Here is a 46,276-nt window from a genome sequence, read left to right on the forward strand (position 1 = left end):
GTAGCCGCCGCGGCCGCCCGCCGAACGGCCGCCACCGCCACCGCCGTAGCCGCCGCCGGCCGGGCCGCCACCGAAGTCGTCGCCGCCGCCGAAGTCGTCACCGCCGGCCGACCCGCCGCCGCCGCCACCGCCGCGGCCGCCGGGACCGTCGAGCATGGTCAGCGTCGAGTTGAAGCCCTGGAGCACCACTTCGGTCGAATAGCGCTTCTGGCCCGACTGGTCTTCCCACTCGCGGGTCTGGAGCTGACCCTCGAGATAGACCTTGGCGCCCTTCTTCAGATACTGTTCGGCGACCTTGGCGAGGCCTTCGGAAAAGATCACCACCCGGTGCCATTCGGTGCGCTCGCGCTTCTCGCCGGTGGCGCGGTCGCGCCAGTTCTCGGAGGTGGCGATGCGCAGGTTGACGATCGGCCGGCCGTCCTGGGTCCGGCGGATCTCCGGATCGGCCCCGAGATTGCCGACGAGAATGACCTTGTTCACACTTCCGGACATGACACCCTCCTCGGGTTCGGTTCCTGCGGCACCGCGACCGGTACGTCGCGCGCGTTCCTCGCGCCCTCGGATCGCCGACGGGCGCCGCACCGCAGACCGCCGCCCCCCCGTCTAGTCCCTCGCGCCCGCGGATGCGACCGCAGGGCTTGCCAGCGCCCGCGCGCGACCGACTTATCCACAAGCCTGTCCACAGACCGCCGGTCCCGGACGCGGCGATGCCGGAGCGGGCGGGCTTCGGTTAGACTGGCGGGGCGGCCGAGAGCCGCGACGAGCCCTTGCATTTGTTCCTGTTGTGTTCTATCGAAGTCGCAACGGTCGCGCAAGCGGGATTTCATCACGGGCCTTCGACGGTCGCCGGGGCCCCGGTGGCGGCGGACCCGAGCGGCACGCGGCGACGCGGGTCCGGCGCAGCGTTGGAGACGACATGGTCGAGAAGCGATCCCCCCTCGAGGTGCGCGGCGACGGCGAAGCGGCGGCGATCGCCACGCGGCAACTGTTCCAGCATGCGCAGAAGTGCATCTCGATCCGCGGTGCGCGCGAACACAATCTGAAGAACGTCGATCTCGACCTGCCGCGCGACAGCCTGGTGGTGATGACCGGCCTGTCGGGCTCTGGCAAGTCGTCGCTGGCCTTCGATACGATCTATGCCGAAGGCCAACGCCGCTACGTCGAGAGTCTCTCGGCCTATGCCCGGCAATTCCTCGAGATGATGCAGAAACCGGACGTCGACCAGATCGACGGACTGTCGCCGGCGATCTCGATCGAGCAGAAGACGACCTCGAAGAACCCCCGTTCGACGGTCGGCACGGTCACCGAGATCTACGACTACATGCGCCTGTTGTTCGCCCGCATCGGCGTGCCCTATTCGCCGGCGACCGGCCTGCCGATCGAGAGCCAGACGGTCAGCCAGATGGTCGACAAGGTGCTGGCGCTGCCGGAGGGCACCCGCCTGTTCCTGCTGGCGCCGGTGGTGCGCGGCCGCAAGGGCGAATATCGCAAGGAACTCGCCGACTTCCAGAAGAAGGGCTTCCAACGCGTCAAGATCGACGGCACCTTCCACGAGATCGGCGAGGCGCCGGTGCTCGACAAGAAACTGAAGCACGACATCGACGTGGTGGTCGACCGCCTCGTGGTGCGTGGCGATCTCGCCACCCGCCTCGCCGACAGTTTCCAGACTGCCCTGGGCCTCGCCGACGGCATCGCCTTCGCCGATTTCGCCGACGCGACCGAGGCCGACGGCACGCCGCGGCGGATGGTGTTCTCCGAGCGCTTCGCCTGTCCGGTGTCGGGCTTCACCATCGCCGAGATCGAGCCGCGGCTGTTCTCGTTCAACAATCCCTTCGGCGCCTGCCCGACCTGCGGCGGTCTCGGCTCGGAGCAGAAGGTCGACCCCGATCTGGTGGTGCCCGACCCGTCGCTGTCGCTGGCCAAGGGGGCGGTGGCGCCCTGGGCCAAGTCGAGTTCGCCGTTCTACGCCCAGACGCTGGAGGCGCTGGCCCGCCACTACGGATTCTCGATGACCCAGCCGTGGCGCGATCTGCCCGAGGAGGGCCGGCAGGCGATCCTCCACGGCACCGGCCGCACCACCGTGGAATTCGCCTACGACGACGGGCTCAGGAACCACAAGACCCGCAAGACCTTCGAGGGGCTGATCCCGAACTTCGAACGGCGCTGGCGGGAGACCGAATCGGAATGGTCGCGCGAGGAGATCGAGCGCTATTTCGCGACCCGGCCGTGTCGCGACTGCGGCGGCCATCGCCTGAAGCCCGAGGCGCTGGCGGTCAAGATCGGTGGGTTGCACATCGGCGAAGTCGCCGAGATGTCGATCCGCAAGGCCTTGCCGTGGTTTCGCGAATTGCCGGCGCGGCTGTCCGACAAGCACAACGAGATCGCCGTGCGGATCCTCAAGGAGATCCGCGAGCGGCTGCAGTTCCTCGACGACGTCGGCCTCGAATATCTGACGCTCGCCCGCAATTCCGGCACCCTGTCGGGCGGCGAGAGCCAGCGCATCCGGCTCGCCTCGCAGATCGGCTCGGGACTGACCGGCGTGCTCTACGTGCTCGACGAACCGTCGATCGGCCTGCACCAGCGCGACAACGCCCGCCTGCTCGACACGCTGAAGCACCTGCGCGACCTCGGCAACACGGTGATCGTCGTCGAACACGACGAGGACGCGATCCGCTCGGCCGACTATGTCGTCGACGTGGGTCCAGGGGCCGGCATCCACGGCGGCCACATCGTGGCGCGCGGCACGCCGGCCGAGATCATCGCCGATCCGAACTCGCTGACCGGGCGCTATCTCAGCGGCGACCTCACCGTGAAGGTGCCGGGCAAACGCCGGCGGATCGATCCCGGCCGCTCGATCAAGGTGGTCGGGGCCCGCGGCAACAATCTCAAGAACGTCACCGCCGAGATTCCGCTCGGGGTGTTCACCGCGGTCACCGGCGTGTCGGGGGGCGGCAAGTCGACCTTCCTGATCGACACGCTGTTCCGCGCGGTGGCGCGCAAGCTCAACGGATCGAAGGACAATCCGGCCCCGTACGACCGGATCGAAGGGCTCGAGGCGATCGACAAGGTGATCGACATCGATCAGTCGCCGATCGGCCGGACGCCGCGCTCCAATCCCGCCACCTATACCGGCGCCTTCACGCCGATCCGTGAATGGTTCACCGGCCTGCCGGAGGCCAAGGTGCGCGGCTACGGGCCGGGGCGCTTCTCGTTCAACGTCAAGGGCGGGCGCTGCGAGGCCTGCCAGGGCGACGGCGTGATCAAGATCGAGATGCACTTCCTGCCGGACGTCTACGTCACCTGCGACACCTGCAAGGGCAAGCGCTACAACCGCGAGACCCTGGAGGTGACCTTCAAGGGCCGATCGATCGCCGACGTCCTCGATCTGACCGTCGACGAAGGGGTCGAGTTCTTCGCGGCGGTCCCGGCGATCCGCGACAAGCTCGAGACCCTGTCGCGGGTCGGGCTCGGCTACATCCACATCGGCCAGCAGGCGACGACCCTGTCGGGGGGCGAGGCGCAGCGGGTCAAATTGTCCAAGGAACTGGCCCGCAAATCGACCGGCCGCACCCTCTACATCCTCGACGAACCGACCACCGGCCTGCATTTCCACGACGTCGCCAAGCTGCTCGAGGTGCTGCACGAGCTGGTCGATCAGGGCAACACCGTGGTGGTGATCGAGCACAATCTGGAAGTGATCAAGACCGCCGACTGGCTGGTCGATCTCGGTCCGGAGGGCGGCGACGGCGGCGGCGAGATCGTCGCGGTCGGGCGGCCCGAAGACGTCGCCGAGAATCCGCGCTCGCACACCGGCCGCTTCCTCGCCGAGCTGCTCGATCGACGGCCGTTGCGCGCCGGCGGCAAGCGCTGACCGTCGGCACCCTGCCCCGCGACCGGGGTGGGGGAGCGACGGCAAGCGGACGCGCTAGGTCGCCGGGCGGATCGCGCGCAGCTGCGGCCTCGAGGGGTGGGGCGCCGGCTCGGGGGCGGGCGGCGCGTTCGCGGCAAGGCCGGTCCGCCGCGCGCGCAGCGCGCTGCACGCACGCTCGGGTCATTCGCGACCGCGGTGATCCGGCTGACGGCCGCTTTCGCGCACCTCACGCACAGGACGGCGGTCGGTGCGCGCGGAACGCCGTGCGCTCCGCGCGCGCGGGGGTCATGCGGCGCCATGGCGATCCGCCTGGGCGGCCTCCGCACGCGCGGGTGAGGCGGACGACCCCTACCCCGGGTCTGCACACAGCGGCGCGCCCGCCCCATACGCGGGTCATGCAGCGCCACCGGAGCCCGGCCCACCGCAGAGCGCAGAGCGGGCCAGACGGCCATGAACTCAGCGCATGAGCGGCATGCGAAGGTGTGACTTTAATATGTCAGCCCGGTTGTCCTACCAATAGACCCATGGACGGTCGGTCCAACGCCTCGCGCGCCGGACCCGCCACGATCGCCGAGCCCCGGCCCTGCATCGCGGACGTCCCCGACACATCTCTTCGGGTCGCTGCCGCACTCCTCCTCCCACAGCGCGCGATCCGTTCGGCCGACCGTGCCTCCTCCCGGTACGGGTCGGACCCTCGAGCGCCCGCCGGCATCCTCCTCCCACCGGCGGGCGTCTCGATTCTCGGGACACCCCTCGGCAGATTTCACGACACCGGATCGACGTAGGCGCGGGAGAACCACTCTTCGAGCGGCATCACGTCGATCGGATCGCCGGAGTCGCGCATCCAGCTGTCGGCGATCCAGTCGGTACCGGTGGTCCGGTCGCGCATCACCGCGGTGGCGTGGGCGTAGAGGAAGGCGCCGCGGGATTCCGGGCGCTGGACGTGGTGGAAACGCAACAATCCACGCTGTTCGAGGTGGAGCAGCAGCGTCGTGGTGTTGGTCGCCTCGTCGATGCAGTCGGTCTGGCCCGCGTGATGGGCATCGGCGAGGTCCGAGCCGCGCTTGTCGGGGGGCGCGCCGATTTCGCGGTCGGCGCGCTTCTCCCACCATTGGTCGGCGAGATCGACGGCGACGCGCTCGGCGGCCGGCGAGCCGCCATGAGCCTGGAAGATCCGGGCGAGCGCCGCTTCGTCGTCGTCGTCCAGCGGGATCACGGCGCGGAATTCGCAGCCGAAGCCGTGGCAATAGGCGGGCCGCGACCCGAGCGGCACCACCGATCCGCGCTCGCGGTACCAGGCCTCGACCCCGGGCTCGACCGAGAAGGCCATCGGCACACTGCCGGTGGTGATCGGATCGGGGGTGTCGACGAGCGCCAGCTTCGGCTTGTCGGTGCCGTCGCTCTTGCAACCGCCGAGCGCGGCGGCGAGGACGACCAGGGCAGCCAGGACCAGCGCTCGCATCATGCCTCCTCGACGAATCACTGTTCGAATCGCAGCGTTTCGACTTCCAATTACATGGCTTCCTCTCGGCTCCACCACAGGCAATATTTGCCGATCGCCACGACCGGAAGGCCCGCGACGATCGGTCCACCTCCGCCGCCGGGCGGTCCGCCGTGGCTCGGGGCGGCGCGGGCTCTAGGCCCGACCGCCGCGAAGTGCTAGGTCGTCGGCCATGACAGAGACCCGTACCGACATCGACCCCGTCCATGTGATCGGCGGCGGCCTCGCCGGCGCCGAAGCCGCCTGGGTGCTGGCGCGCGCCGGCGTACCGGTGGTGCTGCACGAGATGCGCCCCATCCGCGGCACCGAAGCCCACCAGACCGATCGGCTCGCCGAACTGGTGTGTTCCAATTCGCTGCGCTCCGACGATCCCGACACCAACGCGGTCGGCGTGCTGCACGCCGAGTTGCGCGCCTGCGGCTCGCTGGTGATGCGCGCCGCCGACGCCAATCAGGTGCCGGCCGGCGGCGCCCTGGCGGTCGATCGCGACGCCTTCGCGGCGATGGTGACCGCGGCGCTCGAGGCCCATCCCGGCATCGAGATCCGCCGCGGCGAAGTCGTCGGGCTCGACGATCCGAGTTGGACCAGCACCATCGTCGCCACCGGCCCCCTCACCTCTTCGGCGCTGGCCGAGGAGATCGGCCGCCTGACCGGCGCCGCCGGCCTCGCCTTCTTCGACGCGATCGCACCGATCGTGCATTTCGATTCGATCGACATGAGCCGCGCCTGGATGCAGTCGCGCTACGACAAGGCCGGCCCCGGCGGTACCGGCGCCGACTACCTCAACTGCCCGATGAACCGCGAGGAATACGAGGCCTTCGTCGATGCGCTGATCGCCGGCGACAAGGTGTCGTTCAAGGAATGGGAAGCGACCACGCCCTATTTCGACGGCTGCCTGCCGATCGAGGTGATGGCCGAGCGCGGCCGCGAGACGCTGCGCCACGGGCCGATGAAGCCGGTCGGGCTGACCGATCCGCATCACCCGGACGTCAAGTCCCATGCCATCGTCCAGCTGCGCCAGGACAATGCCTTCGGCACGCTGTGGAATCTGGTCGGCTTCCAGACCAAGCTCAAGCACGGCGAACAGGTCCGGGTGTTCCGGATGATCCCGGGGCTGGAGAAGGCCGAGTTCGCTCGGCTCGGCGGGCTGCATCGCAACACCTATCTCGATTCGCCCAAGCTCCTCGACGCGACGCTCGCCCTGCGCAGCCGGCCGAGCCTGCGCTTCGCCGGCCAGATCACCGGCTGCGAGGGCTATGTCGAGAGCGCGGCGATCGGCCATCTCGCCGGCCGTTTCGCCGCCGCCGAACGACTCGGGCGCACGCCGCTGCCGCCGCCGCCGACCACCGCCATGGGGGCGCTGCTCGGCCACATCACCGGTGGCCATGTGGCGGAAGGCGAGGCCGAGATCGAACCGGGCAAGCCGCGGGCGTTTCAGCCGATGAACGTCAATTTCGGGCTGTTTCCGCCGATCGTCGCGCCGAAGGTCGACGCCGACGGACGCCGCTACAAGGGCACCGAGAAGACCCAGGTGAAGAAGCGGGCGATGGCGGCGCGGGCGCGAGTCGATCTCGCCGCCTGGGCGGCGGCCGATCCGCTGCCGGAGGCCTGATCGCGGGCGGCGCGCGGCTCAGCCGGGCGCGGCGCACGTCTCGGCGCGACGGGCGGCGCGCCACATCCGCCATTGCCGGCGCCACTGCGGCAGCTCGACCACGGAGCGGAACGGGTCGTAGCCGGGCCGGTCCATGCGGTCGAGCCAGGGTTCGACCAGGGCCACCGGCAGGAACAGCGGCACGGCGCTGCGCGGAATGGTCGCCGCCAGCCGCCGCGTCTCGGCCAGCGCCTCGCGGGCGCGGGCGCGCACGTCCGCGAGCGCGGCGAGCAGCCCGGGCGTGGTGCGACCGGCGAGGATCGTCGCGGGGTCGACGCGGTGGCGCTCGAGGATCTCGGCCGGCACGAAGATCTGGCCGCGCGAGGCGTGGAAGGGAAAGGCCCGGAGCAGGCCGGTCAGCGCCAGGGCGACGCCGGCGTGACCGGCGACCTCGGCGCCGCCGGGATCGCGGCCGTCGGCGAGCACCAGGCTGCCGAGGCGGATCAGCGCCGACGAGGTGTCGCCGCAATAGGCCTCGAGCTCGGCGGTCGAACCCATCGGGTCGTCGTAGAGATCGAAGATCCGCGCTTCGATCAGCCGGTCGAAGGCGTCGAGGGGCAGCGCAAAGCGGCGGATGGTGTCGAGCAGGCAGCAGGCGACCGGATGGGCCTCGCCCTCGCCGCCGCGCCGGCCGGCCAGCATGTCGGCCCACCAGCGGGCGCGGACCTCGCCGGGCAAGGGATCGGACACCGTGTCGCGGATGCGGGCGATCTCGGCGGAGAAGGCCCACAGCGCGTGGAGATGGCGGCGATGGCTCGCCGGCGCGTAGAGGGCGGCGAGCCAGCGGTCCTTGTCGAGGCGCGCGACGGTGTCCCCGGCCGCCGCATAGGCGTCCGCGAGGCGGGTGTCGTCGCTCGGGTCGGAGAGGATCGTCATGGCCTCGGACATAGGGCGCGCGTCGCCTCAGTCCACGGCGAGGAGGGCGGCGGCGACGCGCCGGCCTTCGCCCAGGAGCAGGTTCCAGGTGGGAATCGCCACGCCGGTGGCCATGCATTCGACGCCGATCGCCACGTCGCGCAGGCGCCAGCGCAAGGCTTCCGGCAGCGGCACCAGGGTGCGACCGGTGCCGACCAGCAACATGTCGATGCGGGCGCTTTCGGCGAACACGCGGTCGAGCGAAGCGACGTCGATGTCGGCGACGGTCGCCGCCGACCAGCGCCAGATGCCGGAGGGCAGGCACAGGATCGAGCCGGTATGGCTCATCTCGCCGAAGCGGAAGCCGCCGCGGCCGTAGCCCTCGATCGGCACCGGGTTCGGCAGATGGGCATCGCTCGACGGCTCGTCCACGGCGTGACCTCGCGAATGGCGCGCGCCGCGAAACCGGCGCGCGGGGTCTGCGTTCAGGCCGAGGCGCCGGCGGGCTTGCGCGGCGCGCCGGGCTTGGCCGGACCGGTCTTCTCGGCGTCGCCCTTGTCCTCGCCGGGGGCACCGCCACCGGTGCGCAGACGCAGGAAGATCAGCAGCGGCGCGGAGATGATGATCGACGAATAGGTGCCGATGACGATGCCGCAGAGCATGGTGAAGTTGAAACCGCGCAGCGCCTCGCCGCCGAAGATCAGCAGCGCCGACACCGCCAGGAAGGTGGTGGTCGAGGTGCGGATGGTCCGCGTCAGGGTCTGGTTGATGGCGCCGTCGATCAGCTCCGGCAGCGGCATCTTCTTGTATTTGCGTAAGTTCTCACGAATTCGGTCGTAGATCACGACGGTGTCGTTGAGGCTGTAGCCGACGATCGTCAGGATCGCCGCGATGGCCGTCAGGTCGAAACTGATCTGGGTCGCCGACAACAACCCCAGCGTCAGTACGATGTCGTGGATGGTGGTGAGCACCGCACCGACCGCGAATTGCCACTCGAAGCGGAACCACAGATAGACCAGCACCAGGGCCAGCGCCACGACCACCGCGATGGCACCGTCGCGGCGCAGGTCGGCGGAGACGCGGGGGCCGACCACTTCGACGCGGCGATAGTCGAAGGCCTCGCCGAGGGTCGCCTTGACCTTGGCGACGGCGGCCTGCTGGGCGAGTTCGCCGCCCGGCTGTTCGCCGAAGCGGATCAGCACGTCGTCGGGCGTGCCGAAGCCCTGGACCTGCATCTCGCCGAGGCCGATCGCCGACAGGCGGCTGCGGATGTCGTGGAGGTCGGCCGGCGAGACGTGGGAGCGCACCTCGACGACGGTGCCGCCGGCGAAGTCGATGCCGTAGTTGAGACCGAAGACCGCCATCAGGATGAGCGAAGTCGCCACCAGGACCATCGAGATCGGAAAGGTGACGAGGCGCGCCCCCATGAAGGGGATCTTGGTGTCTTCCGGAATGAGCTTGATGAGCCGCATCTCTCAGCCTTGTCGATGAGCCGTCGGGTGCGCCGTGGAGGCGCGGGCGAGGACGGGGATCAGATCGGAATCCGGGTCGGACGGAAGCGCTTCAACCACATCGCCACCATCAGACGGGTCACGGTGATCGCGGTGAACAGCGTCGTCAGGATGCCGATGCCGAGCGTCACGGCGAAGCCCTTGATCGGGCCGGACCCGAGCAGGAACATCACGACCGCGGCGATCAGCGTGGTCAGGTTGGAGTCGATGATGGTGCCCAGCGCCCGCGAGAAGCCGGCGTCGATCGACGAAATCGGCGAACGTCCGAGCTTCTGCTCCTCACGAATGCGCTCGTAGATCAGCACGTTGGCGTCGACCGCCATGCCGATGGTGAGCACGATGCCGGCGATGCCGGGCAGCGTCAGGGTCGCCTGCAGCACGCTGAGGATGGCCATCAGCATCATGATGTTGATGACCACCGCGATGTCGGCGAAGATGCCGAGCAGGCCGTAGTTGCCGATCATGTAGAGCACCACCAGCACCGTGCCGACGCCGGCGGCGAGCTTGCCGGCGGCGATCGAATCGGCGCCGAGGCCGGGGCCGACGGTGCGTTCTTCGACGATGGTCAGGTCGGCAGGCAGCGCGCCGGCGCGCAGCAGCAGGGCGAGATCGTTGGCCGACTGCACCGAGAAGCTGCCGGAGATCTGGCCGGAGCCACCGAGAATCGGCTCGCGGATCACCGGATAGCTGATCACATCCTTGTCGAGGACGATGGCGAAGGGCCGGCCGACCGCCTGCTGGGTGACCTGGGCGAACTTCTGAGCGCCGGAGGTGTTGAAGCGGAAGGAGACGACGGGCTCGCTCGACTGCGACGAGAAGCTCGCCTGGGCGTCGACCAGTTCTTCACCGGTCAACATGGCACGCTTCTGGATCAGGACCGGCACCGGCGGATTGTCGCGGGTGTAGAGCACGTCGGTGTCGGAGGAGCGGTTCTCGCCCAGCGCCTGCGGGCCGACGCCTTCGACCATGTGGAAGGTCAGGCGGGCGGTCTGGCGCAGGAGGTCCTTCAGGCGCTCGATGTCCTGGAGACCGGGGACCTGGACCAGCAGGCGGGTGCCGCCCTGACGGGCGATGATCGGTTCGGTGGTGCCGAGCTGGTCGACGCGGCGGCGGACCACCTCCATCGACTGTTCGACGACGCGGCGGGTGCGGTAGTCGAGGCCGGGCTTGGTCAGCGACAGGCGGAACAGGCCGCCCTCGTCGCGGGCGATCTCGACGTCGACGATGCGGGCGCCGGAGAACACCGTGTCGCTCAGCGACTGCGGAATGGTGGCGAGCTTGGTCGCCGCCTTCTCGATCTGGGCCTGATCGGGGATGCGGACCTGGACGGTGGTGCCCTGAATGCCGATGCCGGTGTAGCCGACGCGATCTTCGCGCAGCACCCGGCGGACGTCGTCACGGAGCACCTCGAGGCGCTCCTTGATCATCGCCTGGGTGTCGACCTCGAGCATCAGATGGGCGCCGCCCTGCAGGTCGAGACCGAGGGTCAACTGGCGGTGCGGCAGCCACCCGGGCATGCTCGCCAGGGTGTCGCGGCCGACGAAGTTCGGGACCAGGAACAGCAGCGACGCGACGCAGGACGCGACGATCAGCCAGATCTTCCAGCGTGGGAAATGAAGCATCGAACCTCGTCCTCGGGGATTGCGGGCACCGACCGGCCGCCGCTCGGCGGGGGCCTTCGCGGGGGATCGCTCCCCCGCCGGCGCATCACTCGTTGGCGGCTTCCGGCTTGGCCTTGGCCGGTTCGCCCTTGGCGCGGACCTCGGTCACGGTGGAGCGCACGACCCGGATCTTGACGCCTTCGGCGATCTCGACCTCGACTTCGGCGTCGCCGACGACCTTGGAGACCTTGGCGATGATCCCGCCGGCGGCCACGACGATGTCGCCGCGGCGCAGGTTCTTGACGAGTTCCTCGTGGGCCTTCTGACGCTGGCGCTGCGGGCGGATGACCATCACCCACATGATGACGAGAATGAAGGCGAAGGGCACCAGCGACATCAGAATGTCTCCGGCGCCGCCGGCGGCACCGACGCTCTGAGCGTAGGCGGGGGTCACGAACATCGAGATCTCCTCGGATCGACGGGCGCGCCGGGGAGGATCGCTTCCCCTGGACACGAGAACGGGTCGCGCGACGGAAAGTGCCGTCCGCGATGCGGCGGGACTATAGCGAGCGCGCCGGTCTTTGCAAATCACGCGGGTCGCGAGCGGGCGCCGCGGCGCCGCCGGGGCCCGGAACGGGGACCGAGACCGGCGCCGATATCGCCCGGCACGGCCGTCAGGGCGCGAGCTCGCGACTCATCAGTACCGCCGAGGCCGGGCAGAGGGTGGCGAACTGGCCGGTGGCGGCGATCGACGCCGGCGCCTCGGCGCGCGGGCGGCGAACCCAACCGAGTCGGTCGAAGACTGCGGCCGCGGTGGTGGTCAGGAGCCACAGGCGCCGCGCCCCGTCGGCGGCGGCGAGGCGTTCGGCGGCGGCGACCGCGGCGCGGGCGGCCCCGCTGCGACGGCCCTGCGGCGGCACCACCAGGGAGCGCAGCAGGCGATCCTCGCCGGAGCCTTCGATGCCGATCCAGGCGCGCGGGGCGGCGCCGTCGGACAGGGCGAAGAATCGGCGATCGGCCTCGCCGAGGTCGGCGGTCGGCAGGCCTTCGGCGGCGAGCGCGGCGGTGAAGGCGGGATCGTCGGGGAGAATCGCAACGAGGGCGGCGGACATGGTGGGCTCCGGCTGGGCGGGCTCCGGACGAGGGCCTCGGGGAACGGGGAAGCATCGCCCTGCCACGGCGCGGCCGCAAGTGCGGCGGCGGCGCGCGGGCCTCGACGCGCGCTTGGGTCGCGGTCCGCAACCCGCGCCCGAGGCGTAGGATCGCGACCGATCGAAGGTGGCCCCGCGACGGCGACGCAATTGCTGACGGGTCGCGGCCCTCGCGATCGTCTGCGGAAGGGAGATCCCCTCATGGGCAATCTGATCTGGAAGATCCGGCAGAACGAAACCTTCAACAAGGCCGAGGCGCTCTATGCCATCCAGGACGGGGTGGTCGGGGTGATCATCCCGCTGCACGACCCCCGCGACGGCAACTGGGACGGCACCGTCTCGACCGCGGAATGGGCCATCGGCGGCCTGATGGGCCTCAATTCGGTGCTCTCCAACGCCCAGATGGCGCGCCTGATGAAGTCGATCTCCCTCGACGAGAGCGACGTCGAACTCTACCAGGCGTCGGAACAGCAGTTCGCCCGGGCGCTGGTGGTCGCCGTCGAGTGGGGCTTCAAGAAAGCCTATGTCGAGGTCTGGGCCGGTGCGGTCGGCAAGATCGCCACCGCCGGGCTGGTCAACCTGCCGATCACCCAGTTCTTCGTGCGCAAGTCGCTGGAGGCGGCGATCAAACGGTCCTACGACGCGGCGGTGGCGACGCTCCACTGAGGGTGGCGCCGGCCTCGACCGGGGATACCGACGGGAGACGGGCGTGACGGGTGCGGCGGGGCTTTGCCTTCCGCCGCCGCCTCCCCTACCCTCGCGCCTCCTCGTCTCAGGAGTTGCCCGCCCGTGGCCGAACCCACCGCATATGCCCTCGCCGAGATCGCCGCCAAGCTCGACGGCATCGCCGCACTCATCGCCCGGGCCGTGCCGCCGGCGCCGCCGCCGGCCGATTTCGCCGCGGCCGACGCCTTCGTGTGGGTCGCCCGGGAGGTCCGAGCCGCACCGGTGACGCGGGTCAACCGGGTCGAAATGACGCTGCTGCAGGGCATCGACCGGGCGCGCGACCAGTTGCTCGCCAACACCGAGCGCTTCGCCCGCGGTCTGCCGGCCAACAATGCGCTGCTGTGGGGGGCGCGCGGCATGGGCAAGTCGTCCCTGGTCAAGGCGGCGCATGCCACCGTGGTGGCGGGGCTCGTCGCGGCCGGCCTGCCGGCGCTGAAGCTGGTGGAGATCCACCGCGAGGACATCGAGAGCCTGCCGACCCTGCTCGGGCTGGTGGCGAAGGCGCCGTTCCGCTTCCTGGTGTTCTGCGACGATCTGTCCTTCGACGCCGGCGACACCTCGTACAAGTCGCTGAAGGCGGTGCTGGAGGGCGGCATCGAAGGGCGGCCCGACAACGTGCTGTTCTACGCCACTTCCAACCGCCGCCACCTGCTGCCGCGCGACATGATCGACAACGAGCGCTCGACGGCGATCAACCCGTCCGAGGGGACGGAAGAAAAAGTGTCGTTGTCCGACCGCTTCGGCCTGTGGCTGGGCTTCCACAAGTGCAGCCAGGACGATTATCTGGCGATGGTGCGCGGCTATGTCGCTCATTTCGGCCTGAGCGTCGACGACGCCGAGATGGTACGCGACAGTCTGGAATGGGCGACGACGCGGGGCTCGCGCTCGGGCCGCACCGCTTGGCAATATGTGCAGGATCTCGCCGGACGGCTCGGCGCACGACTCGAGGGGTGACGCGATGCAGACCGATCTGTTCCCGATGCTCGCCGACTACAACAGGTGGATGAACGGCAAGCTCTACGACGCGGCGGCGCAGCTTCCCCCCGGCGAGGTCGACCGCGATCGCGGCGCCTTCTTCGGCTCGATCCACGGGACGCTCGAACACCTGGTGGTCGCCGACACGCTGTGGCTGAAGCGTTTCCGCAGCCATCCGGCCGGGGCGGGGCTCGCGGCGATCGACGCGATCGTCACGCCGACCGCCCTCGATCAGCGGCAGTTCGGGACGCTGGCCGAGATGCGGGCGCGGCGCGACCTGCTCGACGGGCTGATCGTCGCGTGGATCGGCGGTCTCGCCGCGGCCGATCTCGACACCCCGCTGACCTATCGGCGGTTCAACGGCGAAGCCCACACCAAGCCGGTCCGGCCGACGCTTCTCCACTTCTTCAATCACCAGACCCACCATCGCGGCCAGACGACGACGCTCTTGACTCAGGCCGGGGTCGACGTCGGGGTGACCGACCTGTTGGTCCGGGTCCCCGAGGTCGAGCCGAAGGGTTGAGCGAGGGGGCCGCCCGGCCCCGAACGAGAGGCTGAGATGACCATTCCCGCGACGATCGAGATCCGCCCGGAGCGCCCGAGCGATCATGCGACGATCTACGATCTGGTGAAGACCGCGTTCCTCACCGCCAAGGTCAGCAACGGCAAGGAGCAGGACTTCGTCGACGAATTGCGTGCCGCGCCCCACCGTTACCTCCCCGATCTCGCGCTGGTCGCCGTCGAGGACGCGACGATCGTCGGTCACGTGATGCTGACGCGGATGCCGATCGCCACGGCGACGGGCGATCGCGAGACCCTGCTGGTGGCGCCGCTGGCGGTGGTGCTCGACCGGCGCTCCCGTCGCATCGGGTCGCAGTTGCTGCGCGCGGCGCTCGACCGCGGCAGGGCGGCGGGCTTCGAGTCGGTGGTGCTGGTCGGCGACCCCGCCTATTATGGCCGCTTCGGCTTCCGCCCGAGTACCGACTTCGGCGTCGTCAACACCAACGGCATTCCCGCCGAATATGTGATGGCGCTCGAGCTGCAGCCCGGGGCGCTCGCCGGCATCGACGGCCGGATCGGCTTCTGACGCCCGGCCGCCCGCTCCGCCCGATCTCGACCGACGGCCCCGTCGTGGCGGCCGCAGCCCGATGGATTCCATGGCCGCACCCGATCCGACCCTCTCGCTTTCCGACCTCGCCCAACGCCTGCCGCCGGCGGCGCGGCTGATCGGCCTCGATCTCGGGACCAAGACCATCGGCCTGGCGCTGTCCGACCTCGGCCGGCGCATCGCCACGCCGATGGAGACGATCCGTCGGCGCAAGTTCGCGCTCGACGTCGCCGATCTCCTGGCGATCTGCGAGCGGCACGCGGTGGCGGCGATGGTGATCGGCCTGCCGCTCAACATGGACGGTTCGGAAGGGCCGCGGGTCCAGGCGACGCGGGCCTTCGTGCGGATGCTGGTGCCGCTCACGCCCCTGCCGATCGCGCTGTGGGACGAGCGCCTGTCGACCACCGCGGTGACCCGCACCCTGCTCGAGGCCGATGCCTCGCGGGCGCGGCGCGCCGAGGTGGTCGACAAGATGGCCGCCGGGTTCATCCTCCAGGGCGCCCTCGACCGGATGCAGGCGATGGCCCGCGCCGCGGCGCCGCGCGACGACCGCCTGTACTGAGCGACGCGGGCGGACGACGCCCGGCCGCGCGGTCCACTTCGGTTGTGTTTCTTCTTTTTTCTCTTTTTGATTGTGATCGACGGGGATTTCCCGCACTCTCGTCCACGCCGGGCGCGACGCCGCGATACTCGGTGGCGCCGCGCCGACGGGCCTTCCGCCCGACGTCGTCGAGGAGAGAGACATGACCGTTCCGATCACCGCGGATCAGCTCCGCAAGCTCGCCCCCAACGCCCGCACCAACTACCTCGCCGCCTTCGCCACCGCCGACGCCGATCTCGCGCCTTTCGGCATCAACGCCAACAAGCTGCGGGTGGCGCATTTCATGGCGCAGGTGCTGCACGAGAGCGGCGAGTTGACGATCTTCACCGAGAACATGAACTATTCCGCGCCGCGGCTACTGGAGATCTTCCCCAGCCACTTCACCCCGGCGCAGGCCACGGCCTATGCCCACAAGCCGCGGGAGATCGCCGAACGCGCCTATGGCGGGCGGATGGGCAACGGCCCGGAAGGCTCCGGCGACGGCTGGGCCTTCATCGGCCATGGCCTGCTGCAGATCACCGGGCGCGAATCTTACGAGAAATACGGCAAGGTGCTGGGCATTCCGCTCGCCACCCAGCCCGACCTCGCCACCTCGGCGCAGTGGTCGCTGAAGATCGCCGCGGCCGAATGGGCGGCGAGCGGCTATCGGGGCAAGTCGTGCAACGAACTCGCCGATCTCGACGACATCCGCGGCATCACCCGGGCGATCAACGGCGGGCTCAACGGCTTCGCCTCACGCCAGGAGTACTACGTCCTGACCAGCCACGTCTGGCCGTGAGATCGGCCCCGGCGTCGGCGGGCGGTCACGGCAGCAGGCTGACGCGGCCGCCGGCATGGCGTTCGAGGCGGCCGGCGATCGCCAGTTCCATCAGGATCAGCTGCAGCTCGCCGGTCCGCACCCCGGTCGCCCGGAGGATCTCGTCGACCCCGACCGGGGTCGGGCCGAGCGCCTCGAGCACCACCCGGCGGGCGAGATCGGAGGCGTCGGTCGGGCGGTCGAGGTCGTCGCCCGCGCCCTCGGAGACCTGGGACGGGGGCGGCGCCTGCCCGAGGATCGGCGCCAGCGCTTCAATGACGTGCTCGGGCGCGGCGACCAGGGTGGCGCCGTTGCGGATCAGGTCGTTGGTGCCTTCGGTGCGCGGGTCGAGGGGACTGCCGGGCACGGCGAAGACCTCGCGGCCCTGTTCGGCGGCGAAGCGGGCGGTGTGGAGCGAGCCGGAGCGGGCCGCCGCCTCGATCACCACGACGCCGAGCGCCAGACCCGAGATCAGCCGGTTGCGGCGGGGAAAGTCGCGGGCGCGCGGCTCCCAGCCGAAGGGCATTTCCGAGACCAGCGCCCCGCCGGTGGCGACGATGCGGGCGGCGAGATTTTCGTTCTCGGGCGGATAGAGCCGGTCGAGGCCGCCGGCGAAGACGGCGATGGTGCCGGTGTCGAGGCTCGCTTCGTGGGCGGCGGCGTCGATGCCGCGGGCGAGCCCCGAGGCCACCACGAAGCCGGCGAGGCCGAGGCCGCGGGCCATCTGGCCGGCGAACTTCCGTCCCGCGAGCGAGGCGTTGCGGGCACCGACGATCGCCACCGCCGGGCGGCGGCAGACGCCCGACCCACCCTTGACCGCGAGGATCGGCGGCGGTCCTTCGATCACGGCGAGGCGGACGGGATAATCGGGCTCGCCCATCGCCACGAAGTGGGCGCCGAGGGCGCGCGCCGTCGCCAGTTCCTCGGCGACCTCGGCTTCGGAGGCGACGCGGATGCGGGCGCGGGCGCCGCCGCGGCGGGCGAGATCGGGCAGCGCCTCGAGGGCGGCGACGGCCGAGCCGAAATGATCGACCAGTTGGCGGAAGGTGACCGGGCCGACGTTCTCGGAGCGGATCAGGCGCAGCCAGGCGGCGCGGGTGGCGTTCGACAGCGGCGGCCGTCCGGGCTCGGTGTCGTCGTCGGCGCGGTCGTCGAAGGCGGAGCGTCTCACCGTCGCCAGTCCTCGGGCAGCGATCGCGAGCCCCGTGCGGCAGGCCCGCGAGCCACTATCGGGCCGAGCGCGCGAATCCACAACCCTGAATATGGGTCGCACCGCCCGAGCGACGTATCGCCGCCGAGCGATTCAGGCCGCGTCCTTCTTCTTGCCGCCGCCGATCTTCGGCTCGGTTCCGGCGACGAGGCGGCGCAAATTGGGCTCGTGGCGGATCCACACCAGCAGAGCGAGCGCGACCAGCACCAGGGCCAGCGTGCCCGAGGCCCAACCGCCGAGCCACAGGCCGACCGGCACCACCGCGCTGGCAGTCAGGGCGGCGAGCGAAGAGATGCGGAACACGAAGGCCATCGCCAGCCACACCGCGCCGAAGGCGAAGGCCGCCGGCCACCACAGGCCGAGCAGGCAGCCGATGTAGGTCGCCACCCCCTTGCCGCCCTTGAAGCGCAGCCAGACGGGGAAGACGTGGCCAAGGAAGGCGCCGACCGCGGCGGCCATCGCCGCGCCTTCGCCGGCGAAATGGCGGGCGATCAGGATCGCCACGGTGCCCTTCAACGCGTCGCCGAGGAAAGTGGCGAGCGCCAGGCCCTTGCGGCCGGTGCGCAGCACGTTGGTGGCGCCGATGTTGCCGGAGCCGATGGCGCGGATGTCGCCGAGCCCGGCCAGCCGGCAGATCACCAGCCCGAAGGGGATCGATCCGAGGAGATAGCCGAACAGGGTTGCGACGAGGAGGGACGGCATCTCGGGGCCTCGCGGGCGACGGTCAGGAGCTGAGGGAATGGATGGTGCGGCCGTCGACCAGGGTGCGGATCACCCGGCCGACGAAACGGGAATCCTCGAAGGGCGAGTTCTTGGAGCGCGAACGCAGTTCGTGGCGATCGAGCACCCAGGGCACCTCGGGATCGATCAGCGCCAGATCGGCGCGCGAGCCCGGCGTCAGCCGCCCGGCCTCGAGCCCCAGGCGGTCGGCCGGGCGCAGCGACAGCGCCTCGACCAGCCGGGTCCAGGAGACGCGGCCGTCGTGGACGAGGCGGAGCGCGGCCGGCAGCAGGGTTTCGAGGCCGATCGCCCCTTCCGCCGCTTCGGCGAAGGGATGGCGCTTCATCTCGACGTCCTGCGGGTCGTGGCTCGACACGACGATGTCGATGATCCCCTCGGCCAGCCCCTCGATCACCGCCTGACGGTCGGCCTCGGCCCGCAGAGGCGGCGAGAACTTCAGGAACGAGCGGTAGGTGCCGATGTCGAGCTCGTTGAGCGACAGATGGTTGATCGACACCGCGGCGGTGACGTCGAGGCCGCGGGCCTTGGCGGCGCGCAGGATCTCGACGGAATCGGCGGTCGACACCTGGGCGGCGTGGTAGCGGCCGCCGGTCAGGGCGACGAGGCGCATGTCGCGCTCGAGCATGATCGCCTCGGCCTCGCGCGGGATGCCGGGCAGGCCGAGCCGCGAGGCGTATTCGCCCTCGGTGGCGACGCCGGCGCCGGCCAGCGTCGGCTCTTCGACGTGATGGACGATCAGGGCAGAGAAATCGCGGGCATAGGTCAGCGCCCGGCGCATCACCAGGGCCGAGGCGACCGACTTGCGGCCGTCGGTGAAGGCGACCGCGCCGGCTTCGGTGAGCAGGCCGAACTCGGTGGTCTCCTGGCCGGCCAGCCCCTTGGTCAGCGCGGCCATGGGATGGACGCGGACCTCGGCCTGTTCGCGGGCGCGGCGCAGGACGAAATCGACCAGCGCCGGGTCGTCGATCACCGGATCGGTGTCGGGCATGGTGACGATGGTGGTGACCCCGCCGGCAGCGGCGGCGCGCGAGGCGGAGGCGAAGGTCTCGCGGTGTTCGTGGCCGGGTTCGCCGAGGAACACCCGCATGTCGACGAAGCCGGGGACGATGACCTTGCCGCGGGCGTCGACGATCTCCCAGCCTTCCGGCGCGCCCTGGTTCAGGACCTCGGGGCCGGCGGCGAGGATCCGCCCTTCCGCGACGATCACCGAGCCGACCGCGTCGAGGCCGCGGGCCGGATCGACGATGCGGGCGCCGGCGAAGACGGTCGGGCGCGCATCGTGGGGGCGGCGGTCACGCGGTCGCGCGAGCGGGACGGTCGAGGTCATGCGGCGGCCCTCAGAAGTTCGGGAGATGTTCGGCGAGCGCCTCGAGCACCGCCATGCGGACGGCGACGCCCATTTCGACCTGTTCGGCGATCAGCGACTGCGGACCGTCGGCGACTTCGGGATCGATCTCGACACCGCGGTTCATCGGCCCGGGATGCATGACCAACGCATCCGGGGCGGCGTGGTCGAGCTTCTCCTGGTCGAGGCCCCAATAGTGGAAATATTCGCGCACCGACGGCACGAAGGAGCCGTTCATGCGCTCGCGCTGGAGGCGCAGCATCATCACGATGTCGGCGCCGGCGATGCCGACCCGCATGTCGGTGAAGGTTTCGACCCCGAGCCGGTCGACGCCGGCGGGCATCAGGGTCGAGGGGCCGACCAGCTTGACCCGGGCGCCGAGCGCATTGAGCAGCAGGATGTTGGAGCGGGCGACGCGGGAATGGACGATGTCGCCGCAGATCGCCACCGTCAGGCCTTCGATGGTGCCCTTGTGGCGGCGGATGGTCAGGGCGTCGAGCAGCGCCTGGGTCGGGTGTTCGTGCGCCCCGTCGCCGGCGTTGATCACCGAGCACGAGACCTTGCGGGCGAGCAGATGGACCGCGCCGGCGGCATGGTGGCGCACCACCAGGATGTCGGGGCGCATGGCGTTCAGCGTCGCCGCGGTGTCGATCAGGGTCTCGCCCTTCTTCACCGAGGAGGAGGCGACCGACATGTTCATGACGTCGGCGCCGAGGCGTTTCCCCGCGATCTCGAAGGACGACTGGGTCCGGGTCGAGGCCTCGAAGAACAGATTGATCTGGGTGCGGCCGCGCAGGACGTTCTTCTTCTTCTCGACCTGGCGGGAGACGAGCACCTCCTCGTCGGCCTTGTCGAGAAGCGCCAGGATCTCCTGCGGCGACAGGCCTTCGATGCCGAGCAGATGTCGGTGCGGGAAGGCCGGCGTCGGGGGGGTCGATGGGGCTCTGGTCATCGAAGATGAGTTGATAGGGCTACGACGGGGCGGGAGCAAGGGCGCTCGGGGCCTCGGCCGCGGTCGTCCACGGGTAAGTTTCAAAGCTGGGCGGCCATCGCCCGGGAGCCGTGGCGCCGGGAAGGGGTTGCCGGAGCCCCTTCCCTTCTCCCCTCGCGGGAGAAGGTGCCCCGGAGGGGCGGATGAGGGCGCGCGCGCCGGCGCGCAACCGTCGGCCCCTCCGGCTTCGTGCCTCGAGGAGCGGTCCATCCCCTCATCCGGCCTTCGGCCACCTTCTCCCGCGAGGGGAGAAGGGAGGAAGAGGTCTCTGCCCGTGGAGCCACCCGCCGGGCCGCATTCGCCACGGCGAAACCTTCGGCGCGACAATGCCCTCCCCTCCTTGTGCAGGCCCTTCCCGGCTACACTTCCCCGATCGGCGAATCGGGGGCGAGCATGGGCGGCGCGGCGGAGACCAGGGGCACGGGCCGGATCCCATCGTTCACACCGCGCAACGCGTTCGAGTCCGACGCCATCCTGATCGGCGCCCTCGAGGGAATGCTCGGGCCGGAGGCCGAACGGGGGCTCGCCGAACACGGCGCCTATTGGGGATCGAGCGAGGTACGCGAGCTGGTCCGGCTCGCCGAGACCCATCCGCCGCACCTCGTCGACCGCGACCCCTTCGGCGAACGGCTCGACGGCGTCGAATATCATCCCGCCCGCCATGCCCTGGTGCGCCGCTCGATCGAGTCCGGCCTCGCGGTCTCGGCCTGGGACGAGGACGACGCCGAGCGCGGCCATCGCCATGCGCTGCGCGCCGCCCGCGTGCTGATGACCGCGCAGACCGACAGCGCCCATCTCGGCGTGGCGACCACCTCCTCGGCGGTGTTGGCGACGCTGATCGCCGCCGGCGGAATCGGCGACGAATGGCTGGCGCGGACGGTCAGCCGGCGCTTCGACCACCGCTTCCTGCCAGTCGCCGCCAAATCGGGGGTGACGCTGGGACTGTCGTTGGTCGAGCGCGGCGCGAGCTATCCGGCGTCGATGCCGGAGACGCGGGCGCGGGTCGACGGCGACGGCGCCGTCCATCTCGACGGCCATGCCTGGTTCCTGCAGGCACCGATGAACGACGCCTTCCTGACCGCGGCGCGCACCGCCGACGGTCCGGCGCTGTTCCTGGTGTCGCGCCACCGCAGCGACGGTCACGTCAACGGCCTGCGGCTGGAGCGGCTGAAGACCACCCTCGGGGTGCGCGGCGAGGCGATCGCCGAGGCGAGCCTGATCGATTGCGAAGCGGTGGCGGTCGGCACGGCCGAGACCGCCGGCGATCTCGTCGCGCGCTGCCTGCAGGCGCTGCGCTTCGACGCGGCGACCATCGCCGCCGGGATCGCCCGCGGGGCGCTGGCCCGCGGCGTCCATCACGTCCGCCATCGCCGCATCGCCGGCGAGGCGCTGATCGATCAGCCGCTGATGGCCCGCGTGCTGGCCGACGCCACCCTCGACACGGCGGCGGCGACCGCACTGACCATCCGGCTCGCCCATGCCCTCGACCGGGCCGAGGTCGACGAGGGCGAGGCGGCCTATGCGCGGCTAGTGATCCCGGCGGCGCGCTACTGGATCGCCAAGACGGCGAGCGCGGTGACCGCGGAAGCGATCGAATGCCTGGGCGGCAACGGCTTCGTCGAAGACCACGAATTGGCGCGCTACCACCGCGACGCGCTGCTGCCGGGGCTCACCGGCGGCGCCGGCAACACCCTGGCGCTCGACGTGCTGCGCTTCGTCGAGGAGAGCCCCGACGGTTTCGCCGCGGCGATCGGCGAGATCGCCGTCGATCTCGATCGCCAGTCGAGCGCCGCCTCGGCCGATCTGATCCGCTCGGCGGCCGAGGCCTGCGTCGCCGATCAGGGCTCGGCGCGGATCCTGATCGAACAGGTGGCGCTGGCAGCGGCCGCTGCGGCGCTCCACCGCTTCGCGCCGCGGGTGATCACCGAGGCCTTCACCGACACCCGCCTGGAAGGGCCGTGGCGGGCGAGCTTCGGCATGCTCGACGGGCGGTTCGATGCCCGCGGGATCGTCGACTACGCCTTCCCGGAAGGCTGAGCGCGGGCGCCACCCTGCGGGTTGCCCGGCGAAATGCGAGCCTGCGACCACGGGTCGCTCGGGCGTCGTTCTTGCGACCCCGGGTCGCCGAGGGGATCCGGCCTGCGACTTCGGGTCGCTCGGGTGCCTCGATTCCGCGACCCCGGGTCGCTCAGGGGCTCGACCCCGGGCGATCGGCGGGGCGGGCGGAGCCGGGTTTGGCGATGGTCAGCGTGGCAGCCTCCAGCCGCGCCATGTCGATCAGATAGGCGAGAAAGTCGAAACCGGCCCGGGTGGCGAGGTCGCGCAGTTCGGCCGTCGCCTGTTCGATGTAGGCGGCGGTGTCGGTCGGTCGGGAGACGGGTCGGACCGCGGAATTCATGGGAAGCCTCGCAACAACAGCCTTCGGACATGCCGACGAGCAGATGCGAGGGCACAGAGGGGCCGACGAGTCGCGCCCCAGACCGTCGGATGCCGTATACCCCGCGCCCCCGCAGCGGGGCCGGCATCCGAAACGGCCCGGCGATCGGGCGCTTCGACAGTCTCCCGCGCCGTGCCGGCACACGACGCAAGCCCTATCCTATTTCTTGTATTATTTTCGTCTATCTACTATGGGTTGTATTTTCGTCGTCCCTCCCGAAGAGGGAGGCGGGTCGGCACCGTCGGCGGGCCGGACGGGCGAGGGCTTGACCGGTGCCCCGCTCGGCTTCATTCAAGGGTGCCGAGGCGAGCGGGCTCGGCGAGGACGGCACTTCTGGGTTGCGCGCAGTTGAGGGCGACCCATGACGAGTATCCTCTCTCGTCCGATCCTCTACAATGGCGAAATGGTCGCGGCTGGTCCGACGACCCTTCGGAATGCCCGTGTCCGCGGAACGCGAAGGCTGCCACGCCCCGCCGTTCCGCTGTCGCGGTCGATACCAACCCGATGTCCGAAGGCGGCCGCCGCCCGACCGACGGAAAACCGGAGCGGCGGAACCCATGCAGGTCGTCATCGTCGAATCGCCCGCCAAGGCGAAGACCATCAACAAATATCTCGGCCCCGGCTTCGAGGTCCTGGCGTCCTACGGCCATGTCCGCGACCTGCCGGCCAAGGACGGCTCGGTCCGCCCCGACGACGACTTCGCGATGGACTGGGAGGTCGACGCTAAGTCGGCCAAGCGGCTCGCCGAGATCGTCCGGGCGGTCAAGGCCTCCGACCGCGTCATCCTCGCCACCGACCCGGATCGCGAGGGCGAAGCGATCTCCTGGCACGTGCTGCAGTTCCTGCGCGAGAAGAAGGCGCTGAAGGCGCAGCCGGTCGAACGCGTGGTGTTCAACGCGATCACCCGCAATTCGGTGCTGGAGGCGATGAAGAAGCCGCGTCAGATCGACGAGGCCCTGGTCGACGCCTATCTGGCGCGCCGGGCGCTCGACTATCTGGTGGGCTTCAACCTGTCGCCGGTGCTGTGGCGCAAGCTGCCGGGCGCCCGCTCGGCCGGCCGCGTCCAGTCGGTGGCGCTGCGCATCGTCTGCGACCGCGAGCACGAGATCGAGACCTTCGTCGCCCAGGAATACTGGTCGATCCTGGCACGGCTCGCGACGCCGCGCGGCGACGAGTTCGACGCCCGGGTGGTCGGCTTCTCGGGCAAGAAACTCGGGCGCCTCGACGTGGCGACCGGCGGCGAGGCGACGCGCATCCGCGAGCACCTGGAGCGGTCGACGATCTCGGTCGCCTCAGTCGAATCGAAGCCGGTGCGCCGGCATCCGTTCCCGCCCTTCACCACCTCGACGCTGCAGCAGTCCGCGTCCTATGCCCTGGGGCTGAGCGCGGCGCGCACCATGCAGGTGGCCCAGCGCCTCTACGAGGGCGTCGAGATCGGCGGCGAGACGGTCGGTCTGATCACCTACATGCGAACCGACGGCGTCGACATCGCGCCGGAAGGCATCGCCTCGATCCGCACGGCGATCCTCACCGGATTCGGCGACGCCTATCTGCCGGAGAAGCCGCGCCACTACACCGCCAAGGCCAAGAACGCCCAGGAAGCCCACGAGGCGATCCGCCCGACCGATCTCGCCCGGCGGCCGCAGGACGTCGCCCGCCACCTCGATGCCGAACAGCTCAAGCTCTACGAGCTGATCTGGAAGCGCACCGTGGCGAGCCAGATGGAATCGGCGGTGCTCGATCGCACCACCGTCGACATCGCCGCGCTGGCCGGTTCGGAGCGCTGCGACCTGCGCGCCACCGGCTCGGTGGTCAAGTTCGACGGGTTCCTGCGGCTCTATTCGGAAGGCCGCGACGACGAGGAGGACGAGGAGTCCAAGCGTCTGCCGGTGATCGCCGCGAACGAGGCTCTCGACCGGCGCAAGATCACCGTCGACCAGCACTTCACCGAGCCGCCGCCGCGCTTCACCGAAGCGACGCTGGTCAAGAAGATGGAAGAGCTCGGCATCGGCCGGCCCTCGACCTATGCCGCGACGCTGCAGGTGCTGCGCGACCGCGAATACGTGACGCTCGACAAGCGCCGCCTGATCCCGGCCGACAAGGGCCGGCTGGTGATCGCCTTCCTCGAGAGCTTCTTCCGGCGCTACGTCGAATACGACTTCACCGCCGATCTCGAAGAGAGCCTCGACAAGGTCTCGGCCGCCGAGACCCCGTGGAAGGACGTGCTGCGGGCGTTCTGGGAGGAATTCTCCAAGGCGATCGACCAGACCAAGGAGCTGCGCGTCACCGACGTGCTGGAAGCGCTGAACGAGCTGCTCGCCGCCCACGTCTTCCCGGCCAAGGCCGACGGCGGCGATCCGCGCGCCTGCCCGTCGTGCGGCGACGGCCGGCTGAGCCTCAAGCTCGGCAAGTTCGGCTCGTTCATCGGCTGCTCGAACTATCCCGAGTGCCGCTTCACCCGCCAGATGATCGCCTCGGGCGCCGAGGGCGAGGGCGTCGAGGGACCGAACGGCGACGGCACCAAGGTGCTCGGCACCGATCCGGTGACCGGCCTGGAAGTGTCGCTGCGCAACGGCCGCTTCGGCCCCTATGTGCAGCTCGGCGAGGGCGAGAAGCCCAAGCGCTCGTCGCTGCCGAAGACCTGGACGCCGGCGACCATCGATCTCGAAAAGGCGCTCAGGCTCCTGTCGCTGCCGCGCGAGGTCGGGGTGCATCCGGAATCGGGCAAGCCGATCACCGCCGGCCTCGGTCGGTTCGGCCCCTTCGTGCTGCACGACGGCACCTATGCCAATCTGCCGAGCGCCGAGGAGGTGTTCGAGGTCGGCATCAACCGGGCGGTCGCGCTGATCGCCGAGAAACAGGCGGGCCGATCGGGACGCGGCCGGTCGGCGGCGGCGGCGCTGAAGGACCTCGGCGCCCATCCGACGCTGGGCGGCCCGGTCACGGTGCGCGACGGCAAATACGGCCCCTACGTCAACCACGACAAGACCAACGCCACCTTGCCCAAGGGCATGGATCCCCTGACGGTGACGCCGGAGATCGCCGTGGCGCTGCTCGCCGAGCGCGCCGCCAAGAGCCCGACCAAGCCGACCCGCGCCGCCGCGCGACCGAAGAGCACCGCGACCAAGGCCGCGACGCCCAAGGCGCCGTCGACCGCCCGGCGCACCGGCGGCACGGTAACCGAGACCTCGCCGTTCCCGCCCGAGGCGGCGGAGGACGGGGCGACCCGGACCATCGCCCGCGCCAAGGCCGCCGCCGGCAAATCCGCCGCCGCCCCCAATGCTGCGACGGCCAAGGCCAAGGCGCCGGCCAAGGCCGGCACCAAGGCGAGCCCCGCCAAGACCACGACCAAGCGCAGCGGCGGCGCCTGAGCGCCCCGCCGTCGCACCTTCGCGCGACCGAACCGCCGCCGCCCGAGGGATCCTCCGGGCGGCGGTGGCGTCTCGGATGCCGGCGATCGGCGGTTATCCGCCGGGATTCCCGGTGATCGATAAAATTCGAAGCAATTTGCAAAGCCGAACTGCGCAACTGTTGCCGTAAGGTACGTCCGTATCGCTGCGGATGCTCTCGGGACAGGCCGCACGCGGAACGGGAGGACGGCGCGGTGGGCGGGTTCAGAGGACTCTTGCAGCTGGCATCGCGCCGGAGCATCCGCTCGAGGTCCGATCTGTGCCTCTACGTCGCGCGGATGACCATCTACATCGTCATCATGGCGTCGCTGATCAGCATCAGCCAGACCTGGGCCGCGAGCCCGGAACGCATGCTGTGGGCGCTGCTGGGCTCGGGCACCGCGGCGGCGCTGCTGTCGCTGCCGATCACCTGGGAATTCGGCCGGATGTATCTCGATCTGTGGGACGCGACCCAGTCGCTGCGCGATCTCGCCCGCACCGATCAGCAGACCGGCCTCTACAACAACCGCAGCTTCATCGAAGCGGTGGAAGAACGTCTGGCGCTCGGCCGGCGCATCGCCCTTGTGCTCGGCGACCTCGACCGCTTCAAGGCGGTCAACGACCTCCACGGCCATCAGTCCGGCGACGAGGTGATCGCCCGGGTCGGTGCCGAGATGCGCGCCCTGTTCGGCGACGGCGCGGTGATCGGCCGGATGGGCGGCGAGGAATTCGCCGCGGCGATCGACTGTCCCTTCGGGGATCCGGAGATGGCGCGCAATCATGTCGCGACCTTCGCCGAGGAGCTGCGCCGGCGCATCGCCGCGATCCGCATCCCGTCGGAGGCCGGCACGATCGCCCCGACGATCTCGATCGGCATCGCCCGCAGCGAGGTCCCGCGCGGCTTCTCCGCCCTCTACGGCCGCGCCGACAAGGCGCTCTACGTCGCCAAGGCCGCCGGCCGCAACCGCGTGGTCGACCAGGACGACGTCGATCTCGGCGACGCCGCCCGCCTGACCCGTCTGCGCGACGACATCGACCGCCGCGAATCGGGCGAACAGCTCCAGGCCGTGCGCTGGCTGTGACCGCCGGGGCTTTCCCGACCGGGTGATCCCGACGCGACGCGCGTCGCGGGCGACAGCGACGTCGCGAAGGTCTATCCTGTGCGTCCTTTCACGGACCCGGGATCCACCGACCTTGCCGCGCCCCCCCAAGTCTTCCGCCGACGCTCCGACCCGCGCCTCCGCCCCGCCGCGGCTCGGCGACGCGTTGCCGTCGCGCGAGGACCTCCTCGCCTGGCTCGCCCGCAACCCCGGAGCGGCGGGAAAACGCGACATCGCCCGCGCCTTCGGCATCACCGGCTCGGCCAAGATCGCCCTCAAGCACCTGCTGCGCGACCTCGAGAGCGAGGGCGTCGTCGAGAAGCGGCGCAAGCGCCTCGCCCCGACCGGCATGCTCGCCCAGGTCTTCGTCGCCGACGTCACCCGCCGCGATCCCGACGGCGAGCTCTTGGCGGTGCCCGACGAATGGGACGAGGACGAACGCGGACCGGCGCCGCTGGTGCTGGTGCTCGCCGAACCGCGGGTCCGCCGGGCCGGCCCCAAGCCGCCGGCCGCCGGGGTCGGCGATCGCCTGCTGCTGCGCCTGTCGGAGGCCGAGGTCGAGTTGCCGGAAGGCGTCACTCACGCCGCCCGCATCGTCCGCGTGCTCGAACGCCAGCCGGCGGCGGCGCTCGGCATCGTCCGCCTCGAGCCCGACGGCGGCGCCCGGATCGTGCCGATCGACAAGAAGTCGCGCGAGTTGATCGTCGGCAGCGGCGATCTCGGCGACGCCCAGGACGGCGATCTGGTGGCGGTCGACCTGTTGCGCTCGGGCGGCCGGCTCGGCCTGTCGCGGGCCAAGGTGCGCTCGGTGGTCGGCTCGATGGCCTCGGAGCGGGCGGTCTCGGAGATCGCCCTGCACGTCCACAAGATCCCCCACGTGTTCCCGGCCTCGGTGCTGGTCGAGGCCGAGGCCTGCCGGCCGGTGACCGGCAAGGGCCGCGAGGACTGGCGCCACCTGCCGCTGATCACCATCGATCCGCACGACGCCAAGGACCACGACGACGCCGTCCATGCGGTCGCCGACGACGATCCGGCCAATCCCGGCGGCGTGGTGGTGACCGTGGCGATCGCCGACGTCGCCCATTACGTCCAGACCGGCTCGGCGCTCGACCGCGAGGCGCTGCATCGCGGCAACTCGGTCTATTTCCCCGATCGGGTGGTGCCGATGCTGCCCGAGCGGATCTCCACCGATCTGTGCTCGCTGCGCGAGAAGGAAGACCGGCCGGCCTTGGCGGTGCGGATGGTGTTCGCCGCCGGCGGGCGCAAATTGCGCCACAGCTTCCACCGCATCCTGATGCGCTCGGCCGCCAAGCTCGCCTATGCCCAGGCGCAGGCGGCGATCGACGGCCGCGTCGACGACAAGACCGACGTGCTGGTCGAGGGCGTCCTGAAGCCGTTGTGGGCGGCCTACGAGGTCCTCAAGAAGGGCCGGGCGGCGCGCGAACCGCTCGACCTCGACCTGCCGGAACGCAAGATTCTGCTCAAGCCCGACGGCACCGTCGACCGGGTGATCGTGCCGGAGCGCCTCGACGCCCACAAGCTGATCGAGGAGTTCATGATCCAGGCCAACGTCGCGGCGGCGGAGACCCTGGAGGCCCATCGCGTGCCGCTGCTCTACCGGATCCACGACATCCCGTCGGAGGAGAAGGTGACGGCGCTGAAGGAGTTCCTGTCGACCCTCGACATCAAGCTCGCCGCCCGCGGCGGTCTGCGCCCGTCGAACTTCAACGCCATCCTCGCCAAGGTCGCCGACACGCCCAAGGCGGGGCTCGTCAACGAGGTGGTGCTGCGCTCCCAGGCCCAGGCGGAATACAATCCGGCCAACCTCGGCCATTTCGGCCTGAACCTGCGGCGCTACGCCCATTTCACCTCGCCGATCCGCCGTTACGCCGACCTGATCGTCCACCGGGCGCTGATCCGGGCGCTGAAGATGGGCGACGACGGCCTGCCGGAGGCGATGGACGCCAAGCTGGAGGCGATCGGCGCCGAGATCTCGGCCTGCGAACGCCGCGCCATGGCGGCCGAACGGGAGACCATCGACCGCTTGATCGCCCGCTGGCTGATGGACCGGATCGGCGCCAGCTTCGCCGCCAAGATCTCCGGCGTCACCAAGTCGGGCCTGTTCGTGCGTCTCGACGAGACCGGGGCGGACGGTTTCGTGCCGGCGGCGACCCTCGGCGACGACTACTACGTCTACGATCAGGTGACCCACGCGATGATCGGCAGCCGCACCGGCGAGACCCATCGGCTCGGCGACGTGGTCGAGGTCAAGCTGGTCGAAGCCCAGCCCTTCGCCGGCGCGCTGCGTTTCGAGATCCTCTCGGAAGGCAGCTACGACAAGGTCATGGGCCGCAAGCGGCTGGCCGCCGCCCAGGCCCGCCAGATCCGCGGCGCGCCCAAGCGCGGCCGGGTCGGACCGCCGCGGCGGTCCTGAACGACAAACACGAAGACCACACCGGGAGAGACCACGTGACGATCAAGATCTGGGGACGGCGCAATTCCGCCAACGTCAAGAAGGTGCTGTGGGCCGCCGAGGAACTCGGCCTGCCCTACGAGCAGATCGATGCCGGCGGCGCCTTCGGGATCGTCTCGACGCCCGACTATCTGGCCCGCAACCCCAACGGGCTGGTGCCGCTGCTCGAGGACGGCGACCTGACGCTGTGGGAATCCAACACCATCGTGCGCTACCTCGCCGCCCGCTACGGCGCCGGCACCCTGTGGATCGCCGATCCGGGCGCGCGGGCGGAAGCCGAGAAGTGGATGGACTGGAGCCATCAGTTCGCCGCGCCGTTCCGCGAGGTGATCTTCGGCCTGCTGCGCACCCCGCCGGAGAAGCGCAATCTCGCGGCGATCGAAGGCGGCCGCGTCGCCGTCGCCCGGCTGTTCGGCATCGCCGACGCGGCGCTGGCGACCACGCCGTGGCTGTCCGGCCCGGCCTTCGGCATCGCCGACATCGTGCTCGGCCCCTTCGCCTACGTGTGGATGGAACTCGCCATCGAGCGGCCCGACCATCCCCATCTCGCCGACTGGTATCGGCGCCTCCAGACCCGGCCGACCTGGCCGACGGCTGTGGCGATCGGCCTGTCGTGAGGCTCGGCGCGGGCGCGGCGATCGCCGCGCCGGCCCATCGGCGAATTCCGGGAGGACGAGGATTGCGCATCACCTTCGACGACGGCGGCCCGGGGGGACGCCCTGCCCCCACCCCGCCGCCGCGGTCGAACCGGCCGCTCGGACCCGCCCTGTGGCGCGGCTGGCGCTGCCGTTGCCCGAACTGCGGCGAGGGTCGGCTGTTCGCCGGCTATCTCACCGTGGTGCCGGCCTGCAGCGTCTGCGGCGAGGCCTTCCACCACCACCGCGCCGATGATCTGCCGCCCTATCTGACGATCATGGTGGTCGGCCACGTTGTGGTCACCGGCCTGCTGATCACCGACCGGATGTTCGTACCGCCGGTGTGGCTGGAGACGGTGATCTGGCTGCCGGTGACGGCGATCCTCGGGCTCGCGCTGCTGCGCCCGATCAAGGGGGCGGTGGTCGCCCTGCAATGGGCGCTGGCGATGCACGGTTTCGGCCGGGCGGCAACCGTCCCGCGGGAGGAACCGCCGAGGCCGGCGTCATGAGGAGTGACGCGGAGATCCTCGACGAGCTCAACGCCCTCGACCGTTCGCGCAAGGCGCCGCCCTACCGCCCGCGCGACGCGGCGACGCTGATCGTGATCGACGGCGCGGGCGACGACCTCAAGGTGCTGATGGGCCGGCGCCACCTGCGCCATCGCTTCATGCCCGGAGCGCTGGTGTTTCCGGGCGGCCGGGTCGATCCCGGCGACAGCCGGGTGCGGCTCGCCGACGACTATGACCCGCGGGTGCTCGCCGCCCTCCGGGTGGCGATGCACGGGCCGAAGACAGCGGCGCGGACGCGGGCCTTCGCGGTCGCGGCGATCCGCGAGACCTGGGAGGAGACCGGGGTGCTGATCGGCACGGCCGCCGCGGGAAGCGCCGCGCCGCTCGGGGCCGCGGCGGTGCCCCTCCCAGACGCCCCGCCGCCCGATCCGCACGACGCCTTCGCGGTGTTCGCGGCGCGGCAGCTGCGGCCGTCGCTGACGCCGATGCGCTTCATCGCCCGGGCGATCACCCCGCCGGGGCGGCCGCGGCGCTTCGACACGCGCTTCCTGGCAGTGCCGGCCTCGGCGATCGCCGGACGCAGCGCCGACGGGCTCGGTCCGTCGGGCGAGCTCGAGGAGGTGGCCTTCGTGACGCTGGCGGAAGCCCGCGCCCATGTCGATCTGGCACCGATCACCCGCGCGGTGCTCGACGAGCTGGAGCGCCGTCTGGCGGTCGATCCGGGACTCGACGGCGCCGCTCCGGTACCGTTTTATCGTTGGGCGCGCGATCGCTTCGTGCGCGAGGAGATCACGGGAGAATCGGCGTCATGACCGTCACGACGGTGTTGATCTTCGCAGGCGCCCTGTTCCTCAACGCCGGCACGCCCGGACCGAGCATCGCCGCACTGGTCGCCCAGGTGCTGAACCGCGGCGCCCGGCCGGTGCTGCCCTTCGTGGCGGCGATGTGGATCGGCGAGGCGGCGTGGCTGGGGCTCGCGGTCGCCGGCCTGTCGGTGCTGGCGAGCGAGCTGCATCTGCTGTTCGTCGCGATCAAATGGGCCGGCATCGCCTATCTCGTCCATCTGGCGGTGGCGATGTGGCGGACGCCGGCCGACGACGCCGGCCTCGCCCCGCCGGTCGGCGGCGCGGCGCGGCTGTTCGCCACCGGGCTGGCGCTGACCCTCGGCAATCCCAAGATCATGGTGTTCTATCTCGCCCTGCTGCCGTCGCTGGTCGACCTGCCGACCCTCGGGGTGATCGACTGGGCGGAGCTGACGGCGGTGCAGATCGCGGTGATGGCGGCCTGCGACCTCGCCTGGATGGCGGCGGCGGCGCGGGCTCGCGGCTGGCTCGCCTCGCCGCGGGCGCTGCGCCTGACCCGGCGGATCGGTGCGGTGGCGATGGGCGGCGCGGCGGTGACGATCGCCGCCCGCAGCTGATCGGCGGGCCCCGCGGCGGACGCATCGCCGCCGTCCCGCGGCGGTCGTTGCGCCGCGGGACCGGCTCGGGCATGGTCGCGGCCCCGCCCCCCTGCCGATCGAGGCCCATGACCGCCGCCCCGCCGCTGCAATCCCGGACCCGTCTGCTCGCCCTCGCGGCGGTGATCGCCGCGGCCGCAGCGGTGGCGACCGGGCTCAGCCTCGGCCTGCCGCTGCTCGCCATGGTGATGCAGGCGCGCGGCCATTCGGCGAGTTGGATCGGCCTCAACACCGCGGTCGGCGGCCTCGCGGCGCTGGCCGCGACGCCCCTGGTGACGCCGCTCGCCCGCCGGATCGGCCCGAGCCGGCTGCTGATCGCCTCGCTCGGCGCGGCGGTCGCGACCTTCGCCGCCTTCCCGCTCGTCGAATCGACCGCCGGCTGGTTCGCCCTGCGCGTGGTGTTCCACGCCGGACTGACCGGCACCTTCGTGATGTCGGAGTTCTGGATCGTCAGTCTGGCTCCGCCCGACCGGCGCGGGCTGTCGATCGGCCTCTACGGCACCGCCTTCTCGCTCGGCCTGTCGATCGGGCCGACGGTGCTCGGGCTGGTCGGCTCGACCGGGCCGGCGCCCTTCGCGATCGGCACGGCGCTGCTCGGCATCGCCCTGGTGCCGCTGATCGCCGCCCGCCACGTCGAGCCGGTGCTCGAACACGCCTCGGCGCTGTCGGTCATGGACCACGTCCGGGCGGCTCCGGAGGCGATGGCCGGCGCCTTCGTGTTCGGCGCGGTCGAAGCCGGGGGGCTGTCGATCCTGCCGCTGTGGGGGCTCGGGGTGGGGCTCGGCGAGGCCCGTTCGGCGCTCCTGTTGACGGCGATCGGGCTCGGCACGGTGGCGCTGCAGATCCCGCTGGGGCTGCTCGCCGACCGGGTCGACCGGATCCGCCTGCTCGCCGCCGCCTCGGTGGTCGGGGCGATCGGCGCGGCCGCCCTGCCCTTCGTGGTCGGCGACTTCGCGGTGACGATGGCGCTGCTGTTCGTGTGGGGCGGTTTCGGCACCGGGCTCTACACGGTCGGGCTTGCGGTGCTCGGGGCGCGGCGGGCCGGCGCCGATCTCGCCGGGGCCAATGCCGCCTTCGTGCTGATGTACGGGCTCGGGATGGTGGTCGGGCCGCTGGCGATCGGCCGCGGGCTCGACCTCGCGCCGTACTTCGGCCTGCCGGTGGCGATCGCCGGCTTCTTCGTCGCCCATCTCGCGGTTCTGGCGGTCGCACGGCGGCGCCAAACTTGACAAGGCCGGCGCCTTCGGTCACTTTGCGCGCCACTCCGACACCGAAGCGCGGCCCGTGTGGACCTCACGCGGGCCTTCGCTTTCAGAGACCATTGCAGAGGGACTGCGGCCATGGCCAAGGCGACCACCATCAAGATCAAGCTCGTGTCGACCGCGGACACCGGGTATTTCTACGTGACCAAGAAGAACTCCCGGACCATGACCGAGAAGTTCGCGGCCAAGAAGTACGATCCCGTCGCGCGCAAGCACGTCGAGTTCAAGGAAGCCAAGATCAAGTGAGCCGATTCGTCGGTTCCGGTCCGGGAAAGACCCGAAAGCCGCCGTTCAAGGGCGGCTTTTGCGTCTGAGGGCCGTCCCCTGCCGTCCTCCCGGAAACGACTCTCCTGCGCCGCGGCCCCCTCGCGAGGGCCCGATCGGATCGACAGAATGCCTTCAGAAGACAGCCCCCAGGGGTTCCGTTCCCTCGTCGAACGGATCCAGGCCCGCGACGGCGACGCGCCTGCGGCGCCCTCCGGCCGGCCGGTGATCCGCCGCCCGACCCGCGCCCGCGCGATCGAAGCCCCCGCCGAATCGGCCCCGCGCACCCCCAAGGGTGCCACGTCCCCGCGCCTGCTCGAGCGCCGCTGGCTGTGAGTCGGACGTTTCGGGATCTTCGGGATCGGTGCCGCCGCGCCCGCCCCTGAGGCCGCGCGGATGGTCGACCGGGCGAGATCCGACGGGGAGGCCACCCGGGATCGCCGCCCGATCGACACGACCCGGGCACATCGAGGATTTGCGGCGGACCCGACGTGCCGGGCATCCGCGGCCTCCGTTCTCGCCCTTCCCGTCCGGAGCGGCCGGAGGGGGGGAGCGATGCGTGAACGGAGCCTCGACACGACCCTAGCGACGCCACCCGACGTGGCAAAGCGCCACGTGCAGCGCGGCGCCCCCGATCTCCGATGTTCGTGAATCGTCAACCTTAACCGCCGCGGCGACGCGACCGGAGTGGGCAGACCCGCGAGATCCGGGCGGCGCGGCCTTCCGGTGGGCCGGGGTGCGCCGCCGAGGCCTCCCGCCGCGATCACGCGGCGCGGGCGACGACGCGGTTGCGGCCGTTCTGCTTGGCCTCGTAGAGACCGCCGTCGGCGCGTTTCATGATCGTCTCGACGGTGTCTCCGCCGCTCTGCAGAGCGCCGACGCCGACCGACACGGTGGCGACCAGCGTGGTTCCGTCGGGCAGCACGAAGGGCTCGGAGCCGACCCGGGTGCGGATCCGTTCGGCCACCACCCCGGCCTGTTCGAGATCGGTGTCGGGCAGGATCACCACGAATTCCTCGCCGCCGTAGCGGCACACCAGATCGACCCCGCGGACGCTCTGGGTCATGCGCAACGCCAGTTCCTTCAGCACCGCGTCGCCGCCGTCGTGGCCGTAGGTGTCGTTGACGCGCTTGAAGTGGTCCATGTCGGCGATCAGCACCGCCAGCGCCCGATCCTCGGTCTGCGCCGTCTCCAGCGTCTGCTCGAGGTGGGTGGTCAGGAAGCGGCGGTTGTGCAGGCCGGTCAGCGCGTCGGTGATCGCCATCTCCATGGTCGCCTGGAGGCTGTCGCGGAGACGGTCGGCATAGTGCTTGCGGCGGATCTGGGTCTTGACCCGGGCCTGGAGCTCGTGCCGGTCGACCGGGCGGACCAGATAGTCGTTGACGCCCATCTCCAGGCCACGCAGCAGCCGGGTGCGGTCGTCGGGCGCGGCGATCAGCAGGATCGGCAGCTGGCGGGTGCGTTCGAGCGAACGCAGCTGCGAGACGAGGCGCAGACCATCGAAATTGGACAGGCCGAGATTGATGATCACCAGATCGAAGTCGCCCTCGGTGGCGTGGAACAGCGCCTGCTGCGGGTCGGTCTCGACGCAGGGCTCGTGCTGGACGGCGAGCGCGGCGGTGATGCGTTCGAAGGACGAGCGACGGTCGTCGACCACCAGGATCCGCCCGCGCGGCACCTCGGTGCTCAGCAGGGGATCGAGGCCGTCGTCGAGGCCCATGTCGCGGCCGGTCTGGGCGCGCAGGCGCAACTCGTCGGTGAGCGTCTTGAGGCGGATCAGGCTCTTGACCCGGGTGACCAGGGCGAGATCGTTGACCGGCTTGGTCAGAAAATCGTCGGCGCCGGCCTCCAGGCCCTTGATGCGGTCGCCGATCTGATCGAGAGCGGTGACCATCACCACCGGCACGTGGACGGTGCGCGGGTCGGCCTTGAGCCGGCGGCAGACCTCGAACCCGTCGAGGCCGGGCATCATCACGTCGAGCAGCACCAGGTCGGGCACCGCGCGACGGCAGGCCTCCAACGCCGCTTCGCCCGACAGCGCGGTCGACACGTCGAAATATTCGGCGGTCAGCCGCGCTTCGAGCAGCTTGACGTTGGCGGGGATGTCGTCGACGACCAGGATCCGTCCCGTCATGGCTCTCTCACTCGCTACTCACGCATCGCCGAGATAGGATCGAACCGTCTCGAGGAACTTGGCCACCGAGATCGGCTTGGAGATGTAGGCCTCGCAACCGCCCTGGCGGATCCGCTCTTCGTCGCCCTTCATGGCGAAGGCGGTCACCGCGATGACCGGGATCGCCTTGAGTTCGTCGTCTTCCTTCAGCCATTTGGTGACTTCGAGGCCGGACACCTCGGGCAGCTGGATGTCCATCAGGATCAGATCGGGCCGATCGGACCGGGCGATCTCCATGGCGTCGAACCCGTTGCGGCTCTGCAACGTCCGATAGCCATGGGCTTCGAGAAGATCGTGGAAGAGCTTCATGTTCAGCTCGTTGTCCTCCACGATGAGGACCGTCTTGGGCATCTGCCGCTCCCTCGACCACGTCCCGTGGCCGGTCCGATGAACGTCGCTTCCGTGTCTTTCCGTCGTATTGCACAGTAACATCGATTCCTTACGGAACAGAAAAGGACGCCGATCATGGATCCCCGAGGCATCGAGCACCGGTCGGGCCTGTCGCGCGAACGCGCCGAAGAGGTGGCGATCGCGGCCCTCGCCCATCTCGCCGAAGATCCCGAGGTGCTCGGCCGTTTCCTCACCGCCACCGGGCTCGGACCGGAGACGCTGCGCGCCGCGGCGTCGCAGCCCGGCTTCCTGGCGGCGGTGCTGGAGTATCTGATGGGCGACGAGTCGCAACTCCTGGTGTTCGCGGAGCGCCAGCGGCTGCGGCCGACGATGATCGCCGCCGCCCGCCACGCCCTCGATCCGCTGGCCGACCAGGGATGAGCGCCGCGGACAGCCTCCCGGCCGGCACCGCGACGGGGCGACCGCTGGTGGTGGTCGACGTCGACGAAGTGATCCTGCGCTTCGTCGAGCCGCTGGAGCGCTACCTGGAGAGCACCGGCCACCGGCTCGCCCCGGTCGCCTTCGCGATCACCGGCAACGTCCTCAAGGCGGGATCGACCCGGCCGATCCCGGCCGAGGCGGTGCACGATCTGATCGAGGGCTTCTATGCGGCGCGGGTCGCGAGCCAACCGCCGGTCGACGGCGCGGTGGCGGCGCTGGCGCGGCTGTCGGCCGCCTGCGACATCGTGCTGCTGTCCAATCTGCCCGGCCGTCACGGCGAGGCGCGGGCCCGGCGGCTCGCCGAACTCGGCATCGCCGCGCCGCTCCGGGTCAACGAAGGGCCCAAGGGGCCGGCGGTGGCGGCGCTGGCCGCGGAACGGGGCGCCGAGCGGGTGATCTTCGTCGACGACGGGCCGATCCATCTCGCCTCGGTGCGCGACCGGGTGCCCGGCGCCCGCCTGGTGCAGTTCGTCGACGACGAGCGTTTCTTCCGCATGGCGCCGGAGGTGCCGGGCGTGTGGCTGAAGACCCGATCGTGGGACGAGGTGGCCGCCCGCATCGAAGCCGAGGCGCGGGCGTTCGCCCCTTCCGGCTGAGGTCGCCCGATACCTCGCCGATCGCGCGAATGTGAAGCCTGCGACAGGGGCGTGCGACGCTCCTGCGTCTTGATCGCGCGAGGCCGTCGCCCAAGAATTACAGGTTACCAAAAAACCTCAGGGAGTTTGGTGACCGCCATGATCGCACGATTTCACGCTCTTCTGAGCCGCCTCGTCCGCCGCGGCACCCTCGTTCTGGTGACCCCCGGTTCGACCCGCCCGGTCCGTTTCGGCGACGGCACGTCCCCTCGCGTCGTGCTGCGCATCACCGATCGTCTCACGCTGCTCAAGTTGCTGATCGATCCGCAGGTCCAGCTCGGCGAGGGCTACATGGACGGCACGGTGGTGGTCGAGGAAGGGTCGATCTACGACCTCCTGACCCTGCTCACCGCCGACGCCGGGCTCGATCCGCCGTTCGGCCTCGCCGCGCGGCTCCTCGGCGGGCTCCGGCGGGCGTTCCGCTTCGCCGTCCACTACAATCCGATCGGCGCCGCGACGCGGCGGGTGCGCGCCCACTACGATCTCTCCGACGCCCTCTTCGATCTGTTCCTCGATCCCGAGCGGCAATATTCCTGCGCCTATTTCCCGACCCCGCAGACCGGGCTCGACGAGGCCCAGCGCGCCAAGATGCGCCACATCGCCGCCAAGCTGTGCCTGGAGCCGGGGCTCCGGGTGCTCGACGTCGGCTCGGGCTGGGGCGGTCTCGGCCTGCATCTGGCGCGCGCCGGATGCGACGTCACCGGGGTGACGCTGTCGCTCGGGCAACACGCGGTGTCGACGCGGCGGGCGCGTGAGGCGGGCTTGGCCGAGCGGGCGCGGTTCGAGATCTCCGATTATCGGACCGTCGAGGGGACCTTCGACCGAATCGTCTCGGTCGGCATGCTCGAGCACGTCGGCTCGGTGCATCTGAAGGCCTATTTCACCAAGATCGCCTCGCTGCTCGACGAGCGCGGGGTGGCGCTGATCCATGCCATCGGGCGGGCCGACGGGCCGGGCACCACCAATGCCTGGATCACCTCGCACATCTTCCCCGGCGGCTACATTCCGGCGCTGTCGGAGGTGGTGGCGGCGGTCGAGGCCTCGGGCCTGTGGATCTGCGACGTCGAAACCCTGCGGCTGCACTATGCCGAGACGCTGAAGGCCTGGCGGCAGCGCTTCGCGGCGCGGCGGGAGGCGGCGGTGGCGCTCTACGACGAGCGCTTCGCGCGGATGTGGGAGTTCTATCTGGCGGCCTCCGAGGCGTCGTTCCGCTGGGGCGGGCTCTACGTGTTCCAGATCCAGCTCGCCAAACAGATCGACGCGGTGCCGATCGTGCGCGACTACATCGTCGACGACGAGCGCGCATCCAGCGCGCACGACGCCGAGCCGCGGGCGCGCCGCTCCTGCGGCTGAGGCTCGGCGATCGGCGCCGCGCCAGGCACTTCGGGGCGCCGTGGCGCTTCGCGCCGGGCGGCTGCGGCGGTATGATCGCGCACGATGTCAGGCCCGGTCGTTCCGCCCTCGCCTCCGGTCCTCAGGCCGAAGGCCTTCTGCCGCGACTGCTTCACGCCGGTGAAGCCGACCGCGACCCGCTGCCCGAAATGCGGCGGCCCGCGCATCGTCGCCCACGACGAACTCGACCGACTGTCGATCGCCCATGTCGACTGCGACGCCTTCTATGCCTCGGTCGAAAAGCGCGACGACCCGTCGCTGGCCGACAAGCCGGTGATCATCGGCGGCGGCCGGCGCGGCGTGGTGTCGACCGCCTGCTACGTCGCGCGGATCTCCGGCGTGAAGTCGGCGATGCCGATGTGGAAGGCGCTGGAGGCCTGTCCCGACGCGGTGGTGATCCGCCCGAACATGGAGAAATACACTCGCGTCGGCCACGAGATCCGCACCCTGATGCGCGAGTTGACGCCGCTGGTCGAGCCCTTGTCGATCGACGAGGCCTTTCTCGATCTCGGCGGCACCGAACTCCTCCATCACGCCTCGCCGGCGCTGACGCTGGCGCGCTTCGCCGCCCGGGTCGAGCGCGAGATCGGCGTCACCCTGTCGGTCGGCCTCAGCCACAACAAGTTTCTCGCCAAGATCGCCTCCGATCTCGACAAGCCGCGTGGCTATTCGGTGATCGGCGCGGCCGAGACCCTGGCGTTTCTGGCGCCGCGGCCGGTCACCACCATCTGGGGCGTCGGCAAGGCGACCGCCGAGGCGCTGCACGCCGAGGGCATCCGCACCGTCGGTGACCTGCGCGGCGCCGACGAATCGCGGCTGTTCCGCCGCTTCGGGGTGCTCGGGCGGCGGCTCAAGGAACTGGCGGTGGGCCAGGACCGGCGCCACGTCGAGCCCGACCGCGAGATCAAGAGCGTCTCCAACGAGCTGACGCTCGACACCGACGTCGCCGACTATGCGACGCTGGAGGCGATCCTGTTCCGCCTGGCGACCAAGGTGTCGCGGCGGCTGAAGGCGGCGGGCATCGGCGGATCGACGGTGCAGCTGAAGCTCAAGACCCCTGACTTCAAGTCGCACGGCCGCAACCGGCGGCTGGCCGATCCGACGGCGCTGGCCGATCGGATCTTCCGCACCGGCCAGGACCTCCTCAAACGCGAGGTCGACGGACGGCGCTTCCGGCTGATCGGCATCGGCGTCGCCGATCTGGTGCCGATCGACCGCTGCGACCCGCCCGATCTGATCGACGAAGGGGCCGGCAAACGCGCCCGGGCGGAAGCGGCGATCGATGCGCTGCGGCAGCGATTCGGCACCGACGTGGTCGAGCCGGGGCGAGTGTTCGCGTCGCGGCCGCGGGCCGAGCCACGGGCGCGCGCGGCGCCGGAGACGGACATCGGAGACGAGGGCGAATCGGAGGCCTGATCGGCCGGGCCGGTCAGCGCCGGCAGGCGGTCGCGGTGTCGAGGGCGGTCAGCGAGGTCAGCGTGCCGGCCAGCGAGAAATCGCCGTAGTCGAGGCGCATGCGGCGGCTGATGCCGTTGTCGTAGAGCACGAAGTTCATCTGATATTCTGGCGTCTCCTCGCCGCCGCCGACCTTGTCGAGGGCGAAATAGGAGATGCCGACCGGCCAGCGGCGATGGCCGGCGAGCAGCGGCGACGCGGCGGCCGGCTCGTCGGCATCCGCATCGTCGCCGGTCTTCTCGCGACCGATCACCACGGTAGTGCGATAGGTGCGCTCGCCGTTCTCCGAGCCGTCGAACAGCTCGATCTCCTGCAGGGTGCGCCCGGCGGTGGCGGCCTCGATGATCGCGGCGAGATGCTGGGTCGGGAACTTGGCGCGCGCGGTGACGTCGAGCGACTTGGAGGCCGGCCGGACCAGATGGACGCGGACCGCATCGGTCTCGTGGCGGGCGACGCCCTTGGTGTCCTCGATCTGGCGCTGATCGACGAAATTCTGGTTGAGGAAGTCGAAGCTGCGACCCTCGCCGTCCTCGAAGGACGACGTGCGCATGTCGGAGACGCGCGAGGTGCCGTCCTGGTTCTGCAGGCGGGTGACCAGGCGATACTGGCTGGCGAAGCCGTCGCAGACCGAGCCGGTGAATTCGTAGACCAGACGCCCGTCGACGGCGACCACTTCGGCGCGCTCGTTGCGCTTCTCGAGGCGCATCTCGTAGACCGCCCGATGGGGGGCGAGGCCGGCCAACACGTCGGCGGCACGACCCGGGGACGGCGCGGCGAAGACGACCAGAAGTGACGCGGCGGCGAGGAGGCCGCGGGCGCGGGTGGACGGCATGAACGACCTCGATGAAGCCCCCCGCGCGGGAGGGTGGGATTCCGAGGCGATCGGCGACGATGCCCCCCTTTCTTTTGGAACGGTTCGGCGGCGAATTCAATCGGTGATCACGGATGCGGTGGCCGCAATTCGGCACTGCGGCAGAACATTGTGGAACGATTGCGGCCGCGTCGACTTTCGGACTAGAAAGAGGCGGCGCGTCGCCGACGCCGTCCGCGGACCCATCGCCTACCGGAGATCTCCATGAGCTCGATCGAAGCCCGTCTCACCGACCTCGGCGTGACCCTGCCGACGCCGGCGGCGCCGGCCGCCAACTATGTGCCCTTCGTGCGCAGCGGCAGCCTGCTCTTCGTCTCCGGCCAGATCCCGGTCGGCCCATCGGGGATCCAATTCGTCGGCAAGCTCGGCCTCGACACCGACGTCGAAACCGGCCGGGCCGCGGCCAAGCTCTGCGCGATCAACCTGATCGCCCAGGTGCGGGCGGCGATCGGCGATCTCGACGGACTGGTGCGGGTGGTCAAGCTGACCGGCTTCGTCAATTCCGCCGCCGACTTCGGCGACCAGCCCAAGGTGGTCAACGGCGCCTCCGACTTCCTCGTCGAGGTGTTCGGCGACAAGGGCCGCCACGCCCGCTCCGCGGTCGGCGTCGCCGGCCTGCCGTTCGGTGTGGCGGTCGAGATCGAAGGCATCTTCGAGGTCGCGTGAGCGACCCTCCTGCTCCCTGCTGCCCGGAACCGTGCTGCCCGAGGACTGCGACCATGGACTTTTCTTGGCTGACCCGCCGCCCGATCGCCCACCGTGGCCTCCACGACCAGGCCGCCGGCATCGTCGAGAACACCCTTCCGGCGGCGGAGGCGGCGATCGCCCGCGACTTCTCCATCGAATGCGACGTCGTGCTGTCGGCCGACGGCGAGGTCGTGGTGTGCCACGACGAGACGCTGGAGCGCCTCACCCACGGCTACGGGCGGGTCGCCGACAAGACCATGGCGCAGCTCAGGGCGACCCATCTCAAGGGGTCGGACGCCCGCATCCCGACCCTCGAGGAACTGCTCGATCTGGTCGCCGGCCGGGTCGGTCTGTGCATCGAGCTGAAGAGCTTCTTCCCGCGGCGACCCGACGACCGTCTGTCGGAGCGGGTCGCGGCGCTGCTCGACCGCTACGCCGGGCCGGTGGTCACCAAGTCCTTCGACCCGGAAGTGCTCGCCGCCTGCAATCGTCTGATGCCCGGCATCGCTCACGGCATCGTCGCCGACGACGCCTCGGACCTCGACTATTACGGCCATTCCGGCCGGGTCGAGCGATTCATCCTGCGCCATCTCCTGCACGCGCCGCGGACCCGGCCGAAGTTCATCTCCTATTGCGTCCGCGATCTGCCGGCCCCCGGCCCCTGGGTGGCGCGCAAGATCTTCGGCCTGCCGGTGGTGTCCTGGACGGTGCGCAACGCCGAAGACCGGGCGCGGGCGCTGGCCTCGGCCGATCAGATCATCTTCGAAGGGTTCGACCCGGACGCCACGCCGTTCGTGCCCCTGCCCACGGCCTGAGCGGCTGCCCTGATTTCGCCCGAAGCGCGGATCACCCTGAGTTCGAATCCGACGTCGACCGGTTCGGTCGGCGGGCGGAGCGCTCCTCGTTCGAAGCCCGCGGGCGGCTTCGCCACTCGGTGAAGGACTCCATCTCATGACGTTCGCGAAACTCTCCGTCGCCTTCGGCCTCGCCGCCTTCCTCTCCGTCGCCGGCTTCGGCGCGACGGCTCCGGCCGAAGCCCACGACCCGGGGGCGGCGGTGGCCGCCGGCGCCGCCGGTCTGGTCGGTGGCATGATCCTCGGCGGGGCGATCGCCCAGTCGGCGCAGCCGCGCTACGTCGACGAGGACGAAGTCGTGGTGCGCCGCCGTCCGGCGCGGATCATCGAGGAAGAAGAGATCGTCCAGCCGCGTCGCTGCTGGCGCGAAGAGTGGCGCGACAATTGGGGCGACGTGCACTTCCGCCGCGTCTGCCGCTGATCGGCGCCCCCGCCGACTTGGCCCGGCGCCGCCGCCACCCTATCCTTGCCCAGACCGCCGGTGAGCGTGCCGGCCGTCGCGGGGAGGAGAGCGGATGGTGAGACCGACCGACGAAGCCGCGACGGTGCGGGTGATCACGGCGGCCGCCGAGCTCTCGGCCGCGGAGTGGGATCGCTGCGCCGGCGGTGACGGTACGCTCGACGACGGGCGCCCGGCCGATCCGTTTCTCCAACACGCCTTCTTCGTCGCCCTCGAAGAGTCCGGTTCGGCCTCGCCCGCCACCGGCTGGCATCCGCGCCATCTGGTGGTCGACGGCGCCGACGGGCGACCGATCGGCATCGTGCCGGCCTATGCCAAGACCCACAGCCAGGGCGAATACGTCTTCGACCACGGCTGGGCCCAGGCCTGGCAGCGGGCGGGCGGGCGCTATTACCCGAAGCTCCAGGTGTCGGTACCGTTCACCCCGGTGACCGGTCCGCGCCTCCTGGTGGCGCCAGGTGCGGCGGCGGAGCGGGCGCTGGTGCGCCGAACGCTGATCGCCGGGCTCGAGACCCTCACGACGCAAGGAAAACTGTCCTCGGCCCACGCCACCTTCCTCGCCCCGAGCGACGCGGCGGCCTTTGCGGACGCCGGATGGTCGATGCGCGAGGATCGCCAGTATCATTGGCCGAACCGCGGCTATCGCGACTTCGACGATTTCCTCGCCACCCTGCTCGGGCGCAAGCGCAAGCAGATCCTGCGCGAGCGGCGCGAGGCGGTGGCCGGCGGCATCGAGATGGCGGCGCTGACCGGCGCGGCGATCGGCGAAGCCGACTGGGACGCCTTCTTCGCCTTCTACATGGATACCGGCGCGCGCAAATGGGGCCGGCCCTATCTCAACCGCCGGTTCTTCTCGATGATCGGCGAGAGCATGGCCGATCGGCTGCTGCTGATGGTCGCCCGCCACGAGGGGCGGCGGATCGGCGGGGCGCTCAACTTCATCGGCCGCGACGCCCTCTACGGGCGCTGGTGGGGCACCGTCGACGACCGGCCGTTCCTGCATTTCGAGGCCTGCTACTACGCGGCGATCGATTGGGCGATCGCCCGGGGCCTGTCGCGGGTCGAGGCCGGGGCCCAGGGCGAACACAAGCTGGCGCGCGGCTACCTGCCGGTCGCCACCCGCTCGGCCCATCTGATCGTCGACCCCGGCTTCCGCGCCGCGGTCGAGCGCTTCCTCGGCGAGGAGACGGCGGCGCTGGCGGCCGGCGACGGCGAGTTGATCGCCGCCACGCCCTACGCCGATCGGCGCCGCGGCGCGGGCGACGCGGCGGCTCTCGCGGACGCTTGACCGGGGCGCGGGGGCGGACGACAGTCCGAGCCCGAGACAACGAACGGGAAGACCCACCGATGACCCCCGCCTATGACGATGCCAACGTCTTCGCCAAGATCCTGCGGGGCGAGATCCCCGCCCATGTGGTGTGGGAGGACGACCACACGCTCGCCTTCATGGATGTGATGCCGGCGGTCGACGGCCACACCCTGGTGATCCCCAAGGCCAAGGCGCGCAACATCTTCGACGTGCGCCCGGCCGATCTCGCCCGGGTGATTTCGGTGGTGCAGATGGTCGCGGTGGCGGCGCGCACCGCGTTCATCGCCGACGGCGCGACGATCCAGCAGTTCAACGAGACCGCCGGCGGTCAGGAGGTGTTCCACCTCCATTTCCACATTCTGCCGCGCCAGTCGGCCGACCGGGTGCGGCCGCTGCCGCGGCCCTTCGCCGACCCGAAGATCCTCGCCGCCCACGCCGAAGCGATCCGCGCGGCGCTGGCGACGCGCTGACGGCGTCGGCGAAGGGTTGCGGGCCGATCATCGGGGGCCGGTCCACGTCGGGGCGGCCCGTCGCCGGGTCGCTCGGGAGAGGCGCATGGGCCGGGTCGCTCGGGAGAGGTCGCTCGGGTCGAACGCCGCTTCGGACGACTGTCGGATCGGATTTCGCAGATCCGCGCGAGGCGACGGAGGGGCAGACACCGGTTCCGGCGCTCCTCCGCCGGAACTTCGGGCCATCGCTCCGCGCCGTCCGGGCGGGGCGGCCGAGGGGCGAACACCGGTTCCGGCCTTCGTCCGCCGGAACTTCGGACCATCGCTTCGCGCCGTCCGGGCGGGGCGGTCGAGGGGCGAACACCGGTTCCGGCCTTCGTCCGCCGGTGCCTCGGACCATCGCTTCGTGCCGTCCGGGCGGGGCGGCAGTGCATTCGGATCCGCCGGCCGAACCGGCGCAGCAGGGAGACGCATCGATGGGACTGTTGCTGTGGATCGTCGTCGGGGCGATCGCCGGCTGGCTCGCCGGCCTGATGGTGCGGGGCGGCGGCTTCGGCTTCCTGACCAACGTGGTGGTCGGCATCGTCGGCGCGGCGGTGGCCGGTTGGGTGCTGCCGCGGCTCGGCGTTCAGGTCGGCGGCGGTTTCTTCCGCGAGATCTTCCACGCGACGATCGGCGCGGTGATCCTCCTGGTTCTGGTGTCGCTGATCGGGCGGATGACGCGCTGAGGCGCGCCGCTCAGACGTCGGCGTGTTGATTTCCGCGGAGAACTGACCCAGGCGGCAGGGATTTTTCCATCGAGAATTGACCCATGTTTGAACCTCCTCCCTCGCCACTGGTGCGGGGGACAGCGGAGTGATCGACATGGAGTTATTGAGCGTCATCCGGCGCTGGCACTATCGGGATCATTTCTCGATCCGAGAGATTTCCCGGCGCACCGGGCTTTCGAGGAACACGGTCCGCAAGTACCTGCGGTCCGACAGCGTCGAGCCTCGGTT

46 protein-coding genes are annotated in these 46,276 nt (G+C 70.6%); 30 read left to right on the top strand and 16 right to left on the bottom strand.

Going from position 1 to position 46,276, the window contains the following annotated elements; genetic code table 11:
- A partial coding sequence (locus EYW49_RS18510; protein ID WP_131311117.1) for a single-stranded DNA-binding protein occupies positions 1 to 492 on the bottom strand: 492 nt, incomplete at its 3' end.
- A gap of 424 nt (positions 493 to 916) precedes the next feature.
- Here EYW49_RS18510 and uvrA point away from each other — a divergent pair.
- Entirely contained in the window at positions 917 to 3,871 is a 2,955-nt protein-coding gene (gene uvrA, locus EYW49_RS18515) for an excinuclease ABC subunit UvrA (RefSeq protein ID WP_131311118.1), read from the top strand.
- Positions 3,872 to 4,634: 763 nt separating this feature from the next.
- On the opposite strand, the gene EYW49_RS18520 is transcribed toward uvrA, so the two are convergent.
- Entirely contained in the window at positions 4,635 to 5,333 is a 699-nt protein-coding gene (locus tag EYW49_RS18520) for a hypothetical protein (RefSeq protein WP_131311119.1), read from the bottom strand.
- A gap of 211 nt (positions 5,334 to 5,544) precedes the next feature.
- Between EYW49_RS18520 and trmFO the strand changes: the two genes are divergently transcribed.
- On the top strand, positions 5,545 to 6,984 hold the full coding sequence (gene trmFO, locus EYW49_RS18525) for a methylenetetrahydrofolate--tRNA-(uracil(54)-C(5))-methyltransferase (FADH(2)-oxidizing) TrmFO (protein ID WP_131311120.1): 1,440 nt from the start codon (positions 5,545 to 5,547) through the stop codon (positions 6,982 to 6,984).
- Between the two features lie 18 nt (positions 6,985 to 7,002).
- Here the strand turns inward: trmFO and EYW49_RS18530 are convergent, their stop codons facing one another.
- From EYW49_RS18530 to arsN2, 6 genes are all read right to left on the bottom strand, one after another.
- On the bottom strand, positions 7,003 to 7,899 hold the full coding sequence (locus EYW49_RS18530; protein ID WP_131311121.1) for a phytoene/squalene synthase family protein: 897 nt from the start codon (positions 7,897 to 7,899) through the stop codon (positions 7,003 to 7,005).
- A 27-nt stretch (positions 7,900 to 7,926) separates the two neighbouring features.
- On the bottom strand, positions 7,927 to 8,310 hold the full coding sequence (locus EYW49_RS18535; protein ID WP_228259676.1) for an Mth938-like domain-containing protein: 384 nt from the start codon (positions 8,308 to 8,310) through the stop codon (positions 7,927 to 7,929).
- Between the two features lie 53 nt (positions 8,311 to 8,363).
- Positions 8,364 to 9,350, bottom strand: a complete 987-nt coding sequence (gene secF / locus EYW49_RS23510; RefSeq protein WP_131311122.1) for a protein translocase subunit SecF — start codon at positions 9,348 to 9,350, stop codon at positions 8,364 to 8,366.
- Between the two features lie 59 nt (positions 9,351 to 9,409).
- The gene (secD, locus tag EYW49_RS23515) at positions 9,410 to 11,011 is read right to left on the bottom strand and encodes a protein translocase subunit SecD (RefSeq protein WP_131311123.1); all 1,602 of its coding nucleotides are present in this window, start codon (positions 11,009 to 11,011) and stop codon (positions 9,410 to 9,412) included.
- An 85-nt stretch (positions 11,012 to 11,096) separates the two neighbouring features.
- Positions 11,097 to 11,450: a preprotein translocase subunit YajC gene (yajC, locus tag EYW49_RS18550; RefSeq protein WP_131311124.1), complete on the bottom strand. Its 354-nt coding sequence runs from the start codon at positions 11,448 to 11,450 to the stop codon at positions 11,097 to 11,099.
- Between the two features lie 214 nt (positions 11,451 to 11,664).
- Positions 11,665 to 12,102 carry an arsenic resistance N-acetyltransferase ArsN2 gene (gene arsN2 / locus EYW49_RS18555; RefSeq protein WP_131311125.1) on the bottom strand — a complete coding sequence of 146 codons (438 nt, stop codon included), beginning with the start codon at positions 12,100 to 12,102 and terminating at the stop codon, positions 11,665 to 11,667.
- Positions 12,103 to 12,342: 240 nt separating this feature from the next.
- Here arsN2 and EYW49_RS18560 point away from each other — a divergent pair, with 240 nt between their 5' ends.
- From EYW49_RS18560 to EYW49_RS18585, 6 genes are all read left to right on the top strand, one after another.
- A complete protein-coding gene (locus EYW49_RS18560; RefSeq protein ID WP_131311126.1) occupies positions 12,343 to 12,807 on the top strand; it encodes a hypothetical protein in 465 nt (154 codons plus the stop codon).
- A gap of 123 nt (positions 12,808 to 12,930) precedes the next feature.
- Positions 12,931 to 13,821: an ATP-binding protein gene (locus EYW49_RS18565; RefSeq protein ID WP_131311127.1), complete on the top strand. Its 891-nt coding sequence runs from the start codon at positions 12,931 to 12,933 to the stop codon at positions 13,819 to 13,821.
- Positions 13,822 to 13,825: 4 nt separating this feature from the next.
- Positions 13,826 to 14,365 (top strand): DinB family protein, encoded by a 540-nt coding sequence (locus EYW49_RS18570; RefSeq protein ID WP_131311128.1) that lies wholly within the window; start codon positions 13,826 to 13,828, stop codon positions 14,363 to 14,365.
- A 36-nt stretch (positions 14,366 to 14,401) separates the two neighbouring features.
- Complete coding sequence (locus EYW49_RS18575; RefSeq protein ID WP_131311129.1) at positions 14,402 to 14,929, top strand: GNAT family N-acetyltransferase; 528 nt, start codon at positions 14,402 to 14,404, stop codon at positions 14,927 to 14,929.
- Positions 14,930 to 14,999: 70 nt separating this feature from the next.
- A complete protein-coding gene (gene ruvX / locus EYW49_RS18580; RefSeq protein WP_131311130.1) occupies positions 15,000 to 15,512 on the top strand; it encodes a Holliday junction resolvase RuvX in 513 nt (170 codons plus the stop codon).
- Between the two features lie 181 nt (positions 15,513 to 15,693).
- The gene (locus EYW49_RS18585) at positions 15,694 to 16,329 is read left to right on the top strand and encodes a glycoside hydrolase family 19 protein (RefSeq protein WP_131311131.1); all 636 of its coding nucleotides are present in this window, start codon (positions 15,694 to 15,696) and stop codon (positions 16,327 to 16,329) included.
- Positions 16,330 to 16,354: 25 nt separating this feature from the next.
- Here EYW49_RS18585 and dprA read toward each other — a convergent pair whose 3' ends face one another.
- From dprA to EYW49_RS18605, 4 genes are all read right to left on the bottom strand, one after another.
- Complete coding sequence (gene dprA / locus EYW49_RS18590; RefSeq protein ID WP_407695486.1) at positions 16,355 to 17,518, bottom strand: DNA-processing protein DprA; 1,164 nt, start codon at positions 17,516 to 17,518, stop codon at positions 16,355 to 16,357.
- 132 nt (positions 17,519 to 17,650) lie between these two features.
- Positions 17,651 to 18,259: a glycerol-3-phosphate 1-O-acyltransferase PlsY gene (gene plsY / locus EYW49_RS18595; protein WP_131311132.1), complete on the bottom strand. Its 609-nt coding sequence runs from the start codon at positions 18,257 to 18,259 to the stop codon at positions 17,651 to 17,653.
- 22 nt (positions 18,260 to 18,281) lie between these two features.
- On the bottom strand, positions 18,282 to 19,625 hold the full coding sequence (locus EYW49_RS18600) for a dihydroorotase (protein WP_131311133.1): 1,344 nt from the start codon (positions 19,623 to 19,625) through the stop codon (positions 18,282 to 18,284).
- A gap of 10 nt (positions 19,626 to 19,635) precedes the next feature.
- The gene (locus EYW49_RS18605) at positions 19,636 to 20,595 is read right to left on the bottom strand and encodes an aspartate carbamoyltransferase catalytic subunit (protein ID WP_131311134.1); all 960 of its coding nucleotides are present in this window, start codon (positions 20,593 to 20,595) and stop codon (positions 19,636 to 19,638) included.
- 432 nt (positions 20,596 to 21,027) lie between these two features.
- Here EYW49_RS18605 and EYW49_RS18610 point away from each other — a divergent pair, with 432 nt between their 5' ends.
- Positions 21,028 to 22,671: an acyl-CoA dehydrogenase family protein gene (locus tag EYW49_RS18610; protein WP_131311135.1), complete on the top strand. Its 1,644-nt coding sequence runs from the start codon at positions 21,028 to 21,030 to the stop codon at positions 22,669 to 22,671.
- A gap of 151 nt (positions 22,672 to 22,822) precedes the next feature.
- On the opposite strand, the gene EYW49_RS18615 is transcribed toward EYW49_RS18610, so the two are convergent.
- Positions 22,823 to 23,032, bottom strand: a complete 210-nt coding sequence (locus EYW49_RS18615; RefSeq protein ID WP_131311136.1) for a hypothetical protein — start codon at positions 23,030 to 23,032, stop codon at positions 22,823 to 22,825.
- Positions 23,033 to 23,628: 596 nt separating this feature from the next.
- Between EYW49_RS18615 and topA the strand changes: the two genes are divergently transcribed.
- The 10 genes from topA to EYW49_RS18665 all read left to right on the top strand — a co-directional run bounded on the left by topA (position 23,629) and on the right by EYW49_RS18665 (position 34,498).
- A complete protein-coding gene (gene topA, locus EYW49_RS18620) occupies positions 23,629 to 26,442 on the top strand; it encodes a type I DNA topoisomerase (RefSeq protein ID WP_131311137.1) in 2,814 nt (937 codons plus the stop codon).
- A gap of 254 nt (positions 26,443 to 26,696) precedes the next feature.
- Positions 26,697 to 27,542 (top strand): GGDEF domain-containing protein, encoded by an 846-nt coding sequence (locus EYW49_RS18625; protein ID WP_131311138.1) that lies wholly within the window; start codon positions 26,697 to 26,699, stop codon positions 27,540 to 27,542.
- 112 nt (positions 27,543 to 27,654) lie between these two features.
- The gene (rnr, locus tag EYW49_RS18630; protein WP_407695487.1) at positions 27,655 to 29,994 is read left to right on the top strand and encodes a ribonuclease R; all 2,340 of its coding nucleotides are present in this window, start codon (positions 27,655 to 27,657) and stop codon (positions 29,992 to 29,994) included.
- A 35-nt stretch (positions 29,995 to 30,029) separates the two neighbouring features.
- Positions 30,030 to 30,650, top strand: a complete 621-nt coding sequence (locus EYW49_RS18635) for a glutathione S-transferase family protein (RefSeq protein WP_228259677.1) — start codon at positions 30,030 to 30,032, stop codon at positions 30,648 to 30,650.
- Positions 30,651 to 30,712: 62 nt separating this feature from the next.
- Positions 30,713 to 31,177 (top strand): DUF983 domain-containing protein, encoded by a 465-nt coding sequence (locus EYW49_RS18640; RefSeq protein WP_407695488.1) that lies wholly within the window; start codon positions 30,713 to 30,715, stop codon positions 31,175 to 31,177.
- Positions 31,174 to 31,989: an NUDIX hydrolase gene (locus tag EYW49_RS18645; RefSeq protein WP_131311139.1), complete on the top strand. Its 816-nt coding sequence runs from the start codon at positions 31,174 to 31,176 to the stop codon at positions 31,987 to 31,989. The genes EYW49_RS18640 and EYW49_RS18645 overlap by 4 nt, the downstream gene beginning before the upstream one ends.
- The gene (locus tag EYW49_RS18650) at positions 31,986 to 32,597 is read left to right on the top strand and encodes a LysE family translocator (protein ID WP_131311140.1); all 612 of its coding nucleotides are present in this window, start codon (positions 31,986 to 31,988) and stop codon (positions 32,595 to 32,597) included. Before EYW49_RS18645 ends, EYW49_RS18650 begins: the two co-directional genes overlap by 4 nt.
- Before the next feature lie 107 nt (positions 32,598 to 32,704).
- A complete protein-coding gene (locus tag EYW49_RS18655) occupies positions 32,705 to 33,865 on the top strand; it encodes an MFS transporter (protein WP_131311141.1) in 1,161 nt (386 codons plus the stop codon).
- Positions 33,866 to 33,976: 111 nt separating this feature from the next.
- Positions 33,977 to 34,144, top strand: a complete 168-nt coding sequence (gene rpmG, locus EYW49_RS18660; RefSeq protein WP_131311142.1) for a 50S ribosomal protein L33 — start codon at positions 33,977 to 33,979, stop codon at positions 34,142 to 34,144.
- 147 nt (positions 34,145 to 34,291) lie between these two features.
- Complete coding sequence (locus EYW49_RS18665) at positions 34,292 to 34,498, top strand: hypothetical protein (RefSeq protein WP_131311143.1); 207 nt, start codon at positions 34,292 to 34,294, stop codon at positions 34,496 to 34,498.
- A gap of 427 nt (positions 34,499 to 34,925) precedes the next feature.
- Here the strand turns inward: EYW49_RS18665 and EYW49_RS18670 are convergent, their stop codons facing one another.
- Together EYW49_RS18670 and EYW49_RS18675 are read right to left on the bottom strand one after the other, a co-directional pair.
- Positions 34,926 to 36,296, bottom strand: coding sequence for a PleD family two-component system response regulator (locus tag EYW49_RS18670; RefSeq protein ID WP_131311144.1), 1,371 nt, complete (start codon positions 36,294 to 36,296; stop codon positions 34,926 to 34,928).
- 18 nt (positions 36,297 to 36,314) lie between these two features.
- On the bottom strand, positions 36,315 to 36,686 hold the full coding sequence (locus EYW49_RS18675; protein WP_131311145.1) for a response regulator: 372 nt from the start codon (positions 36,684 to 36,686) through the stop codon (positions 36,315 to 36,317).
- A gap of 114 nt (positions 36,687 to 36,800) precedes the next feature.
- Between EYW49_RS18675 and EYW49_RS18680 the strand changes: the two genes are divergently transcribed.
- The 4 genes from EYW49_RS18680 to EYW49_RS18695 all read left to right on the top strand — a co-directional run bounded on the left by EYW49_RS18680 (position 36,801) and on the right by EYW49_RS18695 (position 40,609).
- Positions 36,801 to 37,106, top strand: coding sequence for a DUF3572 domain-containing protein (locus tag EYW49_RS18680; RefSeq protein ID WP_206365505.1), 306 nt, complete (start codon positions 36,801 to 36,803; stop codon positions 37,104 to 37,106).
- Positions 37,103 to 37,762, top strand: coding sequence for an HAD family hydrolase (locus tag EYW49_RS18685; protein WP_131311146.1), 660 nt, complete (start codon positions 37,103 to 37,105; stop codon positions 37,760 to 37,762). Before EYW49_RS18680 ends, EYW49_RS18685 begins: the two co-directional genes overlap by 4 nt.
- 138 nt (positions 37,763 to 37,900) lie before the next feature.
- The gene (locus EYW49_RS18690) at positions 37,901 to 39,154 is read left to right on the top strand and encodes an SAM-dependent methyltransferase (protein WP_131311147.1); all 1,254 of its coding nucleotides are present in this window, start codon (positions 37,901 to 37,903) and stop codon (positions 39,152 to 39,154) included.
- An 84-nt stretch (positions 39,155 to 39,238) separates the two neighbouring features.
- Positions 39,239 to 40,609: a DNA polymerase IV gene (locus EYW49_RS18695; RefSeq protein ID WP_131311148.1), complete on the top strand. Its 1,371-nt coding sequence runs from the start codon at positions 39,239 to 39,241 to the stop codon at positions 40,607 to 40,609.
- 13 nt (positions 40,610 to 40,622) lie between these two features.
- Here EYW49_RS18695 and EYW49_RS18700 read toward each other — a convergent pair whose 3' ends face one another.
- Positions 40,623 to 41,480: a cell envelope integrity EipB family protein gene (locus tag EYW49_RS18700; RefSeq protein ID WP_131311149.1), complete on the bottom strand. Its 858-nt coding sequence runs from the start codon at positions 41,478 to 41,480 to the stop codon at positions 40,623 to 40,625.
- 243 nt (positions 41,481 to 41,723) lie between these two features.
- Between EYW49_RS18700 and EYW49_RS18705 the strand changes: the two genes are divergently transcribed.
- The 7 genes from EYW49_RS18705 to EYW49_RS18735 form a co-directional block, all read left to right on the top strand.
- Positions 41,724 to 42,185, top strand: a complete 462-nt coding sequence (locus EYW49_RS18705; RefSeq protein ID WP_131311150.1) for a RidA family protein — start codon at positions 41,724 to 41,726, stop codon at positions 42,183 to 42,185.
- 53 nt (positions 42,186 to 42,238) lie between these two features.
- Entirely contained in the window at positions 42,239 to 43,021 is a 783-nt protein-coding gene (locus EYW49_RS18710; RefSeq protein ID WP_131311151.1) for a glycerophosphodiester phosphodiesterase family protein, read from the top strand.
- A 136-nt stretch (positions 43,022 to 43,157) separates the two neighbouring features.
- A complete protein-coding gene (locus EYW49_RS18715; protein WP_131311152.1) occupies positions 43,158 to 43,481 on the top strand; it encodes a hypothetical protein in 324 nt (107 codons plus the stop codon).
- 94 nt (positions 43,482 to 43,575) lie between these two features.
- Entirely contained in the window at positions 43,576 to 44,808 is a 1,233-nt protein-coding gene (locus tag EYW49_RS18720; RefSeq protein WP_131311153.1) for a GNAT family N-acetyltransferase, read from the top strand.
- Between the two features lie 59 nt (positions 44,809 to 44,867).
- Positions 44,868 to 45,299, top strand: a complete 432-nt coding sequence (locus tag EYW49_RS18725) for an HIT family protein (protein WP_131311154.1) — start codon at positions 44,868 to 44,870, stop codon at positions 45,297 to 45,299.
- A gap of 455 nt (positions 45,300 to 45,754) precedes the next feature.
- The gene (locus EYW49_RS18730; RefSeq protein WP_131311155.1) at positions 45,755 to 46,006 is read left to right on the top strand and encodes a GlsB/YeaQ/YmgE family stress response membrane protein; all 252 of its coding nucleotides are present in this window, start codon (positions 45,755 to 45,757) and stop codon (positions 46,004 to 46,006) included.
- Between the two features lie 136 nt (positions 46,007 to 46,142).
- On the top strand, positions 46,143 to 46,276 hold a 134-nt coding region (locus tag EYW49_RS18735), incomplete at its 3' end, for a sigma factor-like helix-turn-helix DNA-binding protein (protein ID WP_131309656.1).

It is taken from the genome of Siculibacillus lacustris (assembly GCF_004328075.1).
GTDB lineage: Bacteria > Pseudomonadota > Alphaproteobacteria > Rhizobiales > Ancalomicrobiaceae > Siculibacillus > Siculibacillus lacustris.

Coding starts and splice junctions, on each gene's coding strand:
- uvrA (WP_131311118.1), top strand. CDS start 917: ATGGTCGAGAAGCGATCCCCCCTCGAGGTGCGCGGCGACGGCGAAGCG.
- EYW49_RS18520 (WP_131311119.1), bottom strand. CDS start 5,333: ATGCGAGCGCTGGTCCTGGCTGCCCTGGTCGTCCTCGCCGCCGCGCTC.
- trmFO (WP_131311120.1), top strand. CDS start 5,545: ATGACAGAGACCCGTACCGACATCGACCCCGTCCATGTGATCGGCGGC.
- EYW49_RS18530 (WP_131311121.1), bottom strand. CDS start 7,899: ATGACGATCCTCTCCGACCCGAGCGACGACACCCGCCTCGCGGACGCC.
- secF (WP_131311122.1), bottom strand. CDS start 9,350: ATGCGGCTCATCAAGCTCATTCCGGAAGACACCAAGATCCCCTTCATG.
- secD (WP_131311123.1), bottom strand. CDS start 11,011: ATGCTTCATTTCCCACGCTGGAAGATCTGGCTGATCGTCGCGTCCTGC.
- yajC (WP_131311124.1), bottom strand. CDS start 11,450: ATGTTCGTGACCCCCGCCTACGCTCAGAGCGTCGGTGCCGCCGGCGGC.
- arsN2 (WP_131311125.1), bottom strand. CDS start 12,102: ATGTCCGCCGCCCTCGTTGCGATTCTCCCCGACGATCCCGCCTTCACC.
- EYW49_RS18560 (WP_131311126.1), top strand. CDS start 12,343: ATGGGCAATCTGATCTGGAAGATCCGGCAGAACGAAACCTTCAACAAG.
- EYW49_RS18570 (WP_131311128.1), top strand. CDS start 13,826: ATGCAGACCGATCTGTTCCCGATGCTCGCCGACTACAACAGGTGGATG.
- EYW49_RS18575 (WP_131311129.1), top strand. CDS start 14,402: ATGACCATTCCCGCGACGATCGAGATCCGCCCGGAGCGCCCGAGCGAT.
- ruvX (WP_131311130.1), top strand. CDS start 15,000: ATGGCCGCACCCGATCCGACCCTCTCGCTTTCCGACCTCGCCCAACGC.
- EYW49_RS18585 (WP_131311131.1), top strand. CDS start 15,694: ATGACCGTTCCGATCACCGCGGATCAGCTCCGCAAGCTCGCCCCCAAC.
- plsY (WP_131311132.1), bottom strand. CDS start 18,259: ATGCCGTCCCTCCTCGTCGCAACCCTGTTCGGCTATCTCCTCGGATCG.
- EYW49_RS18600 (WP_131311133.1), bottom strand. CDS start 19,625: ATGACCTCGACCGTCCCGCTCGCGCGACCGCGTGACCGCCGCCCCCAC.
- EYW49_RS18605 (WP_131311134.1), bottom strand. CDS start 20,595: ATGACCAGAGCCCCATCGACCCCCCCGACGCCGGCCTTCCCGCACCGA.
- EYW49_RS18610 (WP_131311135.1), top strand. CDS start 21,028: ATGGGCGGCGCGGCGGAGACCAGGGGCACGGGCCGGATCCCATCGTTC.
- EYW49_RS18615 (WP_131311136.1), bottom strand. CDS start 23,032: ATGAATTCCGCGGTCCGACCCGTCTCCCGACCGACCGACACCGCCGCC.
- topA (WP_131311137.1), top strand. CDS start 23,629: ATGCAGGTCGTCATCGTCGAATCGCCCGCCAAGGCGAAGACCATCAAC.
- EYW49_RS18645 (WP_131311139.1), top strand. CDS start 31,174: ATGAGGAGTGACGCGGAGATCCTCGACGAGCTCAACGCCCTCGACCGT.
- EYW49_RS18650 (WP_131311140.1), top strand. CDS start 31,986: ATGACCGTCACGACGGTGTTGATCTTCGCAGGCGCCCTGTTCCTCAAC.
- EYW49_RS18655 (WP_131311141.1), top strand. CDS start 32,705: ATGACCGCCGCCCCGCCGCTGCAATCCCGGACCCGTCTGCTCGCCCTC.
- rpmG (WP_131311142.1), top strand. CDS start 33,977: ATGGCCAAGGCGACCACCATCAAGATCAAGCTCGTGTCGACCGCGGAC.
- EYW49_RS18665 (WP_131311143.1), top strand. CDS start 34,292: ATGCCTTCAGAAGACAGCCCCCAGGGGTTCCGTTCCCTCGTCGAACGG.
- EYW49_RS18670 (WP_131311144.1), bottom strand. CDS start 36,296: ATGACGGGACGGATCCTGGTCGTCGACGACATCCCCGCCAACGTCAAG.
- EYW49_RS18675 (WP_131311145.1), bottom strand. CDS start 36,686: ATGCCCAAGACGGTCCTCATCGTGGAGGACAACGAGCTGAACATGAAG.
- EYW49_RS18680 (WP_206365505.1), top strand. CDS start 36,801: ATGGATCCCCGAGGCATCGAGCACCGGTCGGGCCTGTCGCGCGAACGC.
- EYW49_RS18685 (WP_131311146.1), top strand. CDS start 37,103: ATGAGCGCCGCGGACAGCCTCCCGGCCGGCACCGCGACGGGGCGACCG.
- EYW49_RS18690 (WP_131311147.1), top strand. CDS start 37,901: ATGATCGCACGATTTCACGCTCTTCTGAGCCGCCTCGTCCGCCGCGGC.
- EYW49_RS18695 (WP_131311148.1), top strand. CDS start 39,239: ATGTCAGGCCCGGTCGTTCCGCCCTCGCCTCCGGTCCTCAGGCCGAAG.
- EYW49_RS18700 (WP_131311149.1), bottom strand. CDS start 41,480: ATGCCGTCCACCCGCGCCCGCGGCCTCCTCGCCGCCGCGTCACTTCTG.
- EYW49_RS18705 (WP_131311150.1), top strand. CDS start 41,724: ATGAGCTCGATCGAAGCCCGTCTCACCGACCTCGGCGTGACCCTGCCG.
- EYW49_RS18710 (WP_131311151.1), top strand. CDS start 42,239: ATGGACTTTTCTTGGCTGACCCGCCGCCCGATCGCCCACCGTGGCCTC.
- EYW49_RS18715 (WP_131311152.1), top strand. CDS start 43,158: ATGACGTTCGCGAAACTCTCCGTCGCCTTCGGCCTCGCCGCCTTCCTC.
- EYW49_RS18720 (WP_131311153.1), top strand. CDS start 43,576: ATGGTGAGACCGACCGACGAAGCCGCGACGGTGCGGGTGATCACGGCG.
- EYW49_RS18725 (WP_131311154.1), top strand. CDS start 44,868: ATGACCCCCGCCTATGACGATGCCAACGTCTTCGCCAAGATCCTGCGG.
- EYW49_RS18730 (WP_131311155.1), top strand. CDS start 45,755: ATGGGACTGTTGCTGTGGATCGTCGTCGGGGCGATCGCCGGCTGGCTC.